The sequence below is a fragment of the Synechococcus sp. 1G10 genome (assembly GCF_002252625.1).
Lineage (GTDB): Bacteria > Cyanobacteriota > Cyanobacteriia > PCC-6307 > Cyanobiaceae > Regnicoccus_A.
In genome coordinates this window covers 51103-102905 of sequence record NZ_NQKW01000007.1, presented here as the reverse complement: position 1 = coordinate 102905, position 51803 = coordinate 51103, and the positions used below count along the sequence as shown (strand labels likewise).

Here is a 51803-nt window from a genome sequence, read left to right as displayed (position 1 = left end):
TCTACTGGAAGGTGGCCAGTCTGCTGGCGATCGCCTTGCTGTTGTTCGTCGATGCCCGGCCCCTGGCCTATCCGCTGATGATCGTGGCGAAGCTGCTGATGGTGGCGTCGCTTTGGTTCTGGGTGGATCTGAACGAGGAACTGGCCGATCTGCCACCCTGGCGCCCCCTGCCGCTCACGGTGCGCAGCTGGCGCTGGGCAATCACGGCCTTCGGCCTGCTGGGGGCCGGCCTTGGCGTGGGCGCCATGGGCTGTGGGCTGGGTGTGGCCGGCAGCGCCTTCTGCCAGACCTGGCTGGAGGCACCGCGTCGCCTGCACGGTGTCGCCGCTCAGGTGTTCTCCTTCGTCTTCGGCGCCGACCTCACCCCCACCCTCACCGCCTTCTTCGGCTACCTGGCCCTGGTGGCCTACGTGGTGGGCCTGCTGCAGTGGATCCTGGTACGCCTGCCCCGTCAGGGACGGGTGGCGGGAGGGTTCTGATGGGCGTCAGTCTGATCGCCCAGCTCGAAGCAATCAGCCGCAGCCATCCCGATCGCGTGCTGCGCTTGCGGGGCACCCTGCCGCTAACGCATGCCGGCCTGCCGCCGACGCAGCAGGAGGCCTTCGAGCTGCTTGTCTTCCGGGGCTTCTCCTGCAGCGTCACCCACCCCACCGCCTTCGATCCCGACCAGAGCTGCCTGCCGGACGGGGCCGTCATCAGCGAGGCCGAGCTGCTGCAGGGCCCCCTCGATCCCTCCGCCGAGCGGATCCTGGCCGGCCCGGTGGATCCTGAGCACTTTCTCGATCCCGTCCACTGGTGAGCATGCGGCCGGGGGCCCGTGCTCAGCCCTCCAGCACGGCCACGCAGCGGCCGCAGAGGCTCGGGTGGGAGGCATGGCTGCCGATATCGGTTTCCATGTGCCAGCAGCGCTCACATTTGCTCCCCTCGGCCCGGGCGATGCGCACGGTGATGCCCCCTTCACTGGCTTCGGCCAGGGGATCGGCCAGGGGCTGGGCGCCGGGGCCGCGCCGTTCCAGCTGGGAGACGATCAGCCAGTCGGCCAGGTTGTCAACGGAGGGATGGGGGCTGGCCTGCAGCACCTCCAGCGCGGCGCCAAGGGCTGCGGCGCGATCACCGCTCCCCAGCTCCAGTTCCACCCTGGCCTCCAGGGAGGCCCCCAGATCGGCGTTGGTGCGGGAGCTCTCGAGCTGGCGATTCACAAGCCCGCGCAGGTCCAGCAGCGGCCGCAGGGGCTCCACCAGGGCCGCCTCACGCCAGGAGTCCGGTGCCGTGGGCCAGCCCCGCTCAAACACCGAGCGCTCCGCCACCGGGTAGGGCAGGTTCTGCCAGATGTCCTCGGCCATGTGGCAGAGCACCGGCGCAATCAGGCCGGCCAGGCGCTCCACCACCAGGGCCAGCACCGTCTGGCAGCTGCGGCGGCGGAAGTCGTCGGCCCCGCTCACGTAGAGCCGGTCCTTGGCGATGTCGAGGTAAACGTTGGAGAGGTCCACCACGCAGAAGTTCTGCAGCGCCTGAAAGAACCGGTAGAACTCGTAGCGCTCGAAATCGGCTGTCACCGCGTCGATCAGGCTGGCGGTGCGCTCCAGCATCCAGCGGTCGAGCAACGGCAGATCGGCGATCTCCACCGCATCTCCCCCTGCCGCCGCAGGCCTCGGGTCGAAGTCGTGCAGGTTGCCCAGCAGGTAGCGGGCCGTGTTGCGCACCTTGCGGGTCACATCGGCCAGCTGTTTGACGATGCCCGGCCCCAGGGGCACATCGGCTGAGTAATCCACCGAACTCACCCACAGGCGCAGCACATCGGCGCCGTAGGGGGGCTGCTGCTTCTCGTTCTTGCCGCCCTCCACCAGCACGGCCGGATCGACCACATTGCCAAGGGATTTGCTCATCTTGCGGCCCTTCTCATCGAGGGTGAAGCCGTGGGTGAGCACCCGCCTGTAGGGGGCCTGGCCGTTGACAGCCACGGAGGTGAGCAGGCTGCTCTGGAACCAGCCCCGGTGCTGGTCGGAGCCTTCCAGATAGAGATCGGCGGGGTAGCGCAGCTGGGTGGTCTCAGCGGCCGCTGCTGCATCTCCCGTGTTCAGACCGCCCAGCACTCCGGCCCAGGAGGAGCCGGAATCGAACCAGACGTCCATGGTGTCGGTGCCCTTGCGCCACTGGTCGGCCTCGGCGGCGAGCGAGGGCGGCAGCAGCTCGGCCTCGCCTCTCTCCCACCACACATCGGAGCCGTGCTCGGCGATCAGCGCCTCGACGTGGGCGAGGGTGTCGGCATTGAGCAGGGTCTCGCCGGTTTCACGGTGGTAAAAGACGGGGATGGGCACGCCCCAGGTGCGCTGGCGGCTGATGCACCAGTCGCCGCGGTCGCGCACCATCGCCTCGATGCGGTTGCGGCCGCTGGCGGGCAGCCAGTCGACGGCGGCGATCGCATCCAGGGCCTGGGCGCGGAAGCCCTCCACGGAGGCGAACCACTGCTCGGTGGCGCGGAAGATCGTCGGTTTCTTGGTGCGCCAGTCGTAGGGGTAGCGGTGCTCGTAGGGCTCGTGGCGCAGCAGGGCGCCCGCGGCCTCGAGGGCGGAGATGATCGCCGGATTGGCGTCCTTGAGCACATTGAGGCCGGCGAACGGGCCGGCTTCCGCCGTGAGGGTTCCCGCCTCATCGACCGGGCAGAGCACCGGCAGGCCTGCTTTGCGGCCGGTGTTGAAGTCGTCGACGCCGTGGCCCGGGGCCGTATGGACCAGGCCCGTGCCTGCTTCGGTGGTGATGTAGTCGCCGCCGATCACCACCGGGCTGGTGCGATCGAAGAGAGGGTGGCGGTATTCGACCCCTTCCAGCTCCGCGCCCCTGAGGGTGAGCAGCGGTTCGAGCTCCAGCTGCAGGCTGCTGCGCAGACTCTCCACCAGGGAAGCGGCCACGATCAGGTGGCGGCTGGTGCGGTAGCCGTTGCCTTGATCGCCCACGCGGCAGAGGGCGTACTCCAGCGAGGCATTCACCGACACCGCCAGGTTGGCGGGCAGGGTCCAGGGGGTGGTGGTCCAGATCGCCACTGCCAGATCGCCTTCCGCCGGGGTGGTGGCCGCCTCGGCGGAGGTGAGGCCAATGGCGGTGAGCCGGGTGCCCAGGCCGCCTGGCAGGGCCACCACCGGGAAGGCCACGTAGATGCTGGGGGATGTGTGGCCGTCGGGGTACTCCAGTTCCGCTTCGGCCAGGGCGGTGCGGGAGCTGGGGCTCCAGTGCACCGGCTTGAGACCCCGGTAGATGTGGCCAGCGAGAACCATCCGGCCGAACACGCCGATCTGGGCAGCCTCGTAGGCCTTGTTCAGCGTCAGGTAGGGCTGCTCCCAGTCGGCCCAGATGCCCCAGCGCCTGAAGCCCGCCTTCTGGCTCTCCACCTGCTCAAGGGCGTAGGCGTGGGCACGACGGCGCAGGTCGATCGGGGTGAGCGCCGAGCGCTCCGCGCTGGAGAGGCTCTGCAGCACCTTGAGCTCGATCGGCAGCCCGTGGCAGTCCCAGCCCGGCACGAAGCGGGCCCGTCGGCCGCGCAGCAGGGAGTACTTGTTGAGGATGTCCTTGAGGATCTTGTTGAGGGCATGGCCCACATGCAGTGGCCCATTGGCGTAGGGAGGGCCGTCGTGGAGGGTGAACACCTCACCGGGATTCTCACGGCTGAGCCGCCGGTAGAGGTCCAGCTCCGCCCAGAAGGCCTGCAGCTCCGGTTCACGGGTTTTCGCGTTCGCCCGCATCGAGAACGGGGTCTGCAGCAGGTTGAGCGTGTCTTTGTAGGAAGCCGGGCTGGCGGTCACAGCGCCTGGGGGGGCAGCAAGGGCGAATTATCGACCCCAGCCCCCGGGGCCTCCCCGTCGCCGTCTGCAGCAGGCTCAGCCACCGCTTCTTCGTCTGATTCTTCTCCTGAACTTCCGCTGGGATCCGCGCCTGGGTTTGTAGCGCCGGCCTGCTCGATCAGCTGCTCGATCTCGGCAAATGACCCCACCGTGGTCACGTCTGCGTCGTCGTCCTTATCAGCTGCTGGCGGCGCCATAGTTGCTGGCGGCGGCTCAGCGGCTGGCGCTGCTTCGGGAGGCAGGGGCTTTTCAGAAGCCTCAGCCACCGCCTCAGCCTCAGGGAACGCCGCAGCCTGTGTTTCCGCGACCACAGGCTCAGCCTCCGGGAGCTCAGTCTCAGCAATTTCAGGCTGAGCAACCACGGGCTCAGCAACCTCAGGCTCCGGGCGCACCCAGCGCTTGGTGGTCTCGCGGGCTTTGGAGCTGGCTTCGCGCCGCTCCTTCAGCCAGGAGACCAGCACGCCCAGTTTCGATCCCGCCAGGCTGAGCAGCCCCATCAGGGCAGCAGCCAGTTGCTGCAGGCTGGTGCGCCAACGCTCCGCGCCGGTGAGGCGTACCTGCTCCTCGCGGCTGAGCTGACGCCAGCGGCCCAGGCCCACTTCCGTGCTCAGCCGGCCGATCAGCAGGCCGCCGCAGAGAACGGCCAGCATCGGTGCCCCGCTGAGGCGCTCGGCGCTGGTGACCAGCACCAGTCCCAGGACCAGCACCAGGGCGCCCCAGACCGAATCGCGGGGGCGGCTGAGCTCGGGGACCAGCAGGGGCAGCAGCAGCACCAGCAGACCGGCAAGAAGTGCCAGGAATCCACCGAGGGTGGCGAGCATGGCGACAGAGGCGGCGGTGCGGCCATTCTGAGCCGCTCTATACAGTCAGGTCACGCCCACCTGGCGGAATTGGTAGACGCGCTGGTTTTAGGTACCAGTGGCTTCGGTCGTGGGGGTTCAAGTCCCCCGGTGGGCATCGCTGAATCAGCGCAGCAGCAGGGCCAGTGGAGCGAAGGCCACCAGGCCTCCGCCGATCGCCAGGACCTGTGCCAGCCGGGTGGTGACGCTGCGAGGCAGACGGCGCAGCACCAACAGGGTGGTGCCGCTCACCAGCACTGAGCCGGCGAGGGCCCCCAGCCACCAGGAGAGGGAGGTTTGATCGCTGGGGGCTTCCAGCCCGTGCAGCATGGCGTGGACCGCCACGGCGGCGGCCACCAGACCTCCCCAGAGGCTGAGCCGCGAGCCGTAGCCCTTGGTCTCGGCCCACAGGATTGAGCCGGCCACGGCGGTGATGGCCAGGGCCGCGAGCAGTTCACCGAAGGGCAGGCTGCCGCCCATCGCTCCGAACACTCCACCGGCGACGGCGCCCGCCAGGGCCCAGACCAGCAGGGTCGAAGACATGGCGGCGGAGGCGGCGCCAACGCCGATCAACAGCAGCAGGTGGTCGAGGCCTGCGAGGGGATGAAGGAAGCCTGAGCCGATGCCTCCATAGGCGAGGCCATGGGCCTGGGCAGGCTGGCCAGCCAGGGCGAAGGCCACAGCGGCCAGGCCGCTGTAGAGGGCCATGGTGCTGCTGCTGGGGAATCTGCTCATTGAGGGGTAACGGTCCGCGCCGGGGGGTGGGGTACTGAGACGGCGAGCGTTCTGGCTGAGGGGCGCCTCCGCAGAGGAGCTCCATCACAGCTGCGGGACAGCGCCGGATTCAACAGGGCCGGCAGGGCCCCATCACACCGGACTTTCCTCCTTGCCTCCAGGGAGTGAACCACTGGAACCGTCTCAAGCATTCTGGACCTTTCTGGCGTGCCTGGCCGCCCATGGTCTGATCAGCCCCGCCAGGCGGGCCGCTCGTGTCCGCTGGCACTGACCATGGCCATGCAGCGCACAGTCGTGAACGCTGCTGCTGCCTAGCTTTCTCGCCATGGACATGTCTTCGATTCCTACTGCAGGCGCCGCGGTTGAGCCGATCCGGCTTCGTCCCATCGGGGTCTGCCTTGATGAGCCCTGGGCGTCGGGGCAACGCAAGCGCTACCTGGCCAGCCTCGACGTGATGCCGACGGCGATTCCCAGCCCCGGGGCCGGGTCGGCACCGATCACGATCAGGTCCGGTCCAGTCCGGGCAGCCGCCGCTGAGCGCAGAGCAAACACACAGCTGGCACAGGAGTGGCCTGTCAGCCCTTCCAGCCCGCCAGCCCCCGGGCCGCCTGGGAGCGGGCCAGGGCGCGGGCGGCCGGCAGAGCCGGCTCCAGCCGCAGTGAGCTGAATGGCGGCAGGCTGCGGCTGCGCAGCCAGGCGCCCCAGCGGAACTCGTGGAAGGGGATCAGCGGCGCCGGCGCGATCAGCCTCTCCTGCTTGAGCTTCCAGACCAGGCTGCGGTAGGGGTCATCCTCCAGGCCGAGCAAAGTGCGGGGCAGGCGCTGGGGTGGCTGGGGCCCCTGGCCGCGGCCGTCGTGGAGGTAGAGCCAGCCGCGGTCCAGCAGTTCGGCCAGAGCCTGCTCCCGCTCGCGGCTCTCGAGCTGGAGTGCCACATAGCCGAAGGCGGTGGCAGCAGCGTCGAGCTCCAGCAGCGCGCGCAGACGGTGGTGGCGATCCACCATCCACAGGGCCCCATCGCCGCTGCGCACCAGGGGTACAGGTTTGCCGCTGAGGTAGCGCCTGCGCTGGTTCGAACTTTCCTCGGCGAAGTCGGCCTGACGCTGGCGGATCTCGGCCAGCCCCACGCAGAGCTGGGTGGGTTGGAGCTCCGCCACGGCCACCTGCAGCAGTTTTCCGGGGGACTCCGGCGGCGGCGGCAGGGGCTCGAAGGGGGGCAGGCGCAACACCATCGGACGCTCAGCGCAGCTTGTCGCGTTGGAGGAAGACCCGGATCAGCTTTTCGTCCATCAGCCCCAGCCTTGCCCGGGGCGCTTCCTGGCAGCGCTCGAACAGCTCCAGCAGGGTGGCGGCGGACACCCGGTGGCCCCGTTCCTTGGCCAGCTGGGCCACCTCCTCGGCGGTTTCCAGCAGGTTCAGCGCTTCGCGCAGCTCCTCGTCGGAGCCGATTCGGGCAAGGAAGTCAAAGACGTCGTCGATGTCCTGGCTCATGACCTGCAGAGGATTCGGCGTGTCCACTCTCCACCCCGGCTGGCGGTCGTCTGTGGCGGCGGCAGCCTCGGGGAAGGCTTGCCTGCTTAGGACTCCAGAGGATGGTGGAGGCGAATAAGAGCAACAGAATTGTCGGCCAAGATGCTTATGAGAGGAGTTCCGGATCTTGAAACCCGATCTTGATGCAAGCTTAACCGGGTCATAAATTGCGCGGGGTTGACTCGTTGCTACATAGAGATCGCTCCCCATTGGCGCTTGTGATGACCTTCGTGAAGAAGGCCTTTGTCTTCAGTGTTCTGACCGCACTTGGTGCCGGTGCCGCGGCCACCGCTCAAAACGCCCTCAACGGCGCGGGAGCCACCTTCCCGGCCCCCTTCTACCAACGCGCCTTCGCTGATCTCGCCAGCTCAGGTGGCCCTCAGGTCAACTATCAATCGGTGGGATCCGGCGCAGGTGTGCGTCAGTTCATTGCCGGCACCGTTGACTTCGGGGCCACCGATGAGCCGATCAGCGCTGCCGATGCCGCCAAGGTGAAGCGCGGTGTAGTTCAACTGCCCACGGTGGGTGGCACGATCGCCATCGCGTACAACAAGCCGGGTTGCTCTCTCAAGCTCACCCAGAAGCAGGCTGCCGAAATCTTCCTGGGTGCGATCACCGACTGGAAGCAGCTCAAGTGTGCCCCCGGCAAGATCACCGTGGTGCATCGCTCCGATGGATCTGGCACCACTTTCGCCTTCACCAACTCCCTCTCTGCGTTCTCGCCGGCCTGGAAGAGCAAGGTGGGTGAGGGTAAATCGGTGAAGTGGCCCGTGGGCGTAGGCGGCAAGGGCAATGAGGGAGTGGCTGGTGTGGTTCAGAACACCCCCGGCTCGATCGGTTACCTCAACCAGGCCTTCGTCAAGGGTCCGATCAAGGCGGCAGCCCTGCAGAATAAGGCGGGCAAGTTCGTGAGTCCCAACCTGAAGAGTGGTGCCGCGGCCCTGAACAACATTCGCCTCAATTCCAGCCTGGCTGGTGAGGATGCCAATCCCGCCGGCGCCGACAGCTACCCCATCGCCACTCTCACCTGGGTTCTGGCGTACAAGTCGGGTAATGGTGCAAAAGCCCCGCGCATTCGCCAGGCGATTTCCTTCCTGTTGAGCCCTAAAGCCCAAGGGAAGGCCGATGATCTTGGTTATGTCCCCCTGCGGGGCAGTGTGCTCAATTCGGCCAAGAAAGCCGTGGGCAACATCGGCTCCTGAGTTCACGGCCGATCGGGGTCAGGGGGGGGTGAAGCCTTAGCCGTTGCTTAACCGCCCCCTTATCCATTCTTTGCTGGCTTGTCGGTCATCTTCCATACGCTCGGTTGTGTCACCGGAGATTGGCCATGGTTACGACTCCTTTCCGCGATGCCGGCCGCAGCGACGCCATCCGTGAGGTGTTGGAAACCAGCTACCGCCAGCGCCAACTTCTGCATATAGGCGCGGGCAGCGCCGTTCCTCTGCTCAAGAACACCATCTGGCTGGTGGTGCGAGGCATGGTCAAGCTGGAGGCCGTCACCATCCACGGCGATCCGCTGCTGCTAGGCCTGGCCGGCCCCAATGAGCCCTTCGGTGAGCCGCTCACCAACGTGCAGGCCTATGAGGCCTGCACCCTCACCGATTCCGATCTGCTCTGTCTCACCTGTGCGGAGATCGAGCAGGCCCCCCATCTGGCCATGGCCGTGATGCAGGCCGTGATCAGTCGTCATCGCCAGGCGGAAACCCTGCTCTCCCTGCTGGGTCTGCGCCGGGTGGAAGAGCGGGTGCGCGGCTTCCTGGAACTGCTGGCTCAGGACTACGGCCAGGCCTGTGAGGAAGGCCTGCGGCTCAATCTGCGTCTCACCCATCAGGAACTGGCCAGCGCCCTCTCCACCACCCGGGTCACGGTCACACGGGTGATCGGTCTGCTGCGCGACGAGGGCTGGCTCAAGATCGATGCCCAGCGCCATCTGGTGATCAGCCACCTGCCCCGGCGCCATTGAAGTCCCGTCCTTTCTCCCATGCCGGGATGGCCTAAATTTTGAACGATCAGTCAGTGGGCCCGGACGATCCCATGCCCCGTCTGCTCATCGTCGATGACGACGACGGCATCCGCACCACCCTGGAAGAGGCTCTGGCCCAGGAAGGTTTTGATGTGGCTTGTGCCGCCGATGGCCGTCAGGCCATCCGCCAGTTCGATGCGTCCCAGCGCCAGGGAGCCACGGGCTTTGATCTTGTGCTGCTGGATCTGATGCTGCCGGGGGTCGGGGGGCTGGATGTCTGCCGCCACCTGCGCCGCCATGATTCCCACATCCCGATCCTGATGGTGAGTGCCCGGGACACGGAAACGGACCGGGTGCTGGGACTGGAGCTCGGTGCGGACGATTACCTGGTGAAGCCTTTCGGGCTGCGTGAACTTGTGGCTCGTTGCCGCGCCCTGCTGCGCCGCAGCCAGCAGACGATCGAGCGCTTCCCCGTCGGTGAGGTCGTTCATCACAGGGATCTGACCCTCTACCCCGATGAGTACCGAGTCACCCGTGACGGTGAGACGGTGAACCTCTCCCCCAAGGAATACCGGCTGGTGGAGTTCTTCATGCAGAACCCTGGCCGTGTCTGGAGCCGCAACCAGTTGATCGATCAGATCTGGGGTACCGACTACGTGGTCGATACCAAGACCGTGGATGTGCACATCCGCTGGCTGCGCGAGAAGCTTGAGACCAATCCCTCCGCTCCCGAGCACATCCTCACGGTGAGAGGCTTCGGCTACCGCTTCGGTTGAGCTCCTGGCCATGACGCTGCTGCTGGCCCTTGGCCTTGGTGTGCTGCTCGGCTGGGTCCTGGCCCGTGGCCGGCGCAGGCCTCAGGAGCTTGCGGCGCCCGAGGCCAGTGGCCAGCAGCTCCTGCCGGGGCTGGGGCGGTTGCAACTGCTGGCCTGGTTGGAAGGAGCGCCCCAAGGCTGGTTGGTGATCGATGGGGAGCAGCGAATCCAGGCGATCAATCCCCGGGCCGAGCGCCTGCTGCAACTGCCCGTCGACCGACTGGTGCGAGGCCAGCCGGTGCGTGACGTGATTCAGCAGCCGGACCTGGAGGAGGCGATTCTTGCCGTGGGCCGCCGGGGTCGGCCCCAGCGCCTGGAGTGGTGGCAAGGCAATGAACCGCTCGAGGGGGTGCTGCTGGCAGGGGGAGAGGGTTGGGTGGCGCTCTGGATCAACAGCCGGCGTTCACTGGAATCCCAGCTCAATCAGCAGAGTCGCTGGGTCAGTGACGTGGCCCATGAGCTCAAGACTCCGCTGACCGCCCTGATGCTGGTGGGGGACAGCCTGGCCGCCCAGGCCACCAACTCGAACGTGGTGCTGATCGAACGTCTGCAGCGGGAGTTGCAGCGGCTGGAGAGCCTCGTGGGCGACCTGCTCGAACTCTCCCGCCTGGAGAACAGCCTGCCGCGGGATGACCGGAGATATGAGGTGCTGGATCTCGGCGAGCTGGTGGAGGCCGCCTGGGGCAGCCTGCGCCCCCTGGCCGATCAGCGCGGCATCAGCCTGTCCTTTCCTGAACGTCTGCCGTGCCCCCTCTGGGGAGATCCGTCCCGGTTGCACCGAGCTCTGCTGAATCTGCTCGACAATGCCCTGCGCTACAGCCCCGATGGAGCGGCTGTGGAGGTGAGCGTGGAGGAGAGCGGCCAGTGGTGGGAGCTGACGGTGCGGGATCACGGTTCTGGTTTCAGCGACGAGGACCTCGCCCACATGTTCGAGCGCTTCTACCGGGGCGATCCCTCCCGGGTGCGAAGCCGCCGCGCCGGCAGTGGCCTGGGGCTGGCGATCGTGCAGCAGATAGCCCTCACCCACGCCGGCCGGGTGCAGGGACGTAACCATCCAGGAGGTGGTGGGGTGCTGGAGCTGGTGTTGCCGAAGGGGGTATGAAGCCGGTCCTCGCGGTTCACCAGGGAGGTGGTCACGACTCTGATGGGTGGGATGCGATACAGGCCCCCCGCGCGCCCAGCGGTTGGATGGAAGCACCGCCACACCACCACCGCCTGCCATGACCGACGCGGAGGGCTACCGCCAGGTGCCCGGTCAGGCAGGCGGCAGCGATCCCACCCACGACATCCTGCGCTGCGAGCGGCAACCGCTGCGGGCCCTGTTCCGTCCCGGTTGCGTAGCGGTGATCGGGGCAAGCGAACGGCCCGGCAGCGTTGGTCGCACCCTGCTCTGGAACCTCATCCGTTCTCCCTTCGGCGGCACCGTGTACCCGGTGAACCCCGGGCGACACAGCGTGCTGGGTGTGCGCTGCTGCGCCACGGTGGCGGAGGTGCCCGAGCCGGTCGATCTGGCCCTGATCGCCACGCCGGCGGCCAGCGTGCCCCAGCGGCTGGCGGAGTGCGCGGCGGCCGGGGTGAAGGCCGCGATCGTGATCTCCGCCGGCTTCCGGGAGGTGGGCCCCGAGGGGCTGGCGCTGGAGTCCCAGCTGCGCGAAATCCTGCGGGGCTCCGGCATGCGGCTGCTTGGCCCCAACTGTCTGGGGCTGATGAATCCCCGCCTGGGTCTCAACGCCAGCTTCGCTGCCGGCATGGCGGCGCCGGGGCATGTGGGCTTCCTCAGCCAGTCGGGGGCCGTCTGCACTGCGGTGCTCGACTGGAGCCATCAGCAGGGGGTGGGCTTCAGCACCTTCGTGTCGATCGGCTCGATGCTGGATGTGGGCTGGGGGGATCTGATCACCTACCTGGGCGACGATCCCGCCACCCGCAGCATCGTCATTTATATGGAGGCGATCGGCGATGCCCGCGCCTTCCTCTCGGCGGCGCGGGAAGTGGCGCTCACCAAGCCGATCGTGCTGATCAAGGGCGGCCGCACTGCCGAGGCGGCGCGGGCGGCGGCCTCCCACACCGGTGCCCTGGCCGGCAGTGATGCGGTGCTGGAGGCGGCGCTGCGGCGTTGCGGCGTGCTGCGGGTGGATCGCCTCTCCGACCTGTTCGATCTGGCCGATGTGCTGGCCAAACAGCCGCGGCGACCCGCCGGTCCGCGGCTGGCGATCGTCACTAACGCCGGCGGCCCAGGCGTGCTCGCCACCGACGCCCTGGTGCTCAACGGCGGCCAGCTGGCGGAACTCTCGAGCGAGAGCCTGGCCGCCCTCGATGCCGTGTTGCCGCCCCAGTGGAGCCACGCCAATCCCATCGACATCCTTGGCGACGCCGATCCGGAGCGCTATGGGCGCGCCATCGAGATCGCCCTCGCTGATCCCGGCAGCGATGGCCTGCTGGTGATCCTCACGCCCCAGGCGATGACCGATCCCACCACCACTGCCCAGCGCCTGCGGGAGCTGGCCGAACGCAGCGGCAAACCCCTGCTCGCCAGCTGGATGGGCGGCGATGAGGTGGCCGCCGGCGTGGCGATCCTCAATGCCGCCGGCATCGCCACCAACCCCTACCCCGATGCCGCGGCGCGGCTGTTCAACTCGCTCTGGCGCTTCAGTTACACCCTGCGTGGGCTCTACGAGACCCCCGCGCTGCTGCCGGAGAGCGACGGCGCCGACCATGCCGGCGGCCGCAGGGTGCTGGAGCAGGCCCAGGCCGAGGGGCGCGCGCTGCTCAGCGAGCAGGAGGCCAAGCAGGTGCTGGCCAGCTACGGCATCCCGGTGGTCGACACCCGCCTGGCCCGCAGCGTCGCCGAGGCCCGCTTTGCCGCCGAGGCGATCGGCTATCCGGTGGTGCTCAAGCTCAACAGCCCCACGATCACCCACAAGAGCGACGTGGGTGGGGTGTGGCTGGATCTGGCCTGCGCCGAGGCGGTGGAGCAGGCCTTCACCTCCATGGCAGAGTCGATTCCCGAGCGCTTCGGGGCCCAGGCCTTCGGCGGGGTGACGGTGCAGCCGATGCTGCGACGGCAGGGGGGGCTGGAGCTGATCGTGGGCAGCAGCATCGATCCCCAGTTCGGGCCGGTGATCCTGTTCGGCAGCGGCGGCACCCTGGTGGAGGTGTTCCGCGACAGCGCCGTGGGCCTGCCGCCCCTGAACACCACCCTGGCGCGGCGGTTGATGGAGCAGACCCGCGTGTACGGCGCCCTGCAGGGTGTGCGCGGCGGCCCTCCGGCCGATCTGGAGGAGCTGGAGCGGCTGCTGGTGCGGCTCAGCCAGCTTGTGCTGGAGCAGCCCGCCATCCGTGAGATCGACATCAATCCGCTGCTGGTGCGGCCTGGCGATCGGTGCTGGCCCCTGGTGGCCCTTGATGCCCGCATCCTCATCCAGCCGGTGGCCGGAGCCACCTGCCACCTGCCGCGGCCGGCGATCCGGCCCTATCCCAGCCAGTACGTGCGTCCCTGGCGGCTGCGGGACGGCACGCCGGTGACGATCCGGCCCATCCGCCCCGAGGACGAGCCCCTGCTGGTGGCCTTCCACCGCAACCTCTCGGAAGAGAGCGTGTACACCCGCTACTTCCACATGACCTCGCTGAACCACCGCATCGCCCATGAGCGGCTGGTGCGCATCTGCTTCAGCGACTACGAGCGCGAACTGGCCCTGGTGGTGGACCGGCGCGACCCGGACAGCGGCGAGCACCGGATCCTGGCGGTGGGCCGCCTCAGCCGGCTGCATGAGCGCAACGACGCCGAGTTCACCCTGCTGATCGGCGACGCCCACCAGCACCAGGGGCTGGGCACCGCCCTGCTGGGCCAGCTGCTGCGCTGTGGCCGCGACGAGGGCATCGACCGGGTGACGGCGGAGATCCTGCCCGGGAACGGCGCCATGCAGAGGGTGTGCCGCAAGCTCGGCTTCCAGCTGCGCTCCGGCGACGAGGTGATGGAGGCCTGGATCGATCTGGCCAGCGCTTCGCTGCCCGGCGATCAGGCCAGCGCGGATCAGGCCGCCAGCAGGGCCTCCACGTGAGCGGCGGCTCCGCCCGCCAGCCCCTTCAGGCCATAGCCCCCCTCCAGCACCGACACCAGCCGGCCGCCGGCATGCTCGGTGGCGATGGCCAGGCAGAGCTGGGTGAGGGCGGTGTAGTCGGCGTCCTCGAGCAGGAAGTGGCCAAGGGGATCGTCGCGGTGGCCGTCGAAGCCGGCTGACACCAGCACCAGCTGGGGCCGGAAGCGAGCGACCACCGGCGTCAGGGCGGCGTCCAGAGCCGTGAGTACGGCCTGCCCGTCGCTGTAGGCCGGCAGGGGGCAGTTGAGCGTGAAGCCCAGCCCAGCCCCCTCGCCGCGCTCCTCGGCGGCGCCACTGCCGGGGTAGTTGCCCCACTCGTGCACGCTGGCGTAGAGCACGCTCGGATCACTCCAGAACATGGCCTGGGTGCCGTTGCCGTGGTGCAGGTCCCAGTCGATGATCAGCACCCGCTCCAGCCCGTGCACCGCCTGGGCATGGCGGGCGGCCAGGGCCACGTTGTTGAAGATGCAGAAGCCCATCCCCCGATCGGCCTCGGCGTGGTGCCCGGGTGGCCGCACCAGCGCGAAGGCATGGTTCACCCGCCCGGCCAGCACCGCATCCACCGCCGCCAGGGTGCCGCCGGCCGCCAGCCTGGCCACGTCTTCGGAGTGCTCGCCGATGGTGGTGTCGCCGGTGGAGAGCTGGGCGGCCCCGTAGGCCACCTCACGGCGCACCGTCTGCAGGTAGCTGGCGGTGTGGCAGCGAAGCAGCTCCAGGTCAACCGCCGGTCGGGCCTGGATCAACCGGCAGCGCTGGATCAGGCCGCGGCGCTGCAGCTCGGCCTCGATCGCCTCCAGCCGCTGCGGGCTCTCGGGGTGGCCCAGGCCCGTGTCGTGCAGGCGGAAGGCTGGATCGATCACCAGGCCGATCAGCTGCTTCTGGTTCTGCTCCAGCTCACTGGCCAGCTCGGCAGAGAGCGGCAATTCGCTGGCGGAGCGCAGGGCCATCGAGCGGCACAGAGCTGCTTTCAGGATGACACCCCCGCAGCGCAGCAGCGGTTCGGCAGCCTGGAGTGGGGCCTGCAGAGCCGGCAGACGGGATCAATGCGATCTTGTCCGCACCGTTCCTGGGCACCGATGCAGAACAGCTTGCTGACGACTGTTCTGCTGCCCGTCGCCCTGGCCATCGTGATGCTGGGGATGGGGCTGAGCCTGGTTCCGGAAGATTTCCGGCGCATCAGCCGCTATCCGCGGGCCGTGGCGCTTGGCAGCATCTGTCAGATCGTGGTGCTGCCGCTGATCGGCGGCCTGCTGGCCTGGCTCTGGCCGATGGAACCGGAGCTGGCGGTCGGTCTGGTGATCGTGGCGATCTGCCCCGGCGGCCCCTCCTCCAACCTGATCACCTACCTGGCGAAGGGGGATGTGGCCCTCTCGGTGACGCTCACGGCGATCAGCAGCGTGGTGACGGTGTTCACGATTCCCGTGCTCGCGAATCTGGCCTTGCAGTTGCTGATGGGATCCGGCGCGGAGATCAGCCTGCCCGTGGTGCCGACGATGCTGCGAATCGTGCTGATCACCCTGGTGCCGACGGCCATCGGCATGGGGATCCGGCAGCGGTTCACCGCCACAGCGCTGAGGCTGGAGAAGCAGATGGGACGGCTGGCCGCAGGTCTGCTGGCGTTGATCATCTTGCTGCTGGTGATCAAGGAAGCCGGCAAACTGCCCGGCTTCATCGCCCAGGTGGGCGCGGCGGTGGTCGCGCTGAATCTGCTGGGAACGGCGGCCGGCTTCCTCTCGGCGCGTCAGCTGGGTCTGCCCCTCGCCCAGCGGCTCAGCATCGCCATCGAGGTGGGCATCCAGAACGGCACCCTCGCGATCGCGATCACCGCCGGCCTGCTGAACAACATCGACATGGCCGTACCGGCCGCGATCTACAGCCTCTGGATGAACATCACCGGATTCGCCATGGTCGCCTTCGGCCGCCGCAAGCTCGCGGCCGCCCAGGGGTCGGGGAATGGCTGAGCCCCGGCAATCCAGCGGAAGGGTTCGCCGGTAGATCAGGCATTCTCCCTTTCTGCACCTCAAGGCTGCTGCTGCGCCATGGAGCAAAGCTCACCCGCCTCAGTGCCCTGGTGCTTCTGGCGGCAGGGGGTTTTATGTCGTCCAGGGTCTGATCTGGAGCTGGCCGAGCTGGTAGTCAGGTGCTGGTGAAGACGGCCACCAGGCCTGCAGTGCCATGACTCTTCGCGCAGCCTGAGGGTGCTTGGCGTCATTGGCTGCTTCGCTGGGGCCTGACCCTGCGGTGCCCGTGGCTGTTCTTGTCGTCTGGCTGCTGCTGGGCCTGGTGATGGGGCTGCTGCAGTGGCCGTATCAGGCCCTATCTGAACTGGGCTTTCGGCTGCAGCGCTGGCTGTGGCCGCTGCCTGGTCTGGAGGGTGGCCATCGCGGCATCGCTCAGGGGCTGCCACCCGGCCTGGGAGCCGCGCTCGTTTTCGCGGCCAGTGCGCTTCTGATCTGGCTGGCCTGGGGACCGCTGGCGGCCGGCAGAGGCGGCGGTGTCGCCCCCCTGCTGGCCCTGGATCGCTCCGGCCGGCAGGTTCCCCCCGAGGCGGAAGCGCACTGGCTGGAGAAGCTGAGCCTGGCCAGCCAGTTGCAGCGGCTGCCGCTGATGCTGCTCACCCATCTGGGTGGACTCACGGTTGGAGTGGAGTCCCCTTCGGTGGCACTCGGAGCCAGTGTGCTGCTGGCGATCCGGCGACGCTGGCCCGCCTTCACCCCCCTGGCCCAGCTTCCCTCCAGCCTGGTAGCCGTGATCGGCGGAGCCGCCGGGCTGGGAGCGGCCTTCCGTTCACCCCTGCTGGCGGTGGCCTACGGCCTGGAGGAGCTTGGGCAACGTAGTGGACTGCCCCTGGTGCTGCCCGCGCTGCTGCTGGCGGGCAGTGGCACCGTGGTGGCAACGGCGATGGGACAACCGGCTCGCCTGCCGGGCCTGGACCTGGGCGGCCTCGCGCCGGCCCTGTGGGGCTGGGCCATGCTGCTGACCCTGGTGGGTGCAGCCGCTGGCGCCCTGCTGGTGCGGCTGCTGATCCCGGCGGCAGCCTGGGTGAAGCGGCTGCTGGCGCGCCGGCGCCTGGGCGGGGCATTGCTGCTGGCGGGCCTGCTGACACTGCTGGCGCTCGCCAGCGGCGGCCTCAGCCTCAACGATGGATCCCTGTCACTGGGATCGGCTCTGGCCGGGGGGTATGGCGGGCCTTCGCTCACCCTGCTGTGGCGAACCCTGGCCACCGTGCTCAGCCTGGCGGCGGGTGCTCCCGGTGGCCTGATGCACGACAGCATGACCCTCGGCGCGCTCCTCACCAGCCCCCTGCGGGCCCACACCGGCCTGGGCGCCACTGAGCTGGCCCAGCTGGCAGCGGTCGGCGCCACCGCCCTGTTCGCCAGTGCCCACGGCAGCCCGCTGTTCTGCGCGGCGTTCGTGTTCACCCTGCAGGGCGATCCGGCGTTGTTGCCAGCCCTGTTGCTGGTGAGCGCCATCAGTGGCGGCCTCGGTGAGCGCTGGCGCGGTGAGGGCTGGAACGAGCACCAGTGCCAGGCGCTGATCGATCAGGCGCCTGGGGCCACCCCATCGAGCCGGTGATCCACGCCAACTTCAAGACCTGGGCTGACTAACCGATCGCGGCCTCACCGCGCCTGTGAATCTCGCTGGCGTAGCCGGTCCAGGCCCCCTGGCCCCAGTAGCGGAAGCAGCTGGTTTCCAGCAGCAGCAGGTGGAGCAGGGCTTCCTGATAGTGCGGGGTTGTGGTGACGGCGGGATCCTGCGCCACCAGGGGATCAAACACCTGGTGGAAATGGGCGCTGAGGCGGTTCATCGGCTCCAGCACGTTGCCGTAGCCCTCCACCCAGCTGAGGTCGTTGGTCCAGGATGCACCCGCCATCGAGAAGTGGGGATCGCTGGCCTGGAGTGCGGCGATGGCGGCTTCGGTGGCCGCCGGGGTGGGTGGGTTGCCGTTGGTCTGGCGGTCAACGGCCTCCCAGAGCTTGTGTTGCTGAACCGCCTGAATCTCTGGGTAATCAATTGTACTGACTCCGGCGGCTTCCAGCAACTCCAGATATTCGGTGCCGTTGATCGCCACAGTGGCTGAATCCGTGGCCGGGTCACAGCCGGAATCACTCGCCTGGGCGGCGATTTTCTGATGGGCCTGGATGAAGGCGGAGGGGAATTCATTCATCATCACGCCGCCATTTTCGCCGTCGGCAATCTGCGACACAAGCGAGGGGATCGTGGTGTCTCCCAGCGCTTGGCGGCCCAGCCCGAGGGCTTCATAGCAGGGCTGCATCTGGCCCACCAGCTTGGTATCGGAGCCCTGGGTTTTGATCAACGCCGTGATCCTCACCGACTCACCGCTGGAGTTGCGCGCCACCAGCTGATTGGGGATGTACTTCTGTGCCTGGCTGAGGCTGGAGCCATCGAGGTTCTCGACGCTGTGCTCCTGCACCAGCAGCCACTGGTAGCCGCAGTCGCGCAGGGCCTTCACCAATGCATAGAGGGTGTCGGGGTGGTTGGGCAGGTGCATTTCAGGCGGCGAGAAACCCTTCACCCGTTGCAAGGCCTCAGGCCCGAAGAGGGCCGCGAAATGGTGTTGCCAGGCCAGGATCTGCAACCTGAGATCGGGGATGGGCGTGGAGGGTGCCACGGCATGGCTCCAGAAGGTGCCAAGCCATTCCACGTGGGGTTGCAGGCTGGGATCGCAGGCGAGAAGTTTCAGGGCATCGAGTATGTCGTGACGGCCCATCTGCTCGAATCCCCAGAGCAGGTTGCCGGAATAATCCAGCATGATCCGTGGGTTGCAGCCATCCCGAATCAGCTGGGGGATGATCTCAGCAAGGCGCTTGTAGCAGTGGGCGAAGGGTTCGGCGTTGTGGTTGTCACCCTCACCGGGGTGCTCGAACATGTACTGCAGATGCGAAATCAGCTCACCATTCGTCCCGGCGGGAATCGTGGGTTGGTGCATGTGCAGGGCGCAGGCAAAGCCTGAGCGGATCTGCGCCATGTTGAGATTGGTGCGCGGCAGGAAAACGGGGCCGGCCTGCTGCATCAGGGCGAGGATCCCGGCTTCATCACCTGCGATCGGTGGAAGGGCGGAGTTGGTCATGGCGGTGGTGTGGTGCCGGATCACCAGGCCAACGCGGGCGCTGGGCAGGTCGTGCAGGGTCAGTCTGGGGGGCAGGCTCTGCGCAGGGCCCCATCGGAAGGCTGGTACCCGGTGATCGTGGCCGGACATCGGTCATGGATGAGACGGCTCCGGAAATCAAGATCCACTAGATGGAGTGAGGAATCCTGCAACCGATGAGCCCTCTTTTCCCCTGTTCAGGCTGTGGTGTACAGATTGAACGCTCGATGCGCCTCTATCGAGATCAGAAGGGGAATGTGCTCTGTTCAACCTGCAAGGACAAGCTGGAGGCGGATCAAGCCTCTTCACCTGCGCCGAGCGCTGCACAGAGCCAGTAGCTCCCATGGGTGAGACGCATGCTGGTGAGCACGGCAGGATTTCAACGGCTCCCAGCACTCCTTCGATCAGGCCTCGCAGGCTTAGGCGGCCTCGGCTCACGCTGCGTCGCTTGAGGAGGCTCAACCCCCTTTCGCATAGGACACCAGCAAGTTGGCCAGCATCGGGGAATGGCGACGGTTGAGCGTAACCAAGGAGGCTAAGGCCGTACTGACGGCGAAAGCATCCAGACGCTGTGCTTCGGGTCCGACAGGTAGATCTGCATGCGTTGCAACATCCACCTCCTGGTGAATACACCATACGTCGCCTGAACCACGGGCAGATTCAGGCTCAAAGCAGTGCGACCGTTCTTTCTGCAGGCCTGGCCCAGGGCAATCGCCAGCTGGCAGAGATCCGCTGGTGTCGAGCAGCAGGGTCATGAGGCGATCTGCTGGTCGCGCTGGCGCAAACAATCCTGGTCGGCCTCCAAGGTGTCCGTCCGTGCTCCATTGGGTGCTTCTGCTTGCAGTCAGCAAGGGCTCGGCATTGCGATGGGCTGCCGGAAACGGCACGATCCGGTAGTACTCCCGATCGTCGGAGCAGCAGATGTCTGCGTAATACCGTTCCACCACGGCGTAGGCCTCGTCGTAGCTGGCGAACACCTGGCCGGCGATGCCGTCCTTCACACCGTCATCGCGCTGGATCTGATATTTGTCGCCCATAGGTCTGGAATGGCTGGGTTCTCAGTAATACCGATCCGGGTATTCACCGGGATCGTCGATGCGGGTGACCCGCACTCCAGGTAGCCAGGTGACTGTGCCAGAGGGGACACTTCATCTGCTCTGCCCGCATCGCTCACCTGCCGCCTCAGGGCCCCAGAGCACCCACAGGAATCACAGCGATTCCATCGGAAGGGGGCTGGGGGAAGACATGGCGAGTGAGCTTCCCCTCCACCGGTGGCAACTCCGTCACACCCCAACGAGGATGCCCCCATGTCCCCAAGCGCTTGAAGCGGATGGGCGAGATACGCTGATCGGGTGGCGACCAGGCAGCAGCGGCCGATTTGGTTCTGAAGTGCAGTGAGTCTATTTCGCCCTTGAGTTCTCAATGAGCGCGATCTCTTGCTATAGAGCCGTTCGTAACGATTCAGCCGTATGGCTTCGTTCATTCTGGATGGATTAAATGATTCTCAGCCGATCTTGTGTGTTGACGTCTTTTGAGTGTCTTGGGAACCTCGCTGGTGAACGATCTGAACCTGCCTTTGCCAGGGCCGACTAAGGCAAATGGGCCACACTGACTTCCGCGGCTTGCAGCGCGTTCCTGCCCTCAAGGCCAGGTGCAGAAGGCGATCACCGCCGAGGATGTGGCTCGCCTGGCCAGGGATCACCTTGGAGCGGGCAGCTGCCGCTGGAAACGGGCGATCTCCAGCTCCAGCACTCCTTCATGGATGGCCAGGGCCTCGGCGATCGATCGCAGTTGCAGGTCTTCCTCAGGTTCGATCTCTCCATCAGCGCAGGACACGCGGAAGGCGGCCTCCAGGATCAGTTCCCGGCTGTTGTCATCCAGCAGGGGCAGCTCCCGCCTGAGGCGCTCCACCAGAGCTTCGAACGCTCCAGTTGCGCCATGCCGTCCCTCCTGGACGGCCCTTTGCTGGCAGGCGACGGCCTGCTGTTGCAGCGCCCCGGGATCGGGCTGCTCGTTCATCAGTTCGGCATAGGCCTCAGCCATGGTTGCGAGCTCGGAGGCCTCGATCTCGCCATCAGCCAGGGTGATGGAGATCATGCAATCCAGCATCAGATCCCTCACCTTGGTGGCATAGCGGTCGCCATGGGATACGGCCCAGCGCAGATCCGTGAGATCTCGCTGCCGGCGGGTGTGCTGTGACGCCCGCGGGTCACGTTTGCAGCCCGTTCGCCCACCGGAGATACTGTCATACATATGGAAGGTGAAGCGCTCCACCAGCTGCCGGCAGAAGCTCACTCCCCGCACGGAGTTGCCGTAGGCATCCAGTCGGGGCGAGAAGGTGGCGAAACCCATCAGGTTGGGAATCACCACCATCACGGCTCCAGCCACCCCTGATTTTGCCGGCAGGCCTACCTCTAGGGTGAACACGCCGGCATTGTCATACATGCCTGCAGATTGCATCACCGAAAGCGTTTTCTTCACGACGTCCGTCGGGAGAACCTGTTCGCCCGTGATCGGGCAGACGCCTCCATTGGCCAGGGTCGCCGCCGCAATGGACAGCATTCTGGCGGTCATCTCAATACTGCAGCACGACAGATAGACATCCATCATCTTATGGAGATCCACGCTGCGGGGTAAGCCGCAGCGGCCACGCAGCAAATAGGCAATCGCAAAGTTGTTGTCGGCGGTATCCCGTTCCGACAGCATCGTCTCCTCGCTGAAGTGCACCGGTGCCACGTGGCCGCAGAGCTTCGCCCATAAGTTCATGATCACCTGAGTGATCTCTCGATCACTCAGGTGTGGTGCGCCCGATGCAACCAGGCCGGCCATCATGATGGCTCCAGCATTCACACAGGGGTTGTAGGGACGTTCGTCAGGCAGCAGATCCAGAGCATTGAAAGGGCGACCGGAGGGCTCCATCCCCACGAATTGATGCGTGAAATCAAAACCCTCCCTATCGAGTGCGAAGGCATAGGTGAGTGGCTTGGAGACCGATTGAATCGAGTGATAGACATCAACATCGCCCAGGCCCATGCGCTGGCCGTCAACGCTGCAGACGGCCACGCCCCACCGCTCGGGATCGGCATCGCGCAGTATCGGGATGTAGTCGGCGTTGCTGCCACTTCTGTCCGTTGCCACATGGCGGTACACCGTTTCGATGTCGGAGCAGAACTCCTGCCAGTCGGGAATGACCAGCTGGCGCCTGAAGGCGCGATTCACCATCAACAGCTCATCGCCCACGATCGCCGCGAACTGCTCGAAGTCGATCGGTTGATCGCCCAGCTTCTGCAGCAAGGCGATGGTGGTGGCCAGGCGAAAATCGTCGGCACCGATGCCGCTGTTTTCGATGTGGGTACCAATGTCTGCCGCCGTGGTGGTGCCGTGGTGCGCCACCAGGTCGAAAAGCTCGCGCAGACGTTCCATGTCTTGCACGGTATCGCTCTCTGGAGATTAGGTTGATGTTCTGGGTTGAGCCTGTAGCGCCGCAAACGGCGATGGAGTCGACCCACTGCAGACGCAGGGCCTCCAAGCTCCTGAAGGGATCCAAGCCAATCACCGTGCTGCACCTTGGGCATGGCCAACGCGCGCAGGAAGCACGCTCTACACGTGCCACGCCTGTAACACCCCCGCCAGTGAGCCCCCCCATGCCCCCTCACCCCTCCAACGGCTAAGAGCGCCGCTGTGCTGTCTGCCCGTTCATCCAGGCGCTCGGCCTGTGGCGAGAGGGGCGCCAGGACGTATCGGGTCGACTAAGCTGGTTGAACTCAATCCAGCGGAGGTGGCCATGCGTCAGGTGAACATGCACGACGCCAAGACCCACCTCTCCCGGCTGGTGGAGGAAGCGGCGGCGGGCGAGGCGTTCGTGATCTGTAAGGCCGGCCGGCCAATGGTGCGCGTCACCGCACTGGATGACGCCAGCAACGCAGCTCCCAAGCGGCGACGCCTGGGTCTGCTGCAGGGCCAGTGCGCGGTGCCCGACGACTTCGACCGGATTGCAGCCGCTGAGATCGCCAATCTGTTCGAAGGCCTCCAGCCGGGCGGCTGAGAAGCCATGGATCTGCTGCTGGATACCCACCTGCTGGTGTGGGCGATGGGATCGCCCGATCGGCTTCCCGCCGGTTTGGCAACGATGCTGGAAGACCCGCTCAACACCCCGGTGTTCAGCGTTGCCAGCCTGTGGGAGCTGGTGATCAAGCAGGCCTTGGGACGGCCTGATTTCCACGTGCAGCCTGCGGTGCTGCGCCGAACCCTGCTGGACGGGGGCTGGCAGGAGCTGCCCATCGAAGCGCGCCATGCCCTGGCGGTGGCCCAGCTGCCGCCGCTGCACCGCGACCCGTTTGACCGGTTGCTGCTGGCCCAGGCAACCGCCGACGGGCTGCTGCTGATCACGGCCGACAGCCAGCTGGCGGCGTACCCGGGGCCGGTGCGCTTCATGGCTGCTGCTGAGGGCTGAGAGTATGACCACCGGTGTGATGCACGCCACTGGCGCTCAGCCATGTGATCGGCAGGGCTGGAATGCTCTCGGAAACGATCTGCCAGGTGATGTTGCCTTCGAGGCCGACATAGGCATGAGCCAGCACATCACGGAGGCCGGCGATTCGCCGCCAAGGCACCTCAGGGCCTAGTCACGCGCTTTGTGGACGCTCAGGCAAGTGGGATCGCCTCCTGCTCGATCCGTTCACGCAGCTCAGCACGCAGTCCACGCCTCGTGACCAGATCGACATGCACCTTCAGCAGGTCTTCGAGGGCGAACTTGAGATCCATTTACTGCTCATAACTCGGGCTGCCTGGGAAATCCACAAGCAGGTCCACATCGCTCTGGTTCGCTGCCGTGCCGTGGAGCACAGAGCCAAAGACCCGCAGATCCCGACCACCGTGGGCAGCGATGAGCGCCTGCAGCTTGGGCGCCAACTGCGACAGCTGCTTGAGAGTTCGGGGTTGGCTGCCGGTCATGGTGCCCAATCTGGTGCCCCGCGCTGCTCGCCGCCCCGATCCCAGGCTAATCCGCCTCCACCCTTCGGTTGGAATCCTCAGGAGTAGCCTGCCCATCGGTTCTGCGGATGAAGGGGGCTGGGGCTGCACAGCTACACCCGGAGCCGGGTTGGCTGCAGCCGCCACGCGAACACGCCAGAAGGGATCCCAGCAGGGGCACCTGCCTGACGGGCCGCCCAAAACCCAGCCTGGCGGCCAGGGGCAGGGCGGGGGGAAACGAACCGCAGGGTGCCGTCAACGGCTTGGGTGAGCTGCGCGGGGGTTGGCGAACACACCGTCCAGCCAGTCGTAGGCGCGCTGGTGGAACAGGGAGCGGGCCGTCTCTTCGCAGTGGCCGCCGGCGCCCTCGGCGGCGGTGAAACGCACGAGGGTGCGGGAGCACTGCAGCGCGGCATGGAGCTGCTCCGCGAAGCGGGCGATCGGATCGCCTTCCGCCCAGGCCACCAGCGTGGGGCAGCGGATCCGTTCGGCGCGCCCCCTGAGGCTGTAATCGCCGGCGATCCGGAAATACTCGGCGATCGAATCGAGCCCGTGCACCCAGAGGGCCCGCCGGACGGTCCACTGCAGAGAGGGGTTGGAGCGCATCTCGGCCTCGAAGGCCTCGAGATCGGCGGGGTCGATCTCCGGGAGGCGCTCGCGCACGGCTGGGGGAAGCGGCAGGTTCGTGCGCAGCGCCTCGAGCAGGTCCCACTGGCCGGGGTCAGCGATGCAGGCCGCGAGGCGGTGCTCGCCACTGGCCGCGCGGGGCGCCAGATAGCCGCCGAAACTCCAGCCGATCAGCGCGATCCGCTGCGGGTCGACGTCCGCTCGGGAGAGGGCGTAGTCCATCACCGGACGCACCACGGCCTCCCAATCGGGGCGCAACACCAGGCTCTGGTGGATGAGGGGACGGCCCTGGCCGGGGCCATCGAAGGTGAGGCAGTGGTAGCCGCGGCGCACGGCGGCCACGGCATGGGCGAAGTGCGCCTCGTGCACGGTGGCGTCATAGCCGTTGGTGGCGATGAGGGTGGGGCGCGGCTGGCCCGAATCATTGGCACGGTGGAAGTAGCCGGGCAGGCTCGTTCCCTCGTAGGGGATCTCCACGGCCTCCACGGCCGGCGTCATCAGCGCAGCCGCCCTGGCGAACGCCTCGGATTCCCGATCAAAGGCCTCCACCAGCCGGGCCTCCACGGGCGCACCGAAGAGCGGCAGCCAGGAGGTGCGGTAGTAGTTGCTGGCCCGCAGCCAGGCCTCACGGGCGCTCACCGAGTGGCCGGCGGCCGCAGACGTGTTGGCGATGGCAACGACCCGATCCGCCGTGGCGGTCCAGGCGTTGAACCAGCTGTCCACATCCCCGGGGGCGATTTTTGATGCCGTCACGAAGCACTCGCCGAAATCCGCACCGCCATAGACCGCATGCGACAGGGCGCGGAGCGCAAAGCGCTCAAAGAGAGGGTCTGGGAAGAAGAGGCCCATCGGGAGGATCTGCTGCGGTGGCGCAAGGGCGAGCCAGCACGCTGCTGATCATCGGGCACCGGTTCTGATCCAGGAGGGATCGGCGGGTGAAGCGGAAGGTATTCATCGCAGGCAGACCGCCAGCGGCTGGAGCTGGTTCAAAGCCCCTGGGAGCCGATCGGCAGCTGGTCGATCAGCGCCAGCAATCTCCCGGTGGAGGTCCTCCAGTGTGTCGGCTTCGGTACTGATGACGGCAGCGGCTGCGCTGGCCCGGCAGGAGCCATCCTTCCTCCCTCGATGACGACAATGACGCCTCAACTGGCGGCCGATGGCTCACACCACCAACCCAAGGATCTGACCCACGATCGCCATCACCTCCTCCAATTGGGTGTCGTTCAGTCGGCCGATCGGATGGGGGCGAGCGCCCCTGGCGCGCCAGTCGAAGGATTTGAGTTGCTGGCACAGCACAAAGCTGTGGGCACCAGGCCGATCGGGGATGGGACCCAGGTCCACAGCAAGGGTGGAACCACGGTTGTAGGGAGCTGAGGTCATCGCGCAGCCCACCACAAGGCCCACGGTGGCGTGGAAGGAAGCGGTGGACAGCACCGCAAAGGGATGGTGATCCTTCATCTCGCGGCCGGCCTGGGGGTTGTGGTCGATCCAGATCACATCGCCACGATCGGGCACCCAGTCTTGGACGGCGCGGCGGGGACTCACTCGATGACCTCAGCACCCAGCGGAGAGAAGGCCATGGCCTCGGTGGGTTCGCCAGCCATGGGCTCGTAGGCCGCCAGCCGTTCGGCCAGGGAAAGGCGCTGCTGCACCGGCCGGATCATCACGCCTCCCTCGACAACGGAGAGTTCCACGGCCTGATCCACCTGCAGCTGAGCCTCCCGGGCGATGGAGGCGGGCAAGCGGATACCGAGGCTGTTGCCCCAACGGCGCAGGGCCTGGCGGGAAGGGGTGGCGGCCATGGGAATCAGACGTATAAACAGAAGGATAAACCTCTCCAGTGGCTGGGGCGGCACAGCCACCCTCGGAGCCGGGTTGGCTGCAGCCGCCACGCGATCACGCCAGAAGGCCTCCCAGCAGCGGCGATGGCCTGAAGGGCCGCCAAAACCAGTCCTGGCCATGGAGCCCGGCAGCCCTCACCATCGCTCCATGGCCAACAGCCCCTCTGGGATCGTTGTGGATGTGCTCCACCGCAGCAGCGAAGGCTTCAGCGAAGCCACGAGCCAACGCCGGCTAAAGCCTGCCGTACCAGCGCTGGGTTTCCAGTAGACCCTCCAGCGCCTGCGGCAGGACCGAACCGCGGGCTCGGTCCTCTGGCGTCGAGCTGGCTGCGCACCTCATCACAGGCCACCGCGCCGCCAGGGTTGTTGAGATGGGTCGCCCAGCGCCGGTCGAGCTCGGCGCAGAGGGCGGAATCAAGTGGCAGCGCTCCAACTCGAGCCTCGTCATCCAGGCTGTCCCAGCGGGCGATCGCCAAGGCCAGCCGCTCGCTCGGCGGGAGTTGCAGCAGGTCAGACATGGGCGCCAGCTCCGCCACACTCGGTGAGGAACTCACATTGGGCACGGCCAAAAGGGGGCCAAAGGACTGGAGAGATGGATGCCATGGCGCATGGGCTTCTCCTCCACCAGTGCCACCCCCCGTCTCACCCCAGCCGGGATGCCCCTGGCCCCGGCGCAGGACGGCGCCCGGCGGATGCTGGGGGGAAGACGTGACCCAGATAGATGACTCACCGGCAACGGCATCACCGTCTACGGCAGTGGGGTTTACAGACTTAGTGGCGCAAGCGAGCTGAACGACGCCGAACGCGACGAGCTGCAGCAGCTGTGCCGCTATCGCACACCGATCAGCGGCTCGGTGAAGGTCCGGGTTGGGTTTGCCCGTGAACCGGAGGAGAACAACAGGGAATGGCTCTGCGCAACGCGATCGCCGCACCAGCCGCCATCAGAGCTCAGCCTCAATCACTTGGTCCAACTGATCCGCCAGGGCTGGAATGCTCTCGGAAACAATCCGCCAGATGGTGTCTTCTTCCAGGCCGAAGTAGGCATGCGCCAGAACATCGCGGAGGCCAGCAATGCGTCGCCAGGGCACCTGGGGGTGCCGCTCACGGACCGCCGGCGGGATCTGCTTCGCCGCTTCACCAAGAACCTCCAGGTTGCGCAGTACGGCGTCAACCAACATCTCGTCAGCAAGAAAGTGCTGCCGGGTGAGTCCCTTGCTGTATCGGAGCACTTTGGAGCAACACAGCTGCATGTCCAGGAGGAACAGCGACCAATTCCGGGCACTCCCCCCCTCAGGCAAGAGGAACGGCCTCCTGCTCAATCCGCTGCCGCAACTCAGGGCGAAGACCGCGGCGGGTCACCAGGTCCACCCGGGCGCTGAGCAGGTCTTCCAGGGCCAGCTTGAGGTCCATGTACTGCTCAAAACTGGGGCTGGAGGGGAAATCCACAAGCAGATCCACGTCGCTCTGCAGCCCTGCCGCGCCGTGGATCACGGAGCCGAAGACACGAAGATCCCGGCCACCGTGGGCGGCTGTGAGAGCGAGCAACTCGGGCGCGAACTGCCTGAGCCGCTGAAGAGTGGGTGGCTTGGATGGATCCATGACTCCCATTGTGCTGCTCGCCACCAGCCCACGCTGCGAGAGCTGGCCACTCTGACTGCATGGCCCCGCACCCCTCTGCCACCTACCAGCGCCTGCGCACGTTCATCGCCGGGCGCATGCGCAGAGCCCCATCGATCAGCCGCTGATGCTCCAGGAACTGCTCGGACGCCCCAGCCCCGCCCCAGTGCAGGACGTGGCCCTCAGGATCCTCGGCGAGAACGTGATCCAGATCGATTGCTCACCGGCAACGCATCACCACTGAGCGACGCCGAGCGCGATGATCTGCTGCAGCCCTGCCGCCAGCGCCTCGACACCTGCCGGGCCCGGGGCCGCGGCGAGTGCTGCGGCGCGGGCTGTTGCTGAGCAAATCCCGCACCAGTGCGCCCTGGAGGTGGCTCACGCCCATAACCGGACATCCACGTGCTGAGAAGCCACCTGAAAGTCTTGATCCGTTGTGAGCAGCGTCAGGTCGTAGCGCTGGCAAAGCTGGATGAGCAGGGCATCAATCGTGCCGATCTGGACACCCCGTCGGCGGCAGGAATTGCGAATGTGGGCGGCTGCGATGTGATCCTGCTTATCGGGCTGAAGAAAGGCGAGCACGGAGAGGCGCTCCACGAGCTCGTCACGGTTTTTGGGGCCGGCAAAACCCTGCAGCACTTCCTGGAGCACCAATCCGGTGGTGAAGACCTGCTCGGCACCCTGGAGCGCGGCACGGAGTGCACCCACCTCAGGCGCGCCCTGCTGGCCATCTCGGCGAAAAGCCAGCTACCACACCGACGTATCGACCAGCAAACTCACAGCTGGCGATCACGTTCGGCCTTGTAGTCGTAGCCGGGATCCCAATCGAGCTTGCCGAAGAGCTCCGCCACCTGGCGCTGTTCCCGGCGCGCGATGAACTCCTGCAGGGCGCGGGTGACGGCGGCTTTCTTGGTGGGCTCACCGCTCACACGGAAGGCGTGATCGAGCAGGGCCTGATCGAGAGCGAGATTCGTGGCCATGTGTGACCTCATGGTGAGGTGTCTACACATTAGTTCCGTCAGCCTGGCTGAGGGGGCAAGCAAAGGCATGGCGCCTGGTATTGGCTTCTCATCCATCAGTGCCATCCCCGTCACACCCCAGCGAGGATGCCTCCATGCCCCGCCCCCGCGCAGGACGTACCCAGGCGGATCCTGGGGGAACCTCACTCAGGCCGTTGCCTGGTCACGATGACCTTGCCGCCAGGCCTTGAAGTCGGCACTGAGCTCGTCTTCGCTGAGGCCGAGACGCTCCAGTCCAGCCTGCAGCAGCCGGCCAGCCTGGAGGTGAGTTCACGGATGCCAATCCGGGTCGCCACGTGTTCATCCAAGCCGTGGCGGTGGTGTGCCTGCCTCCAGCCGAAGCCATTGGTCGCCGCAACCATCACCGATCTGCCGAACTTGCGCTCAAGCAGACGTCCGCTGCTCCAGCCGCTCTGCCAGCCACACCTTGATGATCGACTGACGCGTGACACCGAGTCGGCTGGCTTCGCGATCGAGCTGGTCGATCATCCACACCGGGATGTCGACATTGACGCGTTTCTGCTCCAGCCGACGGCGACGGGCACCGCCGAGGTCGAGGGCGTCGAGCACGGACTCGCCGTCATCAAAACGTTGATCGAAATCAGAACTGTTCATAAAGCTCCACCTCTTCTGGTCTGGACGGCCGAACGGAAATCAACCGGATGCACTGGTCGCGGTAGGTGAGCACGGCCGACCAGTGCTTGAGGCCAATCCTGCCAATCACCAGAAATCTCGGCTCCCCGGTGGTGCGGGCCGGAAGCTCCAGAAGCTCCGAATCCCCCCAGAGCTGCTGGGCAGCATGGAAGTCGATGCCGTGCTTGGCAAGGTTGGAGGCACTCTTGACCGGATCGAAGGCGAACTCCATACTTTGCTGAATCTATACCTTTTCGGCGCGCCAGGCTGCTGGTTCACGCCGCTTTGCTTGAAGCCTGCCCATCGGTTTTGGAGATCGGAGGGGACTGGGGCGGCACACCAACAACCTGAGCCGGGTTGGCTGCAGCCGCCAGGCGCTCACACCAGAAGGGATCCCAGCAGGGGCGATGGCCTGACGGGCTCAACAACAAACATGCCCCCGCCCCAGCGCAGGACGTACCCCGGCGGATCCTGGGCAGCGAGGAGCTGAGCGAGGCCGAATCTCAGGGATTGACCGTAGCCAATGAACGCACAGCGATCAGATCCTGATCACCAATCGCTCGAAGACTGGCTGATGAAAGCGTCAGCAGGGATTGCGTGCGTCCGGATGCGGCGACGAACTCAACCTCATAGGTTTCGGGATCGTGAATAGCAACGACAGCACAGAGATCGCCCGACTGAAGCCCCGTCTCTGGAATGTCCTGGGTGAGAGCAACTGTCTGGTGCAAGGCAAGCATGACTTACTCCGAAAATGCGGTGATGAGCCTTGGCTGATTGGAGTGATCGGAAATCAGCCAGATTGTGCGGAACTGCTTTGAAGTTCCATTAGGGCCTTCTAATCTAGCCTTGATCATAACTCTCATCCCGTAGGCGCTGCTCTCGATCCGCTCAACCACTCCGCTCCGCTCATAGTGAAGAAGGTCGTCACGAAGTCTTGTCCAGGCTTCGAGGGTGTAGCCGAGGGAGAGGAACACCCTGGCCTTGAATCTTCCGACTGGATGCACGCTTGAGAGCAGGTAGTCGCAGATCTTGGCCTTCTCGACAACCGCCTGGTCTGCATGGGGGAGCATTCGTGGGCCAGGAGATCGCCGGAGCTTCTCAACCAGTGCCACCCCCGTCCAACCCCAGCGAGGATGCGCCCATGCCCCTGGCGTTGCCCCAGCGGCAGCGGCTCAGGGCCTACTCAGGATCACCCTTCCTTCGCATAGGGAACCAGCACAGTGGAGAGCATCGGGAAATGGCGCCGATTGAGCGTGGCCAGAGTTGCTCCGGCAGCCTGCACACTCGCGGCAATCAGGGCATCCGCGAGGCCCGTGCCGTGGCTGCGGCCGTACTGACGGCGCAACAGCCCCGCCTGGATGGCCGCCTCTTTCTCAAGCGGGAGCACCGAGAAGGCCGACACAAAGGCATCCAACCGCTGGCGCTCCTCCCCCTCGCGCACACCTACATAGAGCTCAGCGATCGACACCACAGAGACCGCCAAGGGCTGATCGCAGCCTTCCAGGAACACCACCGCCAGGGGCTGATCGCGGAGGTAGTCGATCAGGACATCCGTGTCGATCACGAGCAAGCCATTCGCGGCGGACGCCATCAGCCGCCTTCAGGGGGGATGCGATCAAGTTCCTGGCGCAACGTCAGCCCTTCGAGCGGACCAGGTCCGGCTGCCCAGAGGCCCCTTCCCGCTCGAAGCCTGGCCAGCCGCTCTTGAGGCTGGTTGTTCTCCAGAAAGCGATCGATGGCTTCACGGATCAGGGCGCTCTGGCTGCGTCCGCTGCGTTGGGCCAGGGCCAGAAGCCCTTGCCGCTCCGGCTCCGACAGGTAGATCTGGGTCCGCTGCATGGCCAACCTCCTGGTGTATACACCATACACCGCACGCATGGACCATCACTGCATGGCCTCCAGCCTCTCTGCAGCCTTCCTGCGCGCGTTCATCGCCGAGCGAAGGCGCATGAGACCCATCGACCAACCGCTGATGCTGTAGCCGAAGGCTTTCGCGCAGCGGTTGGAGCTGCTGGGGCGCTGATTTGCCAGGCAACAGCCAGCCCGGCCCTCAAAGATCCAGGCTGCCGATCAGCGCCTCGATTGAGCAGCCCAGCTCCTGGCCGTTGACGTCCCGCGGAATCCTCACAGGGCCAGCAGTTCCTGCCTCAAGTGATGAACGCGGATCAGGGGTGGCGCCTCGCCGGGATCGAAGTGACAGACGACCGCGCCTGTGATCTCCCGGTGGAGCTCCTCGAGGGTGCCTGCCTCGGTGTGGATCGCGGCGGCAGCTGCGCTGGCCCGGTAGGAGCCATCCTCTGCTTCCTCGACCACGAAAAGAATTGCCTGCATGGCGCCCTCCAGCGGCACAAGTCTGGAAGTGGTGGGCGGGATGCTGACCCTGTCTGGGCAAACGGACTGGGACGGCACAGCCACACCCGGAGCCGGGTCGGCTGCAGCCGCATCACACCCACGCCAGAAGGGATCCCAGCAGGGGCGACTACCTGACGGGCCGCCCAAAACAAAACCTGGCCGTGGAGCCCGGCCCCGGCGCAGGATGTGGCCCGCCGGATCCTGGGTAGCGCATGGTGGTCAAAGTGCTGCCGGGCAAGCGCTGGGGCAGCGAGGGCGACCCATCTGCAGGCCCCCGCTCACGTAAATCGATTTGGTGACCGGCCCTGCCCCTGGCGCAACGACTGGAGCTGGTGCAAAGCCTGATCGATCAACGGTTGGAGAACTTCCTGGCGGACGGCGACCCCGGCCTTGATGCCGATGAGGTGCTGAACGCCCTGGAGCAGCTCCTCTGAGCATGGTGCTGCGGCTCCGCCCGGAAGCCCGGCTCGATCACAACGTTGCGGCACCCGCCGAGCTCTGATCCGGAGCCTCCCGTATGGCGCCATCGACCTGCCGGTTCCCGAGCAGGCCTTCATCAAGGATGCTGGGGAGGACCTGGCTATTCAGGCTGGCCATGCAGAACGCAGTCACTCGCTAACATGAGGCCCTGAACAGGGGCGGACGACGTGGCTGAGCACATCGTCAATCTGCACGTGGAGCGCCTGCCAGAGGGGTGCTACCTCGCCACCTCGGACGAAGTCCCTGGGCTCGTGGCCCAAGGTCGCACCCTCTCTGAGACCCTGGAGATCGCGAGGAATGTCGCCAAGCGCTTGATGGAGGCCCAGGTGGAGCGTGGTGGTGTCAGCGCCGCTTCACCGTTGGAGGAGCGCTTTGACCATCCCCTGGTGGTGAGTGCCTGAGTGGGACGGCTGTCCGGATACCGGTACCGGGTCCCGCAGGCTCCCATGAGATCTGGTTTCGCGAATCAGACAACCGTTACACCACCATCCCCAATCATCCTGGAGACATGCCGGAGGGCACTTTGCGAGCAATTCTCCGTCAGGCCGGTATCAGCGTAGAGGCGTTTCTAAGCCAGTCATCCCTGTCTTGGTTTGGATCTCGGCAGCACAGTCAGCCCTGGCGTTGCCGTGGCCTGCCTATCGCTCATTCGGATGAAGGGAACTGGGGCGGCACAACCGCCCCCGGAGCCGGGTTGATTGCAGCCGCCGCGCGCTCACACCAGAAGGGATCCCAGTAGGGGCGCAAGCATCGCTCCATGCCCCTGCACCCTCCCCACTTACCAGCGCCTGCGGCACACCATCGCCAAGCCCATGCGCATGAGCCCCATCGACCAACCGCTGATGCTGTCGACAACGGCTTCCGCGCAGCGGTTGGAACTGCTAGGCCACTGATTTGCCAAACAACAGCCAGCCCCGCCCCGCCCAGGACATCGCCCGCAGGATCCTGGGGGAAGACGTGACCCAGATCGACACCTACGTGCAGCGGGTGAAGCGAATGGTGGGGCGGGTGCTCATCGGCAACGGCATCACAGGCTGCGAGAAAGGCAGCTACGCCCTGGTGGGCGGCGGTAAAGCTCCCTCAGGGGCTCGAGGCACGAGCTGGATCTCCACATCGCAGCCGAGCACATCGGCGTAGCGGCGGAGCGTGGAGAGTGCCGGCAGGTGCCGGCGGGATCCCTCGAGCCGACTGATGGCGCTGCGCGTGGTGCCCATCCGCAGGGCCACCTCCTCCTGGGTGAGACCGGCCCGCTTGCGAGCCTCCAGGAGCTGCCGGAGCAGACGAAATTCAACGGCAGCCTCCTTCCGCGCTTCGGTGTAGCCCGGAACCTGATCGAGCCTGGCGCGTTCGGCGCCACGATCGCGGATGTCAGCTGATGGTCTCTGGGCGCCCGGCCGTTGGGCGTGAAGGAGGGCGGGTGAGTACCACGGCCATAGAGCTTCTTCCCCCTACCGTTGCCACCTCGTCTCAGGCCGCCAGGATGCCCCCATGCTCATCGGAGGATCTTCCTTGCATCCTTGAGCAGCAGAAGCAGTTGCTGCTGGCGCAGTGGCGATGGGATGAATCCGAACCGGGTGTAAAAGCGGGCCGCGTCTTCGTCGATGGGATGGGTCAGGATTGCCCGAATTCCGGCCTGCTCGGCGATCACCAGCGTCCGACGGATCGTGTCCTGAAGCATCCCGAGACCAAGACCACGTCCATGGTTCTCGCCTGACACGGCGAGCCTGGCCAGGATGACCACAGGCAGTGGAAATCGCCCCATTCCCTGACGAATCCGCTCTGGCGCCTCCACAGTGTCGACCTGGCCCACGGTGAGGCTGTAGTAGCCGGCGACCCGGTTCTCCTCGTCGGCAACGACGAACGTTCTGGCCGAGCCACCGGTCTGCGCCTGGCGGGCGTGGTGCAAGAGCCAGTGATTGAGTGTGGGCTTGCCGCAGTCAAAGCCTTCCAACCGGTGCTGGACGGCCAGCGGCTCCGGCGGCCGCCAGATCACTGTGCATCCCAGGGTGCCTGCCTGGCGAACAGATCACGCAGACCCTCGTTGGCCTGGTCGGGACGCTCCAGCAGATCGATCAGGGCCTGAGCCTGCGAGCCGGAAACCATGAACAGGCGCTGATCCAGGAGCGTCTGCTCGGCAGCGAGGCAGGCACTGTCGAGGATGAAGTCGGTGAGCGACTTGTGGGTCACCTCGGCGGCACGGCGCAGCACGGCTTCCTGTTCCGGCGTGGCGCGGAGGCCGAGCCGGGCCGAGCGGGGGGGAGGTGAAGCCCCGATGGCAGCCATGGCGATAACTCTCCTGCTGGAGCGACTGACCGATGTTAGTACAACTGACGCACGCAGACGGCGAAGAGGCGTCCCGCAGGGCTTGGCCGAGAGCTTGAAGGAGGGAATGGCATCACAGCAGGGGCTTCTCCCCTACCAGTGCCACCCCCGTAACACCCTTGCGAGGATGCCCATGCCCCCGCATCCCTCCCCCACCGACGAACGCCTCTGCGACTCCATCTCCCGGCGGATGCGCAGGAGACATATGGTCCAGCAGATGGCGGGCAAGTTACTCACCGGCAACGGCATCACCCGCTGTGAGTGCGGTAAGTGGCCTGATCGAGCAAGCGCGCTGGAGCAGACAGGATGAGCCGGTACAGAGTTGTTGGGTCAACGGCGGAGTGTGAGCCGGGTTCGGAGGGATTGGTGCTGCGCAACCTGCTGGGCATCAAGGATCCAGTTGTGATAGAAGCACTCGAGCGAAATCGGCTGCTTGATCTATACCAGGGGATCATCGGCAGTGGGGTACCCAGCCGCAGCCTGAAGATGTCAGATCTGATGGCCTGCCAGGCAGGGATTGGGCCGCTCGACTATGCAGCATGGGATCGACAGCGAGACCTCTACTTTGCTGCTATCCGCGCAGGTGCCGTGCTCAATCTCACTCCGATGAAAGAGCAATTCAGAGAGGTGTTGCCTTGGTCGACTGTCGATCCATGAGTGCCCGCTCGATCACCGCGACCGGTTGACCCGTTTCAATGGCCGTGGAGGTGGCCACGGCGCGGATGATGCGCGCGCGAAGGGGCCGAGCGCTGGCCCTCTGGCGCATCCGCTCAAGCTCAGGGTCAGGAGTGGGCATCGGCGGGGCGGCAGGAGATCCATTCTGACGGCAAAGCCACAGGGCAGGGGTTCATCCAAGGCCGATCCAGCTCAGCGCAGAGGGCGGAATCAAGTGGTAGCGCTCCATCTCGGGCCTCGTCATCCAGGCTCTTCCAGAGGGCGATGGCCAAGGCCAGCCGTTCGCCCTGGGGCAGTTGAAGGAGGTCAGACATGGGAGTCATCGCCACCACGGACGGCTGAGAACCCAACGTAGGCACGCCCCAAGGCTGACAAAGCAATGGGAGGGGTCAAGGCCAAGGCAGCAAAGCTTCTCCATTACAAGTGCCACCCCAGTCACCCCCCGCCTTCAAAGGTCCAGGCTGTTGATCACTACGACGCTCGAGCAGCCCAGCTGGGCGGCCTCGGTGTGGATCGCGGCATCGGCTGCGCTGGCCAGGAAGGAACCGTCTTTCGCCTCTCGATCAAATAGAGAATTTCCTGCATGGCGTCCTCAGGCCGGCTGATCATTGGCACTGTCGCAACGCCAGAACAGCTGCGATCAGTTCAGGCAGGGATTGCTCACAGATCAGCAACACCTGTTCACTGTCGAGATCGAAGTACTGATGGGCGATCACATCGCGAAAACCCATGGCCCCCTTCCAATCCACCGATGGGAATTCGGCCTGCAGACGACCAGGCCAGTGGCGTTCAAAACGCTTGAGAGCCTCACCGATCGCGAGGAACTGCATGCAGATCACGTCAAGCAGATCCCGGCCCACCTCTGTATCAACTTGAGATGGGTTCTACAAAAGAGGCTGACTCTTGCTGCTGCCACGTTCAAGGGCAGTCAGGAGGTCATCCAGCAACTGGCTGGAGCCTTCCGTCATGGCCGCAGGCCTTCGTCAAGGATGCGCTGCTTGAGGGAAGGGTTCATGCGCTCGCGCAACCGCACTACATCCACAGACGTGCTCAGTAACGTTTCCAGCTCCTGCTTGATGTGCACCAAGGCATAGGGGGTCAGCGGATCCAGCCGCACCCACACGTCAACATCGCTGTCAGGGCGGGCGTCGCCACGGGCAATGGAACCGAAGACGCCAATATCAACCACGTGGAAGCGCTCTTGCCAGTCGCCACGATGGAGACGCAGGGTGCTGAGCACCTGTTCGGTCCGTGGGCTGGTGCTGCGCATCGGAGTTCCGATCTCGATGCCATTCTGCCGGGAGGGTGCCCGTGCTGCCCCGCAGGCTGAAGCTGCCGTGAGCATTGGATGGATCCCTTCTTCTCTTGGCGCTGGTTGCTGCGAGCACGGGTCGGAGCCGGGTTGGCTGCAGCCGCCACGCGCCCACTCCAGAAGGGATCCCAGCAAGGGCGATGGCCTGACGGGCCGCTCAACAACAAACCTGCCCGTGCCCCGGTGCACGACGCGGCCCGGCGGATTCTGGAAATCGGATGGTGGGCAAGGTGCTGCCGTAAATGCGCTGGGGCTGCGAGGGCGACGCGTCTGCAGGCCCCGGCTACCGTGAAAACATCTGGTCTCCGGCCCTGCCGGCACGGCATGTGGTGAATGACCTGCTGACCCTCCCCCTGGCGCAACGGCTGGAGCTGGTGCAAAGCCTGTGGGACTCGATCGCCGCTGAGCAGATCGGCCCTGAACTCACGGAGGCCGATCGGCAGCTGATCGATCAACGGCTGGAGAGCTTCCTGGCGGACGGCAACCCCGGCCTTGATGCCGATGAGGTGCTGAACGCCCTGGAGCAGTCCCTCTGAGCATGGTGCTGCGGCTCCGCCCGGAAGCCCGGCTTGATCTCGAGGCTGCGGTTCGCTGGTACGAAGCTCAGGAGCAGGGCCTGGGCCAGCACTTTCTGGATCAGGTGCGCCTGGCCCTCCGGCGCATACGCAGCAACCCTGAGGCTTTCCCCGCGGGCTACCGCGGCACCCGCCGAGCCCTGATCCGGCGCTTCCCGTACGGCGTCATCTACCTGCCGGTTCCCGAGCAGGGCAGCATCGTGGTGCTGGCCGTGCTTCATTGCGGCCGCGACCCAAAGCTCTTGCGTCAACGCTCCAAGCCTTGAGTTGGGCGGTCTCAGAGGCCATCAGCTTGATCGGGTCTGCCATGCACCACTCCCCCACCGACGAACGCCTACGCGACGACGTGACGCGGCGGATGCGCATGAGCCCCATCGACCAACCGCTGATGCTCATGGAACTGCTGGGCCGCTGATTTGCCAAGCAACAGCCAGCCCAGCCCCGACGCAGGACATCGCCCGCCGGATCCTGGGGGAAGACGTGAACCAGATCGCCACCTACGTGCAGCGGATGGTGGGGCGGGTGCTCACCGTCAACGGCGTGACCAGCTACGCCAACGACCACGACCGTCTGTTGGGCGGCGTAGCCGAAGGCTTCTGCGAAGCAGTTGAGCTGAGCGACGCCGAGCGCGACGAGCTGCAGCAGCTCTGCCGCAAGCGCTTGGTCGCCTTCCGCGCCCGGGGCCGCCCGAATGCTGCGGCGCGGGCTGTTGATTAGCAAATCCCGCACCAGTGCGCCCTGGAGGTGGACCCCATCATCCCCAGAAACCAGAGCGGCTCCGAGGACATCAACAACCTGCAGGCGCTTGGCTTCCGCTGAAATGCAGACAAGCCATCGCCACCGCTGGTCTCAGAGTTGCACCGCTATTCATTGACTCAGCTGGCAGGAATCTCATGCCACACGTGCACAGCTTCGGATTGGATCTCAAGCACGCGATTGATCAGGTCAATGTCGTTCCCGTGTTGGATCAGCTGTAAGGCTGATTGGACCCGGAGCCACTGCTGCTCCGCACTCAAGCCAGCTTCCCTGAGCGCGATCACGCCGGGGTGCACCTCCATCGTGGCGGCCAAGCGAATGAAATCGCCCACGTTCACCGTGACCACCATCTGATCGCGGGCCAGGGCATGGGCGAAGACCTCCTCATCCTTGGCGCCAGCCAGACCGACATGCACGGCCGCCTCTGCCGGAATTCCCTGTTCACAGGCCCAGCGGGTCAAGCGAGGACTGAGATTTTCGTCGATCAACAATCTCAAGGCATGGCCCTTCAGCCGCGTTGCAGGGCGAGGGGGCGCCGAGGGCGGCCGGGAGGCTTGGGCAGGCGCGCCTGGATCTCCGCGTAATCGAGGGCCTGGTGGCTGAGATGGGGAAAGTCGGCTTCCAGCTCGCTGCGGCTGACGCCGGAGCGCAGCTGCTCCACAGCCACAGCCACGGGAATCCTGGTGCCCCGGAACACAGGCTGCCCTGAGCAGATGGCCGGATCGCTCTCCACCAGAGCATCGGGCCGTCTATGGAGCCGGTAGCGATAACGCAGGTCCCGGCTCACGCCGCTGAGGTCGAAACTGAAGGGAACAGCACCTGTCTTGCGCAGCTCACCGCGGCCACGGGACCACTCCCCCTGGGCAACCTGTCGCTGGGGCTTCACGGTGAGCACACGGAACACCTCCCGCTTCTGGGCAGGGGAAAGCTGCAGGCCCTCGGCACTCAGGCTGCTCACCACCTGGAAGTAGAGGAGCTCGCGAAAGCCAAGCCGTAGAGGCGCCGAAGAGGACGATCCTGGCGGCGCGAGTACGCGGCGGTATTCCTGAGCGAGCAGGCGGGCATCGGCTCCGAGCAGGGCGGCCCCGGTGGCGGCAGTGAGGCCAGAAGCCATCGCAAAACCATGTTTCAACCTGAAACAGAGTATAGACACGTAAGGCTGGCGGTGTGCTTGTGAGCAAAGGCCGGTCTGAGGGGTGCCGGCATGGCCAACCGAAAAGGCGTCATCAAGAAATCAGTGCCACCCCCGTCACACCCGAGAGAGGATGCGCCCATGCGACCGAACGCATGAAGCGGATGGGCGAGACACGCTGATCCGAGACGCTGGCAGCAGCACATCTGATCCCCACGGCCAAGAAGATCGGCCCCAAGGCCCAGTCCTCATAGGTCCAGGCTGGCGATGAGCTCTTCGATCGAGCAGCCCAGCTGAGCGGCCACGTCCTTGAGGATCTGCCGCAATGTGCCGACCCGTAGGGGCTTGTGGGCGGGAATGGTGATGTGTTGCTGATTGCCGTCAGCACGTAGCCATGGCGCCGCAGACGCTCGGCCAGGAGCTGGCCATTGACGTCCGGCGGAATCCTCACAGGGCCAGCAGTTCCTGCCTCACGTGATGGAGACGAATCAGGGGTGGCGCCTCGCCGGGATCGAAGTGGCAGACGACCGCATCGCGGATCTCCCGGTGAAGCTCCTCGAGGGTGCCTGCCTCGGTGTGGATCGCTGCACCGGCTGCACTGGCCCGGAAGGAGCCATCCTCCGCTTCTTCGACCACGAAAAGAATTTCCTGCATGGCCAGCCTCCAGTGGAACCAGTCTTGCAGTGGAGGAAGGGATTCTGCTGCTGACTGGGCAGACGGACTGGGGCGGCACAGCCACACCCGGAGCCGGGTTGGCTGCAGCCGCCACGCGCCCACGCCAGAAGGGATCCCAGCAGGGGCGCCAGCCTGACGGGCCGCCCAAATCCAAACCTGGCCCAAACACCCTGCAGCCGCCAGCCCTGCTCACGCCATTGGCTGAATTGGCTCGATCGCCGGCAGCACGCTTTCCAGAGCCTGCTTGGCCAGCTTCAGATCATGGCTCCCTTGCATCCGCAGCCAGAAGCCCTCGCTCAGACCAAAGAACCGGCAAAGGCGCAGATCGGTGTCTGCCGTGATAGCGCGCCTGCCCTTCACAATCGCGTTGATGCGGCTCTCGGGCACATCGATCGCCAGCGCCAACCGGTACTGGCTGATCCCCAATGGCCGCAGGAACTCCTCCAGCAGCACCTCGCCCGGGTGAACGAGCATCACGTCAGTGATAGTCAACGATTTCGACATCCTCTGGCCCGGCTTCCGACCAGACAAAGCAGAGCCGGAACTGGTCGTTGATGCGGATGCTGTGCTGGCCATGGCGGTCTCCCCGGAGCGGCTCCAGGCGGTTGCCTGGTGGAATCTGCAGATCGTTGAGGCATGCGGCGGCATCAAGAATGGCGAGCTTGCGGAAGGCCACACGAGCGATGCTCCCAAAGCGCCGCACCGGCTTTCCCGAAAACAGGGCCCGGGTGTCTCGGCAACGAAACGACCTGATCACACCGCTACCTTACCACCGCCAAACGTAGGCACGCCAAGCGGTGGGACAGGCCGAATGCGATCAGGAGCTGACATGGCGGCCTGGCTTGCCTGTGTTCTTCCGCTTACAAGTGCCACCCCCGTCACACCCCAGCGAGGATGCCCCCATGCCTCCGCCCTCCTCCCCCACCTACGAACGCCTGCGCGACGACGTGACGCGGCGGATGCGCATGAGCCCCATCGACCAGCCGCTGATGCTGTAGCCAAAGGCTTCCGCGCAGCGGTTGGAACTGCTGGGCCGCCGCAGCCCCGCCCCGCCGCAGGACATCGCCCGGCGGATCCTGGGGGAAGACGTGACCCAGATCGACACCTCACCGTCAACGGCGTGACCAGCTACGCCGACGACCACGACCGCCTGTTGGGCGGCGTAGCCGAAGGCTTCTGCGTAGCAGTAGGGCTGAGCGATGCCGAGCGCGATGAGCTGCTGCAGCTCTGCCGCCAGCGCCTCAACACCTTCCGCGCCCGTGGCCGCTGCGAATGCTGCGGCGCGGGCTGTTGCTCAGCAAATCCCTCACCAGCGGGCCCTGGAGGTGGACCACATCGTGCCCAGGACGATGAGCGGCTCCGACGACCTCAGCACAACCTGCAGGCCAGCGACACCCTGCGCCGCTCAGATCAGAACGGCAAGGTGGCCGCCACATCCGAGAGACGGATCAGCAGGGTGTCGGGGTCGATGGGTGAGGGATCAAAACCCATGTGGAGATAGAAGCTGCGGGCTTCCGTGGACGCTGCATGAACCACGATGCCGCGCACGCCGATCTGTGTGCTGGCCTGCAGCACCCGCTCAAACGCATCGGCGAGCAGTGCGCGAGCGATGCCTCGTCCCTGGACACTGCGGCAGACCGCCAACCGCGCCAACACCACCACTGGAATGGGATCGGGCATGTTGCGCCTGAAACGCCCAGGGGCTGAGGCCACGGCCACCGAGCCGGAGGCCAGGGCTACATAGGCCTTGACGATGTCGTCGCCATTGCAGACCACGAAGCTGCGCGTCGCACCGCCCTTCTGGTTGGTCAGTGCACGCTGCTGAAGCCAGTGGTCAAGGCTGGAATCGCCACAGTCAAAGCCGACAGTGCTGTGATGCTGCGCCAGCGGCTGCGGCGCCTGCAGATCCATCAGCGCTGCCAGGGCTTCGGTGCCGTCATGGTGCGTTGCAGACGATCCGATGGGGTGGGCGGAGCGTCGAGCTGGCGAAGAAACAAGTCGAACTGTTCAGGCGAAATGGCCTGCCAGGCCTGCTGCACCAGCAGCTCACGGGCGGCATTGCGGGCCGCCTGCAGAACGAAGTCGGTTCGGGTGAGGCCAGAAGTACGGACCGCGCGATCGATCAGCGCCTGATCGTCGGGCGTGACCCGCAAGTTCCAGCTGAGTCGAGGAGTGGCAGCCACGGATCAACAGCAGGCGTTAAGCAACCCTAGCCCTTTCAGGTAGACGTTGTCTATCCACATGATCATGGTGCAGGCCGACAGGGGCATCACGCTGGGACTCCGTCGTGGTGGACGTGATGGCAGCGCGAGTGGGCAAGGGTTGGAGCGGATGCTCTTGTCCGTTCCCCCGCTGGATGAGGCCCAAGTGTTGCCGTGGCCTGCCCATTGGTTCTGCAGATGAAGGGAACTGGGGCGGCATAACCACACCCGGAGCCGGGTTGGCTGCAGCCGCCACGCGCCCATGCCACAGAGGATCCCAGCAGAAGCGCCAGCCTGACGGGCCGCCCAAAACCCAACCTGGCCGGAGCGCCCGGCAACCGCCACCATCGCTCCATGCCCCCATGCCCTCATGCCCCCATGCCCCCATGCCCCCATGCCCCCATGCCCCCATGCCCTCATGCCCTCATGCCCCCTGCCCCCTCCCCCACCTACGAACGCCTGCGCGACGACGTGACGCGGCGGATGCGCATGAGCCCCATCGACCAACCGCTGATGCTCTAGCCGAAGGCTTCCGCGCAGCGGTTGGAACTGCTGGCCCGCCGCAGCCCCGCCCCGGCGCAGGACATCGCCCGCCGGATCCTGGGGGAAGACGTGACCCAGATCGACACCTACGTGCGGCGGGTGAAGCGGATGGTGGGGCAGGTGCTCACCGTCAATGGCGTGACCAGCCCTGCTCACGCCATCGGCTGGATTGGCTCGATCGCCGGCAGCACGCTTTCCAGAGCCTGCTTGGCCAGCTTCAGATCATGGCTCCCTTGCATCCGCAGCCAGAAGCCCTCGCTCAGACCAAAGAACCGGCAAAGGCGCAGATCGGTATCTGCCGTGATAGCGCGCCTGCCCTTCACAATCGCGTTGATGCGGCTCTCGGGCACATCGATCGCCTGCGCCAACCGGTACTGGCTGATCCCCAATGGCCGCAGGAACTCCTCCAGCAGCACCTCGCCCGGGTGAACGAGCATCACGTCAGTGATCGTCAACGATTTCGACATCCTCTGGCCCGGCTTTCGTCCAGACAAAGCAGAGCCGGAACTGGTCGTTGATGCGGATGCTGTGCTGGCCATGGCGGTCTCCCCGGAGCGGCTCCAGGCGGTTGCCTGGTGGAATCTGCAGATCGTTGAGGCATGCGGCGGCATCAAGAATGGCGAGCTTGCGGAAGGCCACACGAGCGATGCCCCCAAAGCGCCGCACAGGCTTTCCCGAAAACAGGGCCCGGGTGTCTCGGCAACGAAACGACCTGATCACACCGCTACCTTACCACCGCCAGACGTAGGCACGCCAAGCGGTGGGGCAGGCCGAAGGCGATCACGAGCTGACATGGCGGCCTGGCTTGCCTGTGTTCTTCCGCTTACAAGTGCCACCCCTGTCACACCCCAGCCAGGATGCCCCTATGCCCCCACACCCTTCCCCCACCTACGAACGCCTACGCGACTACGTGACGCGGTGGATGCGCATGAGCCACATCTACCAGCCATTGATGTTGATGGAACTGCTGGGCCGCCGGAGCCCCGCCCCAGTGCAGGACGTCGCCCGCAGGATCCTCGGCGAGGACGTGACCCAGATCGATTACTACACCGAACGTGTCAAGCGAAAGGTGGGCAAGGTGCTCACCGGCAACGGCATCACCACCTACGGCAGTGGGGTTTACAGCCTTATCGGCGCATGCGAGCTGAGCGACGCCGAGCGCGATGAGCTGCTGCAGCTCTGCCACCAGCGCCTCGATACCTTCCGCGCCCAGCGCGGCGAGGCGGTGGCTGGTTGGCTTTCAGAAGCCTTCGGCTTCGGCCACCGCAGTCGCCACCGCACGCCGGTCAGCGGCTCCATCAAGGTCCGCGTGCTCACCCGGGCCCGGGGCCGCTGCGAATGCTGCGGCGCGGGCTGTTGCTCAGCCAATCCCGAACCAGTGCGCCCTGGAGGTGAATCACATCATCCCCAGAAACCAGGGAGGACCCGACGACCTCTCCAACTTCCAGGCCCTCTGCTTTCGCTGCAATGCCGGCAAACGGGACACGGATCGCACCGACTTCCGCGGACTCCTCGCCAGCTACCAGCACAGGCAGGAGGGTTGCGTGTTCTGCGCGCTGGAGGGCAGCGGCCGGGTGCTGCTGGAGAACGAACTGGCGCTCTGCATCGCCGATGCCTATCCGGTGAGTGAGGGGCACAGCCTGGTGATCCCCAGGCGCCATGTGTCCGACGGGCTGGAGTTGCACCAGCCGTAGTGGAATGCGGCGGTGGAGCTGCTCAAGCGCCGGCGGGAGCAGCTCGCGGCTGACGATGTCGGGATCAGCGGCTGGAATGTGGGGCTGAACTTAGGGGAGGCGGCGGGGCAGACGGTGTTTCATGCCCACTGGCATCTGATTCCAAGGCGAGAAGGGGATTGTGAGCAGCCGAGGGTCCCCGGGCTGTTTCACCGCCTTCTGCAGAAGATCAGGATCGATGTGATGGCGGCCTTGGCTGGGCGCCATCACACTTCAAAGACGACGCTCAATGGCCCGCTACCAGTATGGCTTTGGTATCGGGCTTTGCCGACGTACAAAAATGGGGCCCCTTTGCCGCCCTGCAGCTTTGTGTCTCGCACAAACAGATGTATGGTAATGCCTATCTTTTCGTGTGCAATAATCTCTTGTCCACGCTTGTTGTGTGGTGTGGTGGCATTCTGAGTTTGCCAATGGAAGGTGTGCTCGTCCACCCAATGATCTATATAACGGTGCTCCTCTGCTTTGCCTTGCTTGTTAAGCGTCACGAAAAGGATGTGGACTTTTTTCTTGTTCAACACAACATGGCCCATGTTCCAGCTGCCAGGATTGAATTGCTCTCCAAACAGCGGAGGGACTTCCTCGCGTAGAAACTTTTTGCCAACGAGCATATCGAGCGGGTCGATAATTGATATGAAACGGGCCACCGTACGCAAGGCATCCGTGGCGTCTATGTCTTGGTAATCAGGATTGTTGGCCTTGAGGAGATAGACTCCATGCTTTGCCTCGCAAACTACTCGCAACAGGTATTGCATGCCGCCAGGCTCGTTCTGACGTTCAATCGCCATGATGCTGTTATTGATGGAGCCAGTATTGAGCGGATTAACCAATTCCAACAATAGGTAGTCTCCATCTGCGATGGGCTGCTTGCCACCATTCATGGAGTTGCCCGTGGCGCGTGCAATAAAGTGACGGGCAGGATCAATTTCTCCGTATCCATCCCCCAAGCTGCGATACTCAGTGACCTCGTATGTGCTGGTGCGAAAGTGACCGCAGGCAATGCGTAAATCCGGGAAGTAAGGTAGCTCGGTTCTTGCTAGTGCATTTCTCTGGAGAGGAACAACATTTCTAGTACTGCTGGTGGACACACGGCGAACTTCATAGGCAGCAAGCCGGTAGTCGATAAGCTCCTGAATGGCACTCTCGAAAGCTTCCAGCGATGATGATGTCACTGAAAACGTGGGCTTGAAAAGCTGTTCTTCGACTTCGAAGAATTTTTTTTCGTGAATCTGGAATGCTCGCACCAGTCCACGCATTAACAGGGTTTTGTTGCCAATACCGCTGCCACATAGCAGACGCACCGTCTGCGGTTTCATGCATGTTGTCGGGTAGGTCCATTAAGAAGGCCCGGTGTCGTTGCAACAGCTGCCATGAGCGCTGAGCCAATGCCACAAGTGTCGGTGGGGACTGCCAGCCGTCTAACTCTTGAAAAGCTTCAAGTAACACCATCTTGAAGCTCTTTGTCATGGGCGTGAGTTCAACCTCGCGGAATAAGGCTCCATGCTCCCTGGTTATATTGATTTCGGATTCAGATAAGTCACCCATAGCTTGTACGAACTCAAACCAACAGCCGTATTGCTGGCGGACACGCGTTACATTGGATCCGGCACGGTAGAACTCAGCCAATGTTGGGCGCCGATCCAATGCACCTCTTAGTGCTTCGTATTCCTTTGCGATACTGTCACTGTCTAGTGACTTCAAAAAGTCAATCAGCTCAAGGTCGTAACTGATGAAACAACCATTTGGCAATAAAAGTTGCTTTGACTCAACCTGTCTGGCAAATTCTGCAAGCTGCCGATAACTTGGGCCGACTTGCGCTAGTGCTTGTGGTTTGTGCAAAAAGCCTTGGTGGTTACCAATAAAGTCCAGTACAACCAATTTGTCTTTTCCGGGTGCCTTGCGTAGTCCGCGTCCAAGCTGCTGCAGGAAGAGTATTTTTGATTCGGTCGGCCGCAACATGAGCACGGTATCGATTGAGGGTAAGTCCACGCCTTCGTTAAACAGGTCTACAGTAAATATCACTTGCAATCGACCATCATCCAATCTTGTCAGTGCATCACAACGCTTCATGATGGATCCAGAATATACAGCGGCTGTCGCTACCCCACTGTGCTGGAACTGATCTGCCATGTACTCTGCGTGTCGAGTTGATGCACAAAATGCTAGGGTGCGCCGCTGACCCTTCTCACGCCATTGTCTGAATGCATGCCGGGCGCGTGCCAGTGTTGCTAGCTTGTTGGATAGTTGCTCAGGGTCAAACCTGCCGTTACGCCAAGGGATTGCCTCGTAATCCACCGTTGTATCCCATATACCAAAGTAATGAAATGGTGCTAGTAGATCAGCATTGATGCCACTGAAAAGATTACAACTAAATACCAGGTTGTCGTCGCAAAATGAAAGTATGTCTGACTGGTCGGTCCGATCGGGCGTGGCAGTCAGTCCTAACATGAACCTGGGAGTGAAATAATTCAGCAAGTGCCTGTAGGTAGGTGCCGCAGCATGATGGAATTCGTCAATTATGATGTAATCAAAATGATGTGGCGAAAAGCGCGCAAAGTGCGAGGCTCTCCCTAGTGTTTGCACTGAGGCGCAAAGAATATCGACCCTGGTTTCGCGCTCTTTACCCATATATAAACCTATGCGCGCGCGCGGACGAATACGCAGGAAAGTTTCTGCAGCCTGATTCAAGATCTCTTCACGATGGGCGACAAATAACACCCGATGAGCACCCAGCTGCTCGGCATCAAAAGCTGCCAACCAAGTCTTACCCAGGCCGGTTGCCATTACTACCAAGCCTCTCATGAAGCCCTCATCGCGTGTTTTTTTGAGTGCTGCTAATGCTCCAACCTGTACCGGGGTTGGCGTTGGTGGAGGTTCTTTTTCTTGGCTACCCGGTGCAATGGCACGCTGAGGCGGGATTCGCCGCTCCTCGAACTGATCAATCCATTCATCCGTGAGTAGTACGGTTTGCCGATGGCAAAATAAGTCCTCAAAACGAGTGCGTGCTTCTAAAAAACCGTTGTCACCGGGAAAATCCACTCTGTAGTTCCACTCCAAGCCATCTGTCAGTGCTTCTCGGCTAATATTGCTTGAACCTATAAATGCCGTACCCTTTAGGTGATAATCTTTGTTGAATTGTGCAAATAAATATGCTTTCATGTGAAAGCTCTGTCCGTTCGTTTCAAATACACGGACTTGTGCGCCTTTCTCCTGTAGCAGCATCAACAGGCGTAGGGCTTCAGGATCTGTTATGTCCAGGTAGTCACTAGTGACTACACGGAGGCGTGCGCTCTGTTGCGTGGTTGTGGAACTGCGGCTGATTGCGTTCTGCAGTTCCGGTAGTAACAAGCGCAAACCGGTGGCCTTGACAAATGCTACGGCAAATTCAATTTCGTCCGCTTCGGCGATCGCAGTGCTCAGCTGAGGCAAGAAGGCGTGATCGAGTTCTCCTGTTAGGAGTTTGTTAGTCTTGGATGTCTTGCGGTTTATGAGCGCGTTTAGCCAGATTTCATTCCGACTTGGTCTCTGCTCTTCCGTGGTCCAGAAGTCCATAGAATCGATATCTGGCAGTCCTGTGAGCCAGTTTTCAATTCGCGTTTGTGTTGCATCAGTGAACTGGCGACCGGTGTCAGTACGCTCGCCTTCGCCTTTTTTGAAACTCACATACAGTATTCCATTTGGCTTTAGTGCATGCCAGAGTTGTTTAAATGTATTCGAGATTTCTTGCTCAGGCAGATGCAAAACGCTGGCGCAGGCCCAAATTCCGTCGTAGCACGCTATTTCATCAACCTGGGCGAAGGTGCGGACCGCTACCTGTTGCCCAATCAGCTGGGTGGCAAGTAACGCAAGTTCGGGTGATGCGTCGAAAGCCTTGACCCGAAACCCGCGATATATAAATGCATTGCTGTCACGCCCTGACCCACAACCAGCATCCAATATCAAGCCGCCTTTGGGGATTCCGGCCAAGAACTTGTCGTGTATAGCGGACATGTCAATGTCTACAGTATCTAAATAAAACTCTTTTGCATTTGATTCATAATAATCGACTGTGGTGTTCGTCATCGGTTGTATTTTGAAAAAGTGACGTCTCTGGCCGTGGACCTCTTAGGGCTAACTGAAATACAAAAAACTGAGTATACTCTGAATCTAATACTGGGTTGCTTGCTTTACTCTATCCAATCTTTCGGCATTGCGCTCCCCCTCCTGGCGAGAAGTCAGTTATCTCTACTCAAGTCCGTCGTAATGTTGTCACTGATGCGGAGGCAGACCAGAGTTTCGGCCTCCATCGCCTCAAGACCGGCACGCAGGGTCAGCGCTGCTCCGCCTCCCCCTCGCACGGCAGCCAGATGGGGACGCAGCGCCTCCCAGTTCATGGCGGAGAGAAAAGCATCACGCTCCTGCCCTCGCAGAAGGATCAGGTCGAAGCAGACCTCCGCAGCCTTTCTGCCGCGGCGCTGATCCGTGCTGTTCTGGCAGATCTCCCGTACGAGGGTCTCCAGGAGGGTCCTTCTGCGCTGGCTGCCACCGCCCTCGAACAGTTCAGCGGCAGCACTGCCACCGCTTGATCTCCCCTGGCCGAGCGCAGGGGTCGTGACCCATGTGAGCTGAGCAGCCATGGCGTCTGAAAGTTCTGGCAACACTAGATGCAGCGTCTCGAAGATCCTGGAGAACAGGCGTACTCCCGCTCAGTAGTCAGTGCCACCTTTTCAGCGGGCCGTACCAGCAGAGCCTCGCCACCTTCCGCCAGGTGCTGCGCGATGGCTCCTTCGGTGAGCTGCTGGTGGATGGCCAGCGTCCCGGCCAGGGGCGCCATGTGTTCGCCTCGGTGCAGTCGCTCGCGGGGATCGATCCGGCGGGCCTGGCGCCGGGCACCTTCGACGTGGTGATCGTCGATGAGTTCCACCACGCCGCCGCCTCCAGCTACGAGCGCTGGCTGGCCCACCTGGCGCCGTCCCTGCTGCTCGGCCTCACCGCCACCCCCGAACGCACAGACGGGCTCGACATCCTCCATTGGTTCGGGGGCCACACCGCCGCCGAGCTGCGGCTCTGGAGCGCCCTCGACCAGGGCCTGCTGTGCCCCTTCCACTACTTCGGCCTCCACGACGGCACCGACCTCTCGCGCATCGAATGGCGCCGCAACGGCTACGCCACCGAGGCCCTCTCCAACCTCTACACCGCCGACGACGCCCGCCTGCGCCTGATCCTGCGCGAACTGTCCGCCAAGATCACGAACGTGCCCACGATGCGGGCCCTGGGCTTCTGCGTGAGCGTGGAGCACGCCAGCTGGATGGCCCGCAAATGTGCCGAGGTCGGCCTGCGCGCCGCCTCCCTGGATGCCTCCAGCTCCCGCGACGAGCGCGCCGAGCAGATCCGCCGCCTCAGGTCCGGAGAGCTGCAGATCCTCTTCGCCGTCGACCTGTTCAACGAAGGCCTCGACATCCCCGAGATCGACACCGTGCTGTTCCTGCGGCCCACCGAGAGCGCGATCGTGTTCCTCCAGCAGCTCGGCCGCGGTCTGCGCCTCTGCCCGGGCAAGAGCTGCCTCACCGTTCTGGATTTCATTGGCCAGGCCCACCGCCGCTTCCGCCACGACCTCCGCTACCGCGCCCTGCTCGGCGGCACCCGCGATCAGCTGCGCCAGCAGCTCGAAACCGGCTTCCCCTTCCTCCCCGCCGGCTGCAGCCTCCAGCTCGATCGCGTCTCCACGGAGCGGGTGCTTTCCAATCTGCGCGAGTCGCTGCCCAGCCGCCGGCCCCAGCTGCTGACCGAATGCCGCCGCCTCGGGGCCTGCTCGCTGGCGGCGCTGCTCGACGGGCTCGGCATGGAGCTGGGGGAGTTTTATCGGGTGGCGGGGTGTTGGGCATTGCTTCAGCGGGAGCTGGGCTGGGGGGCGGCGGCGGCCTCCGGGGAGCCCACGCCGGATGAGAAGCGGTTGGGGCGTGGCATCGCCGGCGGCCTGCTGCATCTCGACGACCCCGAGCGCCTGCGCTGGCTGGTGGATCAGCTGCAGCGGCCCGTGGCGCCCGATCCGGCGGGGTTGGAGCTGTGTGCGGAGCGCCAGTGGCGGATGCTGCTGGCCCAGCTCTGGGGCAGTGGCCGCCAGCACCTGCCCCTGCCCGAAGCCCTGGTGCGGCTCTGGGCCGCTTGCGCCATCCGCGCCGAGCTGGTGGAGCTGTTCGCGCTGCTGCTGGAGCGCACCGATCACCTGGTGGCGCCGCTCGAATGGCCGTTTGTGGCCGCCGCCGAACCAGCCCCGCCCGTGCCCTTGAAGCTCCACGGCCGCTATTCCCGCGCCGAGGTGTTCGCGGCGTTCGGCTTATTGCACGAAGCCCGCCCCTTCCCGGGCCGGGAGGGGGTGTTCTACTGCTGCGCAGAAGCCTTCGGCTTTGATGAGGCGTCGCGCTGCGACGTGTTCTTCATCACCCTCAAGAAGAGTGAGCGGTTGTTCTCCCCCACCACCCGCTACAACGACTACGCCATTTCCCGAACTGAGTTCCACTGGGAGAGCCAGAGCCTCACCCGCGAAGCCTCAGCCACCGGCCAGCGCTATATCCACCATCGCGAGCGCAGCAGCCGCGTGCTGTTGCTGGTGCGGGAGGAGAACCGGCGCGGCGGCGTCACGCTGCCGTTCCTGTGCCTCGGCTTTGCCGACTACGTGAGCCATGAGGGCGAGCGGCCGATGGCGATCCGTTGGCGGCTGCAGAGGGCGATTCCGGGGGGCTTCTATCCGGAGCTGGCGGTGGCGGTTTGAGCTGACAGTCGAATGGAGGCGACCGCGTCAAGAGAAAAGACACGTGGTCAAACCCTGGCTGCTGACAAACTTCTTTGCACCTAAAATCATTCGAACGTGTAACTGGGGCGGATCTGATGAAAGGGGAACTCACTGCCGTGATCGAGCCTGCTCCGGAGGGTGGCTTCTGGGCGATCTGCCTTGAGATTCCCGGCGCCAATGGCCAGGGAGAATCTTTGGAGGAAGCAAGGAATGATCTGCAGGCCGCCATTGAGCTTCTCCTCGAAGATCGTGAGGCTGATGTCAGCCGTGGCCTTCCAGCTGATGCCGTGCGCATGCCCCTGCAGATCGGATGAAACGCCGCGATCTTGAACGGCGGCTACGCATGGCTGGATGTCTCCTCAAAAGGGAAGGTGCTTCACACTCCATCTGGATCAATCCAGCCACTGGTGTGAAGGAAGCCGTTCCCAGGCACAATGAAATCAAGGAACCGCTGGCATGCAAGATTCTCGCCAGCCTCGGCGCAAGTTGAAGCCCGCTCCTTCCCTCCGGCCAGGGCTATGTATGCGAGTACTGCAAGCAAGGCAGTGTCACCAAGCCGTTGTAGCGTCTTGGCTCCGCTAGCTACGAGACCCATGAGGGCAAACGGCTGATAGCGAATGAGCTATCAAGGATGGCGGCTGCAGCAAA

69 protein-coding genes, 1 tRNA gene, 2 pseudogenes and 1 riboswitch (1 of these 73 running past the window's edge) are annotated in these 51803 nt (G+C 64.6%); of the genes and pseudogenes, 27 read left to right on the top strand and 45 right to left on the bottom strand.

The window, feature by feature from the left end; translation table 11 throughout:
- Both CJZ82_RS08285 and CJZ82_RS08280 read left to right on the top strand, forming a co-directional pair.
- On the top strand, positions 1-479 hold the 3' portion of the coding sequence (locus CJZ82_RS08285) for a DUF3177 family protein (RefSeq protein WP_094555310.1). Its footprint begins 160 nt before the window's first position; the window shows 479 of its 639 coding nt (coding positions 161-639); its start codon lies beyond the left edge, outside the window; its stop codon occupies positions 477-479.
- Positions 479-799, top strand: coding sequence for a hypothetical protein (locus CJZ82_RS08280; RefSeq protein ID WP_198949706.1), 321 nt, complete (start codon positions 479-481; stop codon positions 797-799). Before CJZ82_RS08285 ends, CJZ82_RS08280 begins: the two co-directional genes overlap by 1 nt.
- Before the next feature lie 22 nt (positions 800-821).
- Here CJZ82_RS08280 and ileS read toward each other — a convergent pair whose 3' ends face one another.
- Positions 822-3737, bottom strand: a complete 2916-nt coding sequence (gene ileS, locus CJZ82_RS08275; RefSeq protein ID WP_233130139.1) for an isoleucine--tRNA ligase — start codon at positions 3735-3737, stop codon at positions 822-824.
- Between the two features lie 56 nt (positions 3738-3793).
- Positions 3794-4657, bottom strand: coding sequence for a Ycf66 family protein (locus tag CJZ82_RS19475; RefSeq protein ID WP_094555308.1), 864 nt, complete (start codon positions 4655-4657; stop codon positions 3794-3796).
- Between the two features lie 54 nt (positions 4658-4711).
- Here CJZ82_RS19475 and CJZ82_RS08265 point away from each other — a divergent pair.
- Positions 4712-4793: transfer RNA gene (locus tag CJZ82_RS08265), tRNA-Leu, on the top strand.
- A gap of 8 nt (positions 4794-4801) precedes the next feature.
- On the opposite strand, the gene CJZ82_RS08260 is transcribed toward CJZ82_RS08265, so the two are convergent.
- The 3 genes from CJZ82_RS08260 to CJZ82_RS08250 form a co-directional block, all read right to left on the bottom strand.
- The gene (locus tag CJZ82_RS08260) at positions 4802-5410 is read right to left on the bottom strand and encodes a HupE/UreJ family protein (RefSeq protein ID WP_094555307.1); all 609 of its coding nucleotides are present in this window, start codon (positions 5408-5410) and stop codon (positions 4802-4804) included.
- Positions 5411-5433: 23 nt separating this feature from the next.
- A riboswitch (cobalamin riboswitch) is annotated at positions 5434-5608 on the bottom strand.
- 377 nt (positions 5609-5985) lie between these two features.
- Entirely contained in the window at positions 5986-6639 is a 654-nt protein-coding gene (locus tag CJZ82_RS08255) for a ParB-like protein (RefSeq protein WP_094555306.1), read from the bottom strand.
- A gap of 7 nt (positions 6640-6646) precedes the next feature.
- Complete coding sequence (locus tag CJZ82_RS08250; RefSeq protein WP_233130128.1) at positions 6647-6898, bottom strand: Nif11-like leader peptide family natural product precursor; 252 nt, start codon at positions 6896-6898, stop codon at positions 6647-6649.
- Positions 6899-7158: 260 nt separating this feature from the next.
- Here CJZ82_RS08250 and pstS point away from each other — a divergent pair, with 260 nt between their 5' ends.
- From pstS to CJZ82_RS08225, 5 genes are all read left to right on the top strand, one after another.
- Positions 7159-8139, top strand: coding sequence for a phosphate ABC transporter substrate-binding protein PstS (gene pstS / locus CJZ82_RS08245; RefSeq protein WP_094555304.1), 981 nt, complete (start codon positions 7159-7161; stop codon positions 8137-8139).
- A 125-nt stretch (positions 8140-8264) separates the two neighbouring features.
- Positions 8265-8900, top strand: coding sequence for a Crp/Fnr family transcriptional regulator (locus CJZ82_RS08240; protein WP_094555303.1), 636 nt, complete (start codon positions 8265-8267; stop codon positions 8898-8900).
- A gap of 71 nt (positions 8901-8971) precedes the next feature.
- Positions 8972-9676: a response regulator transcription factor gene (locus CJZ82_RS08235; RefSeq protein WP_094555374.1), complete on the top strand. Its 705-nt coding sequence runs from the start codon at positions 8972-8974 to the stop codon at positions 9674-9676.
- Positions 9677-9686: 10 nt separating this feature from the next.
- Complete coding sequence (locus tag CJZ82_RS08230; RefSeq protein WP_094555302.1) at positions 9687-10817, top strand: cell wall metabolism sensor histidine kinase WalK; 1131 nt, start codon at positions 9687-9689, stop codon at positions 10815-10817.
- Positions 10818-10935: 118 nt separating this feature from the next.
- Complete coding sequence (locus tag CJZ82_RS08225; RefSeq protein WP_094555301.1) at positions 10936-13773, top strand: bifunctional acetate--CoA ligase family protein/GNAT family N-acetyltransferase; 2838 nt, start codon at positions 10936-10938, stop codon at positions 13771-13773.
- Here CJZ82_RS08225 and CJZ82_RS08220 read toward each other — a convergent pair.
- Positions 13746-14759 (bottom strand): histone deacetylase, encoded by a 1014-nt coding sequence (locus CJZ82_RS08220; RefSeq protein ID WP_094555300.1) that lies wholly within the window; start codon positions 14757-14759, stop codon positions 13746-13748. The genes CJZ82_RS08225 and CJZ82_RS08220 overlap by 28 nt on opposite strands.
- Positions 14760-14888: 129 nt before the next feature.
- Between CJZ82_RS08220 and CJZ82_RS08215 the strand changes: the two genes are divergently transcribed.
- The gene (locus CJZ82_RS08215) at positions 14889-15773 is read left to right on the top strand and encodes a bile acid:sodium symporter family protein (RefSeq protein WP_094555299.1); all 885 of its coding nucleotides are present in this window, start codon (positions 14889-14891) and stop codon (positions 15771-15773) included.
- Between the two features lie 286 nt (positions 15774-16059).
- The gene (locus CJZ82_RS08210; protein ID WP_233130127.1) at positions 16060-17388 is read left to right on the top strand and encodes a chloride channel protein; all 1329 of its coding nucleotides are present in this window, start codon (positions 16060-16062) and stop codon (positions 17386-17388) included.
- Between the two features lie 28 nt (positions 17389-17416).
- On the opposite strand, the gene CJZ82_RS08205 is transcribed toward CJZ82_RS08210, so the two are convergent.
- The 3 genes from CJZ82_RS08205 to glsA form a co-directional block, all read right to left on the bottom strand.
- The gene (locus CJZ82_RS08205; protein WP_094555372.1) at positions 17417-18904 is read right to left on the bottom strand and encodes a glycosyl hydrolase family 57; all 1488 of its coding nucleotides are present in this window, start codon (positions 18902-18904) and stop codon (positions 17417-17419) included.
- A gap of 476 nt (positions 18905-19380) precedes the next feature.
- Positions 19381-19959, bottom strand: coding sequence for a hypothetical protein (locus CJZ82_RS18650; RefSeq protein ID WP_094555298.1), 579 nt, complete (start codon positions 19957-19959; stop codon positions 19381-19383).
- A 661-nt stretch (positions 19960-20620) separates the two neighbouring features.
- Positions 20621-22345, bottom strand: a complete 1725-nt coding sequence (gene glsA, locus CJZ82_RS08195; RefSeq protein WP_094555297.1) for a glutaminase A — start codon at positions 22343-22345, stop codon at positions 20621-20623.
- 361 nt (positions 22346-22706) lie between these two features.
- Here glsA and CJZ82_RS08190 point away from each other — a divergent pair, with 361 nt between their 5' ends.
- Together CJZ82_RS08190 and CJZ82_RS08185 are read left to right on the top strand one after the other, a co-directional pair.
- Positions 22707-22967: a type II toxin-antitoxin system Phd/YefM family antitoxin gene (locus tag CJZ82_RS08190; protein WP_094555296.1), complete on the top strand. Its 261-nt coding sequence runs from the start codon at positions 22707-22709 to the stop codon at positions 22965-22967.
- A 6-nt stretch (positions 22968-22973) separates the two neighbouring features.
- On the top strand, positions 22974-23375 hold the full coding sequence (locus CJZ82_RS08185) for a type II toxin-antitoxin system VapC family toxin (RefSeq protein ID WP_094555295.1): 402 nt from the start codon (positions 22974-22976) through the stop codon (positions 23373-23375).
- Here the strand turns inward: CJZ82_RS08185 and CJZ82_RS08180 are convergent.
- The 8 genes from CJZ82_RS08180 to CJZ82_RS08145 form a co-directional block, all read right to left on the bottom strand.
- Positions 23353-23535, bottom strand: coding sequence for a DUF86 domain-containing protein (locus CJZ82_RS08180; RefSeq protein WP_094555294.1), 183 nt, complete (start codon positions 23533-23535; stop codon positions 23353-23355). The genes CJZ82_RS08185 and CJZ82_RS08180 overlap by 23 nt on opposite strands.
- A 151-nt stretch (positions 23536-23686) precedes the next feature.
- Positions 23687-23875: a nucleotidyltransferase family protein gene (locus CJZ82_RS18905; protein ID WP_233130126.1), complete on the bottom strand. Its 189-nt coding sequence runs from the start codon at positions 23873-23875 to the stop codon at positions 23687-23689.
- A 273-nt stretch (positions 23876-24148) separates the two neighbouring features.
- Positions 24149-25369: a S9 family peptidase gene (locus tag CJZ82_RS08170; RefSeq protein WP_094555293.1), complete on the bottom strand. Its 1221-nt coding sequence runs from the start codon at positions 25367-25369 to the stop codon at positions 24149-24151.
- A gap of 312 nt (positions 25370-25681) precedes the next feature.
- Positions 25682-26065 carry a type II toxin-antitoxin system PemK/MazF family toxin gene (locus tag CJZ82_RS08165; protein ID WP_094555292.1) on the bottom strand — a complete coding sequence of 128 codons (384 nt, stop codon included), beginning with the start codon at positions 26063-26065 and terminating at the stop codon, positions 25682-25684.
- Complete coding sequence (locus CJZ82_RS08160) at positions 26062-26322, bottom strand: AbrB/MazE/SpoVT family DNA-binding domain-containing protein (protein WP_094555291.1); 261 nt, start codon at positions 26320-26322, stop codon at positions 26062-26064. The genes CJZ82_RS08165 and CJZ82_RS08160 overlap by 4 nt, the downstream gene beginning before the upstream one ends.
- A gap of 245 nt (positions 26323-26567) precedes the next feature.
- The gene (locus CJZ82_RS08155) at positions 26568-26879 is read right to left on the bottom strand and encodes an addiction module protein (RefSeq protein ID WP_143593576.1); all 312 of its coding nucleotides are present in this window, start codon (positions 26877-26879) and stop codon (positions 26568-26570) included.
- A 423-nt stretch (positions 26880-27302) separates the two neighbouring features.
- The gene (locus CJZ82_RS08150; RefSeq protein WP_094555371.1) at positions 27303-27611 is read right to left on the bottom strand and encodes a DUF86 domain-containing protein; all 309 of its coding nucleotides are present in this window, start codon (positions 27609-27611) and stop codon (positions 27303-27305) included.
- 40 nt (positions 27612-27651) lie between these two features.
- Positions 27652-27960, bottom strand: coding sequence for a nucleotidyltransferase family protein (locus tag CJZ82_RS08145; RefSeq protein ID WP_094555289.1), 309 nt, complete (start codon positions 27958-27960; stop codon positions 27652-27654).
- Between the two features lie 234 nt (positions 27961-28194).
- On the opposite strand from CJZ82_RS08145, the gene CJZ82_RS19335 reads away from it, so the two are divergent.
- Positions 28195-28323 (top strand): hypothetical protein, encoded by a 129-nt coding sequence (locus CJZ82_RS19335; RefSeq protein ID WP_255380795.1) that lies wholly within the window; start codon positions 28195-28197, stop codon positions 28321-28323.
- A gap of 33 nt (positions 28324-28356) precedes the next feature.
- Here CJZ82_RS19335 and CJZ82_RS19560 read toward each other — a convergent pair whose 3' ends face one another.
- The 9 genes from CJZ82_RS19560 to CJZ82_RS08100 form a co-directional block, all read right to left on the bottom strand.
- The gene (locus CJZ82_RS19560; RefSeq protein ID WP_158218515.1) at positions 28357-28686 is read right to left on the bottom strand and encodes a PIN domain-containing protein; all 330 of its coding nucleotides are present in this window, start codon (positions 28684-28686) and stop codon (positions 28357-28359) included.
- Between the two features lie 68 nt (positions 28687-28754).
- The gene (locus CJZ82_RS08135; protein WP_094555287.1) at positions 28755-28958 is read right to left on the bottom strand and encodes a type II toxin-antitoxin system VapB family antitoxin; all 204 of its coding nucleotides are present in this window, start codon (positions 28956-28958) and stop codon (positions 28755-28757) included.
- 423 nt (positions 28959-29381) lie between these two features.
- Positions 29382-29612 (bottom strand): type II toxin-antitoxin system BrnA family antitoxin, encoded by a 231-nt coding sequence (gene brnA, locus CJZ82_RS08130; protein WP_094555286.1) that lies wholly within the window; start codon positions 29610-29612, stop codon positions 29382-29384.
- The gene (locus CJZ82_RS08125) at positions 29599-29862 is read right to left on the bottom strand and encodes a BrnT family toxin (RefSeq protein ID WP_094555285.1); all 264 of its coding nucleotides are present in this window, start codon (positions 29860-29862) and stop codon (positions 29599-29601) included. The genes brnA and CJZ82_RS08125 overlap by 14 nt, the downstream gene beginning before the upstream one ends.
- A 271-nt stretch (positions 29863-30133) precedes the next feature.
- Entirely contained in the window at positions 30134-30367 is a 234-nt protein-coding gene (locus tag CJZ82_RS08120; RefSeq protein WP_094555284.1) for a DUF4926 domain-containing protein, read from the bottom strand.
- A gap of 3 nt (positions 30368-30370) precedes the next feature.
- Positions 30371-30742, bottom strand: a complete 372-nt coding sequence (locus tag CJZ82_RS08115; RefSeq protein WP_233130124.1) for a DUF6883 domain-containing protein — start codon at positions 30740-30742, stop codon at positions 30371-30373.
- 77 nt (positions 30743-30819) lie between these two features.
- Entirely contained in the window at positions 30820-31221 is a 402-nt protein-coding gene (locus CJZ82_RS08110) for a type II toxin-antitoxin system VapC family toxin (protein WP_094555282.1), read from the bottom strand.
- Positions 31221-31469: a CopG family transcriptional regulator gene (locus tag CJZ82_RS08105; protein WP_233130123.1), complete on the bottom strand. Its 249-nt coding sequence runs from the start codon at positions 31467-31469 to the stop codon at positions 31221-31223. The genes CJZ82_RS08110 and CJZ82_RS08105 overlap by 1 nt, the downstream gene beginning before the upstream one ends.
- A 285-nt stretch (positions 31470-31754) precedes the next feature.
- The gene (locus CJZ82_RS08100) at positions 31755-31961 is read right to left on the bottom strand and encodes a 2-oxoisovalerate dehydrogenase (protein WP_094555370.1); all 207 of its coding nucleotides are present in this window, start codon (positions 31959-31961) and stop codon (positions 31755-31757) included.
- Positions 31962-32629: 668 nt separating this feature from the next.
- Here CJZ82_RS08100 and CJZ82_RS08095 point away from each other — a divergent pair.
- The 3 genes from CJZ82_RS08095 to CJZ82_RS17760 all read left to right on the top strand — a co-directional run bounded on the left by CJZ82_RS08095 (position 32630) and on the right by CJZ82_RS17760 (position 33599).
- Positions 32630-32863 carry a type II toxin-antitoxin system HicB family antitoxin gene (locus CJZ82_RS08095; RefSeq protein WP_094555280.1) on the top strand — a complete coding sequence of 78 codons (234 nt, stop codon included), beginning with the start codon at positions 32630-32632 and terminating at the stop codon, positions 32861-32863.
- Positions 32860-33201 (top strand): type II toxin-antitoxin system HicA family toxin, encoded by a 342-nt coding sequence (locus tag CJZ82_RS08090; RefSeq protein ID WP_094555279.1) that lies wholly within the window; start codon positions 32860-32862, stop codon positions 33199-33201. Before CJZ82_RS08095 ends, CJZ82_RS08090 begins: the two co-directional genes overlap by 4 nt.
- 155 nt (positions 33202-33356) lie before the next feature.
- Positions 33357-33599 carry a hypothetical protein gene (locus tag CJZ82_RS17760; protein WP_143593575.1) on the top strand — a complete coding sequence of 81 codons (243 nt, stop codon included), beginning with the start codon at positions 33357-33359 and terminating at the stop codon, positions 33597-33599.
- A 23-nt stretch (positions 33600-33622) separates the two neighbouring features.
- Here the strand turns inward: CJZ82_RS17760 and CJZ82_RS18895 are convergent.
- The 3 genes and pseudogenes from CJZ82_RS18895 to CJZ82_RS08075 all read right to left on the bottom strand — a co-directional run.
- Positions 33623-33688, bottom strand: a pseudogene (locus CJZ82_RS18895) (hypothetical protein); the annotation flags it as partial.
- A gap of 266 nt (positions 33689-33954) precedes the next feature.
- Positions 33955-34413, bottom strand: coding sequence for a GNAT family N-acetyltransferase (locus tag CJZ82_RS08080; protein WP_233130122.1), 459 nt, complete (start codon positions 34411-34413; stop codon positions 33955-33957).
- A gap of 38 nt (positions 34414-34451) precedes the next feature.
- Positions 34452-34745, bottom strand: a complete 294-nt coding sequence (locus CJZ82_RS08075; protein WP_094555276.1) for a DUF1778 domain-containing protein — start codon at positions 34743-34745, stop codon at positions 34452-34454.
- A gap of 166 nt (positions 34746-34911) precedes the next feature.
- Here CJZ82_RS08075 and CJZ82_RS18335 point away from each other — a divergent pair, with 166 nt between their 5' ends.
- Entirely contained in the window at positions 34912-35094 is a 183-nt protein-coding gene (locus tag CJZ82_RS18335; RefSeq protein WP_233130121.1) for a hypothetical protein, read from the top strand.
- A 53-nt stretch (positions 35095-35147) separates the two neighbouring features.
- Positions 35148-35441 (top strand): hypothetical protein, encoded by a 294-nt coding sequence (locus CJZ82_RS08065; protein ID WP_198949705.1) that lies wholly within the window; start codon positions 35148-35150, stop codon positions 35439-35441.
- A 125-nt stretch (positions 35442-35566) separates the two neighbouring features.
- Here the strand turns inward: CJZ82_RS08065 and CJZ82_RS08060 are convergent, their stop codons facing one another.
- Positions 35567-35773, bottom strand: a complete 207-nt coding sequence (locus CJZ82_RS08060) for an addiction module protein (RefSeq protein ID WP_094555274.1) — start codon at positions 35771-35773, stop codon at positions 35567-35569.
- 65 nt (positions 35774-35838) lie between these two features.
- Here CJZ82_RS08060 and CJZ82_RS08055 point away from each other — a divergent pair, with 65 nt between their 5' ends.
- Entirely contained in the window at positions 35839-36030 is a 192-nt protein-coding gene (locus tag CJZ82_RS08055; protein ID WP_094555273.1) for a hypothetical protein, read from the top strand.
- A 34-nt stretch (positions 36031-36064) separates the two neighbouring features.
- On the opposite strand, the gene CJZ82_RS08050 is transcribed toward CJZ82_RS08055, so the two are convergent.
- Together CJZ82_RS08050 and CJZ82_RS08045 are read right to left on the bottom strand one after the other, a co-directional pair.
- On the bottom strand, positions 36065-36319 hold the full coding sequence (locus CJZ82_RS08050) for a HepT-like ribonuclease domain-containing protein (RefSeq protein ID WP_094555272.1): 255 nt from the start codon (positions 36317-36319) through the stop codon (positions 36065-36067).
- A 104-nt stretch (positions 36320-36423) separates the two neighbouring features.
- Positions 36424-36729: a nucleotidyltransferase family protein gene (locus tag CJZ82_RS08045; protein WP_094555369.1), complete on the bottom strand. Its 306-nt coding sequence runs from the start codon at positions 36727-36729 to the stop codon at positions 36424-36426.
- A 284-nt stretch (positions 36730-37013) separates the two neighbouring features.
- On the opposite strand from CJZ82_RS08045, the gene CJZ82_RS08040 reads away from it, so the two are divergent.
- The 4 genes from CJZ82_RS08040 (at position 37014) to CJZ82_RS08030 (ending at position 38063) form a co-directional block, all read left to right on the top strand.
- Complete coding sequence (locus CJZ82_RS08040) at positions 37014-37307, top strand: addiction module protein (RefSeq protein ID WP_094555271.1); 294 nt, start codon at positions 37014-37016, stop codon at positions 37305-37307.
- A 2-nt stretch (positions 37308-37309) separates the two neighbouring features.
- Positions 37310-37612, top strand: coding sequence for a type II toxin-antitoxin system RelE/ParE family toxin (locus tag CJZ82_RS08035; protein ID WP_233130120.1), 303 nt, complete (start codon positions 37310-37312; stop codon positions 37610-37612).
- Positions 37609-37761 carry a hypothetical protein gene (locus CJZ82_RS18330; RefSeq protein ID WP_158218513.1) on the top strand — a complete coding sequence of 51 codons (153 nt, stop codon included), beginning with the start codon at positions 37609-37611 and terminating at the stop codon, positions 37759-37761. The genes CJZ82_RS08035 and CJZ82_RS18330 overlap by 4 nt, the downstream gene beginning before the upstream one ends.
- 65 nt (positions 37762-37826) lie before the next feature.
- Positions 37827-38063 carry a hypothetical protein gene (locus CJZ82_RS08030; protein WP_094555269.1) on the top strand — a complete coding sequence of 79 codons (237 nt, stop codon included), beginning with the start codon at positions 37827-37829 and terminating at the stop codon, positions 38061-38063.
- A 158-nt stretch (positions 38064-38221) separates the two neighbouring features.
- Here the strand turns inward: CJZ82_RS08030 and CJZ82_RS08025 are convergent, their stop codons facing one another.
- The 10 genes from CJZ82_RS08025 to CJZ82_RS18645 all read right to left on the bottom strand — a co-directional run bounded on the left by CJZ82_RS08025 (position 38222) and on the right by CJZ82_RS18645 (position 43839).
- Positions 38222-38590 carry a DUF5615 family PIN-like protein gene (locus CJZ82_RS08025; RefSeq protein ID WP_255380793.1) on the bottom strand — a complete coding sequence of 123 codons (369 nt, stop codon included), beginning with the start codon at positions 38588-38590 and terminating at the stop codon, positions 38222-38224.
- A gap of 20 nt (positions 38591-38610) precedes the next feature.
- Positions 38611-39216 (bottom strand): DUF433 domain-containing protein, encoded by a 606-nt coding sequence (locus CJZ82_RS08020; protein ID WP_094555267.1) that lies wholly within the window; start codon positions 39214-39216, stop codon positions 38611-38613.
- A 465-nt stretch (positions 39217-39681) separates the two neighbouring features.
- Positions 39682-39888: a 2-oxoisovalerate dehydrogenase gene (locus CJZ82_RS08015; RefSeq protein ID WP_071802013.1), complete on the bottom strand. Its 207-nt coding sequence runs from the start codon at positions 39886-39888 to the stop codon at positions 39682-39684.
- Positions 39889-40098: 210 nt separating this feature from the next.
- Positions 40099-40383, bottom strand: coding sequence for a HigA family addiction module antitoxin (locus tag CJZ82_RS08010; RefSeq protein ID WP_198949704.1), 285 nt, complete (start codon positions 40381-40383; stop codon positions 40099-40101).
- A 4-nt stretch (positions 40384-40387) separates the two neighbouring features.
- Positions 40388-40612: a type II toxin-antitoxin system RelE/ParE family toxin gene (locus CJZ82_RS08005; protein ID WP_369820034.1), complete on the bottom strand. Its 225-nt coding sequence runs from the start codon at positions 40610-40612 to the stop codon at positions 40388-40390.
- A 707-nt stretch (positions 40613-41319) separates the two neighbouring features.
- Complete coding sequence (locus tag CJZ82_RS08000) at positions 41320-41820, bottom strand: GNAT family N-acetyltransferase (RefSeq protein ID WP_071800441.1); 501 nt, start codon at positions 41818-41820, stop codon at positions 41320-41322.
- Positions 41820-42092, bottom strand: coding sequence for a DUF1778 domain-containing protein (locus CJZ82_RS07995; protein ID WP_071800440.1), 273 nt, complete (start codon positions 42090-42092; stop codon positions 41820-41822). The genes CJZ82_RS08000 and CJZ82_RS07995 overlap by 1 nt, the downstream gene beginning before the upstream one ends.
- Before the next feature lie 713 nt (positions 42093-42805).
- The gene (locus CJZ82_RS07985; RefSeq protein WP_233130118.1) at positions 42806-43192 is read right to left on the bottom strand and encodes a HigA family addiction module antitoxin; all 387 of its coding nucleotides are present in this window, start codon (positions 43190-43192) and stop codon (positions 42806-42808) included.
- The gene (locus CJZ82_RS07980; protein WP_369820033.1) at positions 43095-43319 is read right to left on the bottom strand and encodes a type II toxin-antitoxin system RelE/ParE family toxin; all 225 of its coding nucleotides are present in this window, start codon (positions 43317-43319) and stop codon (positions 43095-43097) included. The genes CJZ82_RS07985 and CJZ82_RS07980 overlap by 98 nt, the downstream gene beginning before the upstream one ends.
- 232 nt (positions 43320-43551) lie before the next feature.
- Complete coding sequence (locus tag CJZ82_RS18645) at positions 43552-43839, bottom strand: hypothetical protein (RefSeq protein WP_198949702.1); 288 nt, start codon at positions 43837-43839, stop codon at positions 43552-43554.
- On the opposite strand from CJZ82_RS18645, the pseudogene CJZ82_RS18890 reads away from it, so the two are divergent.
- Positions 43817-44440: pseudogene (locus tag CJZ82_RS18890) on the top strand (HNH endonuclease); the annotation flags it as partial. The gene CJZ82_RS18645 and the pseudogene CJZ82_RS18890 sit on opposite strands and share 23 nt — an antisense overlap.
- A 152-nt stretch (positions 44441-44592) precedes the next feature.
- On the opposite strand, the gene CJZ82_RS18635 reads toward CJZ82_RS18890, so the two are convergent.
- The 3 genes from CJZ82_RS18635 to CJZ82_RS07965 form a co-directional block, all read right to left on the bottom strand.
- Positions 44593-45555 carry a DUF3427 domain-containing protein gene (locus CJZ82_RS18635; RefSeq protein ID WP_198949700.1) on the bottom strand — a complete coding sequence of 321 codons (963 nt, stop codon included), beginning with the start codon at positions 45553-45555 and terminating at the stop codon, positions 44593-44595.
- Positions 45482-48445, bottom strand: a complete 2964-nt coding sequence (locus tag CJZ82_RS07970; protein WP_198949699.1) for a DEAD/DEAH box helicase family protein — start codon at positions 48443-48445, stop codon at positions 45482-45484. Before CJZ82_RS07970 ends, CJZ82_RS18635 begins: the two co-directional genes overlap by 74 nt.
- A 152-nt stretch (positions 48446-48597) precedes the next feature.
- Positions 48598-48999, bottom strand: coding sequence for a hypothetical protein (locus CJZ82_RS07965; RefSeq protein WP_198949698.1), 402 nt, complete (start codon positions 48997-48999; stop codon positions 48598-48600).
- Between the two features lie 5 nt (positions 49000-49004).
- Here CJZ82_RS07965 and CJZ82_RS07960 point away from each other — a divergent pair, with 5 nt between their 5' ends.
- The 3 genes from CJZ82_RS07960 to CJZ82_RS07950 all read left to right on the top strand — a co-directional run bounded on the left by CJZ82_RS07960 (position 49005) and on the right by CJZ82_RS07950 (position 51645).
- Positions 49005-51134 (top strand): DUF3427 domain-containing protein, encoded by a 2130-nt coding sequence (locus CJZ82_RS07960; protein ID WP_094555263.1) that lies wholly within the window; start codon positions 49005-49007, stop codon positions 51132-51134.
- Between the two features lie 116 nt (positions 51135-51250).
- Entirely contained in the window at positions 51251-51469 is a 219-nt protein-coding gene (locus CJZ82_RS07955; RefSeq protein ID WP_094555262.1) for a type II toxin-antitoxin system HicB family antitoxin, read from the top strand.
- The gene (locus CJZ82_RS07950; RefSeq protein ID WP_094555261.1) at positions 51466-51645 is read left to right on the top strand and encodes a type II toxin-antitoxin system HicA family toxin; all 180 of its coding nucleotides are present in this window, start codon (positions 51466-51468) and stop codon (positions 51643-51645) included. Before CJZ82_RS07955 ends, CJZ82_RS07950 begins: the two co-directional genes overlap by 4 nt.
- Positions 51646-51803: the final 158 nt, after the last annotated feature.

Coding starts and splice junctions, on each gene's coding strand:
- CJZ82_RS08150 (WP_094555371.1), bottom strand. CDS start 27,611: ATGCAGCTGTGTTGCTCCAAAGTGCTCCGATACAGCAAGGGACTCACC.
- CJZ82_RS08000 (WP_071800441.1), bottom strand. CDS start 41,820: ATGGATCTGCAGGCGCCGCAGCCGCTGGCGCAGCATCACAGCACTGTC.
- CJZ82_RS08145 (WP_094555289.1), bottom strand. CDS start 27,960: ATGGATCCATCCAAGCCACCCACTCTTCAGCGGCTCAGGCAGTTCGCG.
- CJZ82_RS07950 (WP_094555261.1), top strand. CDS start 51,466: ATGAAACGCCGCGATCTTGAACGGCGGCTACGCATGGCTGGATGTCTC.
- CJZ82_RS08185 (WP_094555295.1), top strand. CDS start 22,974: ATGGATCTGCTGCTGGATACCCACCTGCTGGTGTGGGCGATGGGATCG.
- CJZ82_RS08235 (WP_094555374.1), top strand. CDS start 8,972: ATGCCCCGTCTGCTCATCGTCGATGACGACGACGGCATCCGCACCACC.
- CJZ82_RS08160 (WP_094555291.1), bottom strand. CDS start 26,322: ATGGCCGCCACCCCTTCCCGCCAGGCCCTGCGCCGTTGGGGCAACAGC.
- CJZ82_RS08045 (WP_094555369.1), bottom strand. CDS start 36,729: ATGCGCAGCACCAGCCCACGGACCGAACAGGTGCTCAGCACCCTGCGT.
- CJZ82_RS08255 (WP_094555306.1), bottom strand. CDS start 6,639: ATGGTGTTGCGCCTGCCCCCCTTCGAGCCCCTGCCGCCGCCGCCGGAG.
- CJZ82_RS08135 (WP_094555287.1), bottom strand. CDS start 28,958: ATGGCCACGAATCTCGCTCTCGATCAGGCCCTGCTCGATCACGCCTTC.
- CJZ82_RS08240 (WP_094555303.1), top strand. CDS start 8,265: ATGGTTACGACTCCTTTCCGCGATGCCGGCCGCAGCGACGCCATCCGT.
- CJZ82_RS08215 (WP_094555299.1), top strand. CDS start 14,889: ATGCAGAACAGCTTGCTGACGACTGTTCTGCTGCCCGTCGCCCTGGCC.
- pstS (WP_094555304.1), top strand. CDS start 7,159: ATGACCTTCGTGAAGAAGGCCTTTGTCTTCAGTGTTCTGACCGCACTT.
- glsA (WP_094555297.1), bottom strand. CDS start 22,345: ATGGAACGTCTGCGCGAGCTTTTCGACCTGGTGGCGCACCACGGCACC.
- CJZ82_RS08035 (WP_233130120.1), top strand. CDS start 37,310: ATGGTGCTGCGGCTCCGCCCGGAAGCCCGGCTTGATCTCGAGGCTGCG.
- CJZ82_RS18905 (WP_233130126.1), bottom strand. CDS start 23,875: ATGACCGGCAGCCAACCCCGAACTCTCAAGCAGCTGTCGCAGTTGGCG.
- CJZ82_RS08280 (WP_198949706.1), top strand. CDS start 479: ATGGGCGTCAGTCTGATCGCCCAGCTCGAAGCAATCAGCCGCAGCCAT.
- CJZ82_RS08105 (WP_233130123.1), bottom strand. CDS start 31,469: ATGCAGCGGACCCAGATCTACCTGTCGGAGCCGGAGCGGCAAGGGCTT.
- CJZ82_RS18650 (WP_094555298.1), bottom strand. CDS start 19,959: ATGGGCGACAAATATCAGATCCAGCGCGATGACGGTGTGAAGGACGGC.
- CJZ82_RS08100 (WP_094555370.1), bottom strand. CDS start 31,961: ATGCAGGCAATTCTTTTCGTGGTCGAGGAAGCAGAGGATGGCTCCTAC.
- CJZ82_RS07970 (WP_198949699.1), bottom strand. CDS start 48,445: ATGACGAACACCACAGTCGATTATTATGAATCAAATGCAAAAGAGTTT.
- CJZ82_RS08075 (WP_094555276.1), bottom strand. CDS start 34,745: ATGGCTGCCATCGGGGCTTCACCTCCCCCCCGCTCGGCCCGGCTCGGC.
- CJZ82_RS08015 (WP_071802013.1), bottom strand. CDS start 39,888: ATGCAGGAAATTCTTTTCGTGGTCGAAGAAGCGGAGGATGGCTCCTTC.
- CJZ82_RS08260 (WP_094555307.1), bottom strand. CDS start 5,410: ATGAGCAGATTCCCCAGCAGCAGCACCATGGCCCTCTACAGCGGCCTG.
- CJZ82_RS08230 (WP_094555302.1), top strand. CDS start 9,687: ATGACGCTGCTGCTGGCCCTTGGCCTTGGTGTGCTGCTCGGCTGGGTC.
- ileS (WP_233130139.1), bottom strand. CDS start 3,737: ATGCGGGCGAACGCGAAAACCCGTGAACCGGAGCTGCAGGCCTTCTGG.
- CJZ82_RS19475 (WP_094555308.1), bottom strand. CDS start 4,657: ATGCTCGCCACCCTCGGTGGATTCCTGGCACTTCTTGCCGGTCTGCTG.
- CJZ82_RS08220 (WP_094555300.1), bottom strand. CDS start 14,759: ATGGCCCTGCGCTCCGCCAGCGAATTGCCGCTCTCTGCCGAGCTGGCC.
- CJZ82_RS08010 (WP_198949704.1), bottom strand. CDS start 40,383: ATGCTCGTTCACCCGGGCGAGGTGCTGCTGGAGGAGTTCCTGCGGCCA.
- CJZ82_RS18335 (WP_233130121.1), top strand. CDS start 34,912: ATGCCCATGCCCCCGCATCCCTCCCCCACCGACGAACGCCTCTGCGAC.
- CJZ82_RS08120 (WP_094555284.1), bottom strand. CDS start 30,367: ATGCTTGCCTTGCACCAGACAGTTGCTCTCACCCAGGACATTCCAGAG.
- CJZ82_RS08040 (WP_094555271.1), top strand. CDS start 37,014: ATGCGCTGGGGCTGCGAGGGCGACGCGTCTGCAGGCCCCGGCTACCGT.
- CJZ82_RS08250 (WP_233130128.1), bottom strand. CDS start 6,898: ATGAGCCAGGACATCGACGACGTCTTTGACTTCCTTGCCCGAATCGGC.
- CJZ82_RS08170 (WP_094555293.1), bottom strand. CDS start 25,369: ATGGGCCTCTTCTTCCCAGACCCTCTCTTTGAGCGCTTTGCGCTCCGC.
- CJZ82_RS08110 (WP_094555282.1), bottom strand. CDS start 31,221: ATGGCGTCCGCCGCGAATGGCTTGCTCGTGATCGACACGGATGTCCTG.
- CJZ82_RS08225 (WP_094555301.1), top strand. CDS start 10,936: ATGACCGACGCGGAGGGCTACCGCCAGGTGCCCGGTCAGGCAGGCGGC.
- CJZ82_RS08125 (WP_094555285.1), bottom strand. CDS start 29,862: ATGGAGTTCGCCTTCGATCCGGTCAAGAGTGCCTCCAACCTTGCCAAG.
- CJZ82_RS08155 (WP_143593576.1), bottom strand. CDS start 26,879: ATGTCTGACCTGCTGCAACTCCCGCCGAGCGAGCGGCTGGCCTTGGCG.
- CJZ82_RS07965 (WP_198949698.1), bottom strand. CDS start 48,999: ATGGCTGCTCAGCTCACATGGGTCACGACCCCTGCGCTCGGCCAGGGG.
- CJZ82_RS08060 (WP_094555274.1), bottom strand. CDS start 35,773: ATGTCTGACCTCCTTCAACTGCCCCAGGGCGAACGGCTGGCCTTGGCC.
- CJZ82_RS07955 (WP_094555262.1), top strand. CDS start 51,251: ATGAAAGGGGAACTCACTGCCGTGATCGAGCCTGCTCCGGAGGGTGGC.
- brnA (WP_094555286.1), bottom strand. CDS start 29,612: ATGAACAGTTCTGATTTCGATCAACGTTTTGATGACGGCGAGTCCGTG.
- CJZ82_RS08055 (WP_094555273.1), top strand. CDS start 35,839: ATGGGAGGGGTCAAGGCCAAGGCAGCAAAGCTTCTCCATTACAAGTGC.
- CJZ82_RS07985 (WP_233130118.1), bottom strand. CDS start 43,192: ATGGCCAGCACAGCATCCGCATCAACGACCAGTTCCGGCTCTGCTTTG.
- CJZ82_RS08205 (WP_094555372.1), bottom strand. CDS start 18,904: ATGACCAACTCCGCCCTTCCACCGATCGCAGGTGATGAAGCCGGGATC.
- CJZ82_RS08020 (WP_094555267.1), bottom strand. CDS start 39,216: ATGGCTTCTGGCCTCACTGCCGCCACCGGGGCCGCCCTGCTCGGAGCC.
- CJZ82_RS08190 (WP_094555296.1), top strand. CDS start 22,707: ATGCGTCAGGTGAACATGCACGACGCCAAGACCCACCTCTCCCGGCTG.